The following is a 54,608-nucleotide window of genomic DNA, read 5'->3' as shown; positions in this document are numbered from 1 at the left end:
TACGGCGTTCTGGCGACAGCGGGGATTGGTAGACCAGGACGCCCGGCGGCCGGCCGCGGTGAGGGCGAGTCTCCACGAGCCCGGCGCCGACCAGTTCGTCAAAGAACGGACACAACTGCTGCTCGTCCTTCAGCCCAACCAACGGGGCCATGTCCTTCACGCTGATGTCGTCATCCACTTGAGCCTGCAGAACGACGTAGAGAAAGCGGCTGGTGACGCTCAATTCGGTGTCGAGGACTACGTTCTGGTGAACAACCACCAGGGGGCGAGCGCCTCGCTCGGTGCAACACAGGCATGTTCACGCTCCGGATACAGGCGACGCGGACACGGGTCAGGCGCCCAGGAACAACTGGGGCAGCTGCTCGACCGCCTCCAAGGCCGCCCCGTAGTTCTCCCGGGCCAGCTTGATGCGGCGAACATCCGCGACCAGATCGACATACAGGTCCTGGGCGCTGCGCTCGCGCTGCCCGCACAGCCGTGCCAGGCATTCCTCGGCGGCCTTCAGCTCCTGCCCGGCCTTCTCGATGGCTTCGGCACGCCAGTCAGGCATGCCGCTGGCCGTGGGCCACCCGAGACCGGCAGCCCTTTGCTCGGCGGCGGCGTGTTCCTTCCGGGCGGTCCGCAGCCGCAGCACGGCGGCCGAGCACGTCAGGTAGACCTTGGTCTCCTCAATCGTCATCGCGACCTGCTCGTCGCGAATCAGATCGAACACCCGGCCCTGAAAGAAGCCGGCGGAGCCCCGGTGAGTGTCCAGCGCGCAGGCGTCCAGGAAATCCCCGTCGACATGGGACCCCGGCTCGTACGGGCCACCGACGACCAGGTTGTACGGAGCGTTCTTCGCTCCCTGCTGTAGCGACCACACCGCCAGCTCGCCCTCGTGTTCGTGTACGACGTGCCAGTGGTCCCGGCCGTACGCGCGGTGACAGCACTTGGGCTCGATCACGGTTCCCCAGAGCCGGCCCTGCACCGTGCAGTCGCGATCATTCAAAAAGGGGCGCAGGGGCAACTGGCTGTAGATGGCCTTCGACATCCGCGTGCCGCCCACCGACAGCACCTTGATGGTCACCGCGGCCTCTTCGACTACCAGATCCATGCCCTGAAGAACGCGCACGACGGGCGCACGACGCGGCGTCACAGCCCAGTTCCCGCGTTCGGCTCAATACGCAGGACACGGCGGCGGCTCGCGGCCCTGCTTCCATACGTCCTGGCCCAGCCCGCCGACGCGGAGGACGATGGAGTCATGGGTGAGCACGACCAGGAGCACGTCGCCGAACCGGCGCGGCCGCCGCTCAAGACGGCGCAGGCCCGGGAGATGACGGCCGGGCTGCGCGAGGCGATGGACAACGTCCGGCGCTCCGTGGCGGTACTCGCCGCCCGGGTCCGCGACGCGCACGCCGCCCGCGTCTGGCTGCCACTGGGCCACGCCTCGTGGGAGTCGTACTGCCAGGCGGAGTTCGGTATCTCCCGCGCGCAGGCGTACCGGCTCCTGGACGTTGCTCGCGCCCTGAACGCGATCCACGACGCGGTCGCCACCGGCACCGAGATGTCTCGCACGCGAGACACAGGCCCGGCCGCTGCGGCCGCGATCGACTACGGCCTCTCCCAGCGCGCCCTGATCGACGTCTCCACCCGTTCCGACGACGGCGCGGAGCTGATCACCCGCCGACTCGCCACACTCGCCCACAGCGGCCTGACGGCCCTCGATGAGCCCACGGTGCGCGCCGTGGTCCGCCAGGCCGTCCGCGACGTCCGCACCGCCCCGCCCCCACCGACCACCGATCCGCCGGCTGCTCCTGTCACAACCCGTTTCCCCAGGCGGGCGGGGGTCCTGTGAGGTGTGAGGCGAGGGCCCGCGGCGCGGGGTGCTGCTGCTCCTGTGTCTCAGCCCGAACGGCAGGTCGTACGTGGTCGACTGGCACCGCACCAGCCTCCTCGCGGGCCTCACCACGGCCAAGGTCATCGCCCAGGACGGTTGGGAGTTCCCGCTGCCGAGACGCTCCGAAGCGGACCTTCGCAGACGCCGCATGGGCGCGGTGGCGGGGGCGGTGATGGAAGTGGTGCGCGACAGGGGTCTGGCACCGACTGATCACCGTGCATAGGGTTCCCCCCATGAACGACGAGATCACGACCACGGTCGGCAGAGAGTTCTACTCGTTCGACGGTCGGATACTGGAGATCTTCGGTGGTAACCCTATCCGCTTCCACATACGGCACCTGCACCTACGCGTCACCGGCCCCGACCGGAAGGGGAAGCGGATTGTGGAGATCACGCATGGCCGGCCGGAATTCCCGGGCGGGAGCCACATCTGGCGCTACACGGCCGCGGAATGGGAGCAGGCCCATGGCCTGGCCGCGCTGCTGGAAGCGGTACAGGCGGCCATCAACTCCACCTCGGGACACGGGCCCGTGTGACCCGAGCTGCACACCGGAACGCCGCCGAGACCTGGGGATCCGGACATCGCCGATGAACTGGAGGCGGACCAGTGCGGTGCCTTCGGGAGTGATCAGGGTGTACGGGGGTCCGGCCGTGCTTGTCGGGTTCGATGTCGACGGCGCGGATGGTGGCCTGTTCGCTCGCCAGATCGCCTGAGACAGGGTCCGCTATCCGCAATCCTGGGGCCAGCTTGCTTGAGATTTCCGGCACCGCAGCGTCTCACTTGATCTGGTCGGCGCTGGTCACAGCCTCGACTTCGAACCAGATCATCTGAGACGGGACACCGCCTGACTCGGGCGGTCAGGAATGGGACGCCGTCAGCGTCAGCCGATTCCTCGGACTCCAGGCCGTCGAACGGCTCGGCACCGCGGCCGGACCGATCATCATGGACCCGGCCGGCCGCACGATGTACTTCGTCGTCCCGCCCGGAATCACCCGGTCCTGGGCGTTCCCCAGGCCACGGTCCTGGGTGAAACCACCCACGTGGTTCTCCCACCCGACCACAAACAGGCGCCACCCGGCCCGTACTGGCTGCTGCCCCCCGCCGGGCACTCACCACTACCAGTGCCCTGCAGCAGGCACTCACCGTAGTCAGGGCCAGCCTTGACCTTCGACCGAGTTCCGGTGGCGCTGCTGCCACCCAGTCGTGTCCGTGGTGCCACGGGGCCTGAGCATGAAGCGGCGCTGCACCCGGGGGTACAGCGCCGTACGTTCAACGACCAGGGTCAGGCAACGCGGAGCTTCTTGCGGCGTTCGAGGGCGAGCTGCTCGTGGTAGTCCTCGACGGCCTGGTGGTACCGGGCGGCGAAGTCCGGGGCATCCAGCCGGTCGTCGATGCCCATGCCCTCGACGGCACGCTGCGGCGCGGCAATCGACTCGTAGTCGGCACCAGATAGTTGCTCTCACTCAGACCGGCCCTTGGAGCGCAGGAGACGAAGCAAAGAACCCTGCTGCTTACGACCTGGGGGTGAATAGTCCCGGTGTTGGTGGGGCCGTGACGTGAGAAGGGCCGCACGGGTTGGGTGAGTTGTGACGCTTACCTGGGCCCGTGCGGCCTGCTCCCATCCTGCCCTGTCCGGGGTCTCTCGCGCACATCTCGGCGAGTTGCTCGAAGAGTTGTCGCCGCGTTGGTGGGCCCTGCGTGACTCGGCGCTCGACCGGCAGCGGGGCGACAAACGGCGCCGGGCTGAGGGGGCCGGGCGCAAGCCGAAGCTGGAGTTCGTCGACCGGCTGCTGGTCACCTTCGTCCACCTGCGGCTCGGCCTGCCGCACGCCGCTCTGGCCGAGCTGTACCGGGTGGGCCGCTCCACGGTCTCCGCCGCGATCCGCCAGGTCAGGCCCCTGCTCGCTGCCCGCGGTTTCGCCGTGCGCGACCGCCCCGGCGTCAGGCTGCGGACCTTGGAAGATGTGTTCGCCTACGCCGATTTTGAAGGCGTGGACCTGCGGATCGACGGCACCGAGGTGCAGGTCCGACGCCCACGCGCCGGACGGCCGGGGCGCAAGGCCTTCGTGTCCGGCAAGAAGAAGCAGAACACGATCAAGACCACTACCTTCAGTGACCAGCAGGGCCGCACGCTGTTCTCCGGAGTCGTCCGCCCGGGCCGGATGCACGACCGGACCGCCCTGCGTACCGAGGGCATCGCGGACCAGTTCCGCCGGTACCCGGGGGTGAAGGCCGAGGTCGACTCGGGATACCAGGGCCTGGCCAAGGAGTTCCCCGGCCAGGTCAGCGCCCCTCCGAAGAAGCCGGCCGAGGACGCCTGCGACGGGGACAAGCGGGCCTGGCGCGAGATGCGCCGCCGCCAGTCCTCGGCGCGGATCTGCGTGGAGCACACCAACGCCGAGTACAAGCAGTGGCGTCCCCTCCAGCGGTACACCGGCCGACGCGAGACCTACGCCGAGACCCACCTCGCGATCGCCTCGCTGGTCTCCGACCGCTCCGCACGACGCCCGACCCGCCGCCGGACGAACACCGAACTCGTCCTCGCCCGCAACACCGTCTGCTGATCACCCACCAGCCGAACCACCAGGCCAACACGCCCCGATCCCAATTTCACCCAAGGTCGTAATAGGGCTTTGTTAGGTACCCCGGATGATCAAGCAGGAGTAGGGTTGTGATCTTCTTTCAGGTGTGACACCTGAGGAGATGGAAGAGGTCCGTCCGCGTCTGGAGGCGTTCGCGGCTCAGATGCTCGGCTCGCTGGCCCGTCGGGACCAGCGGGCCAAGGGCGAGATGTATCTGCGTGGGCTGATGCTGGACGGCAAGCGCAAGTCCATGCAGCCGATGGCCGATCGCTTGGGCGTGGACCACCAGCAACTCCAGCAGTTCGTGTCCTCCTCCACCTGGGACTACTCCAGGGTCCGGGAACGGGTGGCCCGTTGGGCTGCGGCGCACATCTCGCCCGAGGCGTACGCGATTGACGATGTCGGCTTCCCCAAGGACGGCTACGACTCGCCGGGGGTGGCACGGATGTACTGCGGCGCGCTGGGCAAGCGCGGCAACTGCCAGATCGGCGTCAGCGTGAACCTGGTCAGCGACCGCGCGTCCTCGGCCGTCGACTGGCGCCTGTTCCTGCCCGAGAGCTGGGACGACACCAAGCACGGCGACGACGCGTTGCTGGCCGAGGCGATCCGACGCCGCCGCGCCAAGGCCGGCATCCCCGAGCATGCTCGCCACCGGGAGAAGTGGCGCCTGGCCCTGGACATGCTCGACGAGGTCCGTGAGGGCTGGGAGCTGCCAGACCTGCCGGTCGTTGCCGACGCCGGATACGGCGACGCCACGGGCTTTCGCGAGGGCCTGACCGAGCGCGGCCTGACCTACGCGGTCGCAGTCAAAGCCACCACGACCGCGCACCCCGGCGACGCCACGCCCGAGCGCCCGCCATACTCCGGGCAGGGCCGCCCTCCCGTGTCCGCCTACCCCCAGCCGCACACCACCCTGCGCGCGCTGGCCCTGACAGCCGGACAAACCGCCACCCGCACCGTCACCTGGCGCCAGGGCAGCAAGACCACCAAGCGCAACCCGAACGCCGAAATGCGCTCGCAGTTCCTGTCCCTGCGGGTTCGCCCGGCCAACCGGTCCATCCGCCGCGCCGCCGACGGCTCCCTGCCCGAATGCCGGCTGCTCGTCCAGTGGCCACCCGACTCCGCCGAGCCAACCGACTACTGGCTCTCGACGCTGCCCGCCGACACCCCACTACGCGAGCTGGTGCGAATCGCCAAGACCCGCTGGCGAGTTGAGCACGACTACCGCGAGCTCAAGGACGGCCTCGGCCTGGACCACTTCGAGGGCCGCAACTACCTCGGCTGGCACCGCCACGCAACCCTCGCCTCCCTCGCCCAGGCCTTCTGCACCCTGCTCAGACTCGACCCAAAAGCCCCTGCGCCGGCCTGACCCTCTACGCGGTCCTCCGCGAACTCCAGGCCCTCCTGGCCACCTGGACCGGCGCCTGCTCGATATGCGGCCAACCCGCAGCAACCCCCGAACCTCACCACAGGACCTAACAAAGCCCTAGTAAGAGCTGTCCCGTAAATGATCTAAGAGGCTGGATGGACGGCTCCGCCGCCGTGATGAAGCCGACCATCCCAAGATCATTCCACTCGGGATGGTTCCAGGCGCGGCCGTCGAACCGGCTTCCTCAGCACCGCAACAGGCCGCTCACCGGTACCGGTTGTACATGGCCGTCGGCAGGCCGGGTGCGCTCCAACTCCAGCCCGACGTCTACCAGGGAAGCGCGCTGCAAGTGCGGCACCTCGGTCAATGAGAACCAGGCCGCCTGGTCAGATGAGCCATCGATTTCGTGACGCAACTCGCCACCGGTGAGCCGGACGCAGTAGAAGACACCCACACTGTGCAGTTCCGTTCCACCAGGTGCGCCCCAGTTGACCCGCCGGGTCCTGGAGTCGACGCCGAGCAGGCGATCGACCTCGACTTGGTACCCGCTCTCCTCGGAAACCTCCCGGACGACCGCATCAATCGGATCCTCGGCATGCTCGATGCCACCGCCGGGCAACGACCAGTACCGGTCGGTCCCATCCGGAGAGGCGAAGTGGGTAAGTAGCACCCGTTCATCCCTGATACACACCGCGTAGGCAGCCACCCGCAATCGCTGAACAGTCACTCCGGCAGCCTATTGAACTGACGTGGACTCAGCCCGGTGTACGGGGCTATCCAGGACGACTCCGGCGCCGCGATCACACCAGCCACGCGAAGATCATCCCAGGACGGTTGGGGTGCGCTTCGTCGAGCCGACGGCCCGGCCAGACCCAGGGCCCACCAGATCGTGGAGCCGCGCCCGCTACCAGCGCATGCCGAGTTGATCGAGGTCGGCACGGCGTTGCTGGGGGAGTTTTGCGGCGCGTTTGCGGACGTTGTCGAGCCACGTGCCGAGCTTGACCACGACGGGCCCGTCAGCGCCGTTCTGACGGCCCGCCGAGCCCGCTTCCGTCCCTACCCCGCTCGATGTGCTTCCGGGGCACCCGCAGATGCCCTTCACAGGCGTGGAACTGCCGCGCCGCTGCGGGGTTCGCGGCCCACCTGTCATCCTGCGTCCGTTTCGCCGGCCGCTCGTCTTCCCCGGCCGGGGTGATCGTGAGGGTGTTCTCCAGGATCCACTGCTGTACGGGCAGGAGCTGTTCCCGCCCGAACCGCTGCGCGTTCACCCACCGGCCGAGGTCCTCGCCCTGGACGACGACATCGCCCGCAGCCTCCGGGAGCGTGCGGCTGGCCTTGACGTGGTTCTGGACGAGGCGGTAGCAGCGCTGCCACTCGGTGTCCCAGGCAGGGCACCATCCCGGATCGATCGCGTCCAGCTCGTCCTGCCGCGCCTCGGGCGGTGGCCGGGTGCGCCCGCCCGTCGGTGAACTCGGCACTGTCCCGGTGCACCGCAACGAAAGGGGCCGCATGGTGAGGGAGGCACTCGTGCTCCGGGCCGTGCCGGCGGGCTCAGTCGGTCGTGTTCGGGCGGTCGGCGGCGGCGACGAGGTCGGCGAAGGTGAGCGGTTCGCCCGGGGCGGGCGCCGGTGCGGCCTGCGTGGTCAGGCCGTCGAGGGCAAGGTCGAGATGGCGGTGCAGCAGCGTGCCGTCCGCGTCGAGCCGGGAGAGACCACCGGGCAGGGGGCGGGACAGCCGGATCGACAGGAGGATCAGGTCCCCCGCCCCCACCTCGGGGCGCAGCCGGCCGGATTCGTGCGCCGCGTGGATCAGGTGGTCGAGCGCCCTCGATGTGCGGGTCCGGCTTTCGATCAACTCCTGGTCGACAACGAGCCGTTCGAGCAGCACCGGGATTACCGCGCCCATCCGGAGGCCGGCTGCCGCGTGGACGAAGCGCCGCACCGCGTCGTACGCGTCACCCTCCTCCCGCGCCGCCTGGTGGGCCGCGGCCTCAAGGCGTGAGAGCAGGTCACCGGTGAGATCGCGCACGAGTGCCTCGCGGTCGGCGTAGCGACGGTAGAGCGTGGCCGGCCCCACACCCGCCCGGCGCACGATCAGGTCCAGCGGGGCGTCCAGGCCCCGCTCCAGGAACACATCGCGGGCGGCATCCAGGATCCGTCGTCTGCTGCGTTCGGCGTCCGCCCGCATGAGATCCACCTTCCATCAATGAAGCGGAGAACTTCTCTCCGTCTATGCTAGCGTGCCGTAGGCGGAGAAAATTTCTCCGCTTCGCTCGAAAGGGGCTTCGCCATGAACACTGGCGCGCTGGATGTCCGCACTGTCATCGACGGTGTCGAGTACGGGGACGATGCCGTTCGGCAGTGGGAGCTGGACCGTTCGCGGGCGGCGCTCACCCTGCTGAAGCAGCGGATCGGGGACGAGCGGATGCGGGAACTCCTCGCCCTCGATCTCGCCGCGTCAGACGCGGTGATGGCACCGCTTCCGAACGGGTCCGGAGGAGCCTGGCGGTCGGCCGTCACCGAAATGACAGTCGCCGGGATCGACGTGGACCGGTTCCTCACCTGGTGGCAGGGCCGGCTCGCGGGCGGTGACCGGTCCGCGCTGCTCTCCGCCAACCCCGAGCACTACCTCGCCGACTCCAGCGGCGGAGTGGTCGAGATCATCGAGACCATAGGATCCGGCCCCCTCCGGTTCTTCCTCACCTTCCACGACGGCGTCGAAATCGCGGACGAGGGCCACGAGGAGTACCCCGTACGCATCGGCGGCACCGGACGCCTCGGTGACGGCACGGAGATCGCCCGCGTCATGCATGAGTTCGGCGACGGCCCCGACGGCTTGCGCATCCGTCTGACCATCCAGTTCCCGGCCAACGCCCCTGAGCGCGTCTTCGTTGGACATCAGTGGCACTTCGCCTGCGAGTTCACCAACTGGCTGGAAGGCGCGCACGCCCAGGCGTGAGCTCCTTCCGCACGCAGGCGGGGATCCCCTGGCGATCAGGGGATCCCCGCCGCCAAGGGGAACCCCGCGCCCCGGGCTCTCCTCGGCGCGGCCCGGCGAACAGCGATTTTCGATAGGGACATGTCCATGACAATCACAACTCCGGCCGTGCCGGCACAGGCCGACCCGCCCACCACCGCAGAATCCGGCATCCTGCGTCGCGCAGCCTGCGAATTCGGCCTCACCGGCCTTCTGCTGTTCTTCGTCGTCACCGGCGTGCGCTGGCTTATCGCACCCGACTCACCGATCTCCGCCCATGACACCCACTACGCTCTCGCCATCCTTGGCGTCACCATCGGGGTGCTTCTCATGGTATTCATGATGTCCCCACCCGGCCGGCGGTCCGGCGGACACCTCAACCCCGCCGTCACCATCGCGCTGTGGCGGCTCGGCGCCTTCCCGGCCCGCGCCGTCGTCCCGTACGTCACGGCCCAACTGGCCGGTTCCGTCGCGGGAACGGCGCTCAGCCGACTTGTCTGGGGACCGGCAGTCTCCCGCGTCCCCGTCGGCTACGCGACCGTCCACGCCGACCCGGCATGGGACGCCACCTCGATCCTCACAGCGGAGACCGGAGTCCTCGTCCTGCTGACCGTGATGCTCTCCGTGCTCCTGGCACACCCGGCCGGCCGCAGACTGCTCCCCTGCGCGGTGGGGCTCGCCACCGCGGTCATCATCGCGACGTTCGGTCCCCTCAGCGGCGGATCGGCCAACCCGGCTCGACAGTTCGGTCCGGCGCTCCTGGCCCAGGACACCACCCACCTGTGGATCTACCTGCTCGCTCCGGTGCTCGGCGCGGTGCTGGGAGCAGCCCTCGTGGCTCTGGCCAAACCCCTGACCGCACAGCGGCCCCGGTGCTGACAGAGAGGGAAATCACCAATCGGCTATCGCGGCGGACCGGAACGCCGGCCCACGCCGGTGTCCAGATCTCGCCGTCGGGGCGGCCGGGGCAGACGCATCTCGTCTGGTCCCGCCTTGGCTCCGAGCATGCTGACGGCGGGCGGGCGGGAGACGAGTGACGTCTATGCCGCGGGCCCCGCCGCGTTATCTGCCCGGCGGGCAACCTCCTCAGGTACCCCAAACCGTTCATGGAGTTCTTCGGCAAAACGCGTCCGGTAGATGCCGTGGACGATGGTCCAGGGAGACTGGTAGCCCCTGTGCTCCGAGTCCGAGACATCCTCGTCCCACGGCACTACGCAGTCTGGAAGCAGCCGCGCACGGCCCAGATACATCTGCGCGGCCTCTTCCAACTGCACTTCTCCTGCGATCACCGAGCTCCATAGCCCGCAGCCCTGCCCGACCACCCACATGCACAGATCTTCGGTGCTGTCTTCGGACCAGACGTCCCCATCCACGCTCACGCCTTCCGAGAAGTCGGCCAGCGAATCAGCCGCGGACTCGTACGCGAGCGCGAAGGCTTCAAGGACTTCCCGCGGCTGGGACTCCAACCACAATTCAAGGGCAGACAGGCGCGGTCGTGTCGCTTCCAGGACTTCCCAGAACCAATCAGGAACATGATCCGGTCCCATTTCGGCTCCCGTGTCGATGGCTGCGGTACCCGCCCGACCGTACAGCGGGATGGAGTCCCCTGGACACTCCCAGACTTCACCGTCGGCGAATGGCGCTCTCCATCCGCGCAGTCACCGGATTACAGTCAGGCACTTACCTTCACCTGGCAAATATGGGTGTCGGTGTGGCACCACGGACACATTTCCGCAGGTCAATGTGTCAGCGCCGACACATACCCTCCCGCAAAAGCCCAGGTCACAGTGGGTTTCCCGCGAAGGCCCTCTTTTCCTTAAAGACGCACGCGCGCGCGAGGGCCGCACCAAGGCCTCGCGCTGGGGGTGGCCAAGGCAGCCGCCACGGCCAACGGTGCGCACTGCCCCGCCCCGCGCGTCAGCGGCCAGCCCGTCCATACAGCCACCACGCCCGCTGGATCCCGGGCGCCTCTAGCACCGCAGTCCCGGGGTTGACCCGTGAGGATGACTCCAGGACCGTCCGGGCCAGCCTGGTGGTTTCCTGCGGTACTGCCAAGGCGTGCGCCCGGGGTTGAGGCGGCTTCGCGTGCGGCTCTGCGGACCCGTGCCGCGTGGAGCAGGGCCATCCAGCGGTGTGAGCGGCTGCTGGAGACGGAAGCGACGACCGTGTTGCTCCACGGTGACCTGCACCTGGGCAACGTGCTCGACGGTGGAGCGGAGCGCGGTCTGATGGCCATCGATCCGAAGGCATGTGTGGGTGATCCGTGCTTCGACGCTGTGGACTACGTCGTGGCCGGCGCCGGGCTGGAGGGCGTCGAGACCCGTTGCGCGCGCGTGGCGGAGGCGTGCGGGCTCGATGGCGACCGGCTCCACGCCTGGAGCCAGGTGATCGCCCCCGTTTGCGGCCATCGCCCACCTCGGTAACGGTGGTGAGGAGCCGGCGATCGATGAACTGCTCGCGTTGACCCGGTGAGAACACCTGACATTTCCAAACGCCTCGTGCCCCGCGCTCTGCTCAGTCCCCCGAGGCACAGGACACGACCTGGCCTGGCCCATCCTGTCCGCCGTCTCGCCCCCCGGGCGCAGCCGCCCGTCGGCCGACGGTTTGGTCTGGCTAGGGGAGGGGGCAGGTGAGCGGCAGGATGCGTTCGGTCAGCCGTCCGGTGAGGTGGGTGTCGGTGACGGCGGCTTCGGTGAGCCAGTCCGCTGCGGTCAGCTGGTCGACCAGGTGCTGTAGTTCGCCGGGACCCGCTGGGCACAAGGCGGCGAGGGAATTCAGGACGACGCCCGTCCCGCCGGGGCCGAGCCGTCCCGATGCGCTGGTCCGGGTGGCCAGGGTCAGGGCGAGCAGCCGGGTACCACCGCGACTCGCTGGACGTCCTCGGGATGGTCACCGCTGTGGCTCACCCTCCGGCCGGCACTGACGACATGGAGGCGTGGTCCGCCGGCTACAACCGTGCCCGGATCCACCAGCCACTCAATGAACTGCTGCGCAGTGAAGGGTGAGCGCCAGAGCATGGGTTCGGCTCTGGGGCGGCCTGCTGGCGTCGCCTGAAACAATGCCAGCAGCGCCAGCGTCTTCGACCAGCTGCACCGCGGCCAACGTCGCGGCCGCCGACGACTACGCCCGGCTCACCCCGCGTCAGCGCTCGGCACGCCGGGTGGCGCGCATGCTGCAGTGATCTTCGATCGAGCGACAGGTCCGGCGCCCGATGGGTTTGCTCGAGCGGGTACTGGAGCACGTTCCGGTGCCCCGGACCGGAGTTGGCCGGCCTCGCACCCGGCCCGACCATGTCCTGGCGGACAAGGCCTACACGTCCCGGACGAACCGCCGCTACCTGCGACGACGCGGAATCAGGCACACCATCCCCGAACGTCTCGACCAGCAGAGACATCGAAAGAACCGTGGTTCCCGAGGCGGGCGGCCCACCGGGTTCGACAGCGAGCGCTACAAGAAGCGCAACACCGTCGAGCACCATCAACCGCCTCAAGGGCTTCCGCGCCGTCGCGACCCGCTACGAGAAACGCGCCTACATCTACCTCGGCACCGTCACACTCGCAGCCCTCACCATCTGGCTCCGCACATGATCCGAGAAACAGTGCCCAGTACGGGACGAGGTCGTAGCCGGCGGTGTGGGACTTGTTGAATGCGTGGCCGGAGAGCGGGCGGCCCCGGACCTGCGAGGTCGGGCGGCCGGGCGGTACGGGGCGGTCGGCCGCCCGGACGCCGACTCCACTCCGAGCTTGGCCGGCGGTGGGGGGGCGCCAGGGGGGGGGGCAGGGGAGCCGCCCCCCCCCCCCCCCCTAAAACCCCCCGCCGACCCGCCCCCCACCCCCCCCTCTCCCCCCCTCTCCCCCCCCTCCTCCCCCCTTGGCCCCGGTGGAACGACGGGTGCCGCTCGATCAGTCCTTGATCTCGCAGATGACGGCGCCGGAGGAGACCGAGCTGCCGACCTCGGCGGCGAGGCCCTTGACGGTGCCGGAGCGGTGCGCGTTCAGCGGCTGTTCCATCTTCATGGCTTCGAGGACGACGATGAGGTCGCCTTCCTGGACCTGCTGGCCTTCTTCGACGGCGATCTTGACGATGGTGCCCTGCATCGGGGAGGCCAGGGTGTCGCCGGAGACCGCGGAGCCGGACTTCTTGGCCGCGCGGCGTTTGGGCTTGGCGCCTGCGGCGAGTCCGGTGCGGGCCAGGGACATGCCGAGGGAGGAGGGGAGGGAGACCTCCAGGCGCTTGCCGCCGACCTCGACGACGACGGTCTCGCGGCCGGCTTCTTCCTCGGCCTCCGTGTCGGCGGTGGCGGTGAAGGGCTTGATGTCGTTGACGAACTCGGTCTCGATCCAGCGGGTGTGGACCTGGAACGGTTCGCTGGTGAAGGCCGGGTCGACGACGACCGCGCGGTGGAAGGGAATGGCGGTGGCCATGCCCTCGACGTTGAACTCGGCCAGCGCACGGGCGGCGCGCTGGAGTGCCTGCTGCCGGGTCGCGCCGGTCACGACCAGCTTCGCCAGCAGCGAGTCCCAGGCGGGGCCGATGACGGAGCCGGACTCGACGCCCGCGTCGAGACGGACGCCGGGGCCGGTCGGCGGGGCGAAGAGGGTGACGGTGCCCGGGGCGGGCAGGAAGCCGCGGCCCGGGTCCTCGCCGTTGATCCGGAACTCGAAGGAGTGGCCGCGCACGGCCGGGTCGCCGTAGCCCAGCTCCTCGCCGTCGGCGATGCGGAACATCTCGCGTACGAGGTCGAGGCCGGTGACCTCCTCGGTCACCGGGTGCTCGACCTGCAGGCGGGTGTTGACCTCCAGGAACGAGATCGTGCCGTCCGTGCCGACGAGGAACTCCACCGTGCCGGCACCGACGTAGCCGGCCTCCTTGAGGATGGCCTTGGACGCCGCGTACAGCTCCGCGTTCTGCGCGTCGCTCAGGAACGGGGCCGGGGCCTCCTCGACCAGCTTCTGGTGGCGGCGCTGGAGCGAGCAGTCACGGGTGGAGACCACGACCACGTTGCCGTGGCTGTCGGCCAGGCACTGCGTCTCGACGTGGCGCGGCCGGTCGAGGTAGCGCTCCACGAAGCACTCGCCCCGGCCGAACGCCGCGACGGCCTCACGGACCGCGGAGTCGTACAGCTCCGGGATCTCCTCCAGCGTGCGCGCCACCTTCAGCCCGCGACCGCCGCCACCGAAGGCGGCCTTGATCGCGATCGGCAGCCCGTGCTCCTCGGCGAAGGCGACGACCTCCCCGGAACCCGAGACCGGGTCGGGCGTGCCGGCCACCAGCGGGGCCCCGGCACGCTGCGCGATATGCCTCGCCGCGACCTTGTCGCCCAGGTCCCGGATCGCCTGCGGCGGCGGCCCGATCCACGTCAGCCCCGCATCGAGCACGGCCTGCGCGAACTCGGCGTTCTCCGACAGGAACCCGTACCCGGGGTGGATCGCGTCGGCCCCGGAGTCCTTGGCCGCCTGGAGCACCTTGGCCATGTCCAGATAGCTGGCCGCCGGGGTGTCACCGCCCAGAGCGAATGCCTCGTCGGCCGCACGCACATGCAGAGCATCCCGGTCCGGGTCCGCGTAGACGGCCACGCTCCCGATCCCGGCATCCCGGCACGCCCGAGCAACACGGACAGCAATTTCGCCACGGTTGGCGATGAGCACCTTGCGCACGATGGCTCCCTCCTTGAAACAAGCTGAGTTTAGGGACTACCGACACGGCCCTACGACCCGTCCCCAATGGTGAGCTTGCCCACACGGAGTGTGATTCGAGGCTTGCTCAAGTCGCGAAATCCCTTGTGGCACCACGGTACGCCGGGTTTCATAACCGCACAGTAGCCACGAGGTGTGGTCCAGGTCTCTGTTCGTACGAGCTGTGACTCCCCGCGTTTCTTTGTCGAGTCCCCACTAATGGGCGAACGATTCTTTGCGCGACGCACGAGGGCCGCGACAAGGGGGGGCGCGCGGAGTGTGCGCCCGCGCGCGCCACGAGCGCGGGGCGGAAGCGGAGATCGCCGGACCCTTGTCCGGAGGATTACCGGTTAGTAGGGTCCGCGCTATCGCACGTACTGCAGGTAACAGGGGGTGAGCACCGTGGTGCGCAGACCGGTGGCGTTCGTGGCCGCGATCGTGCTGTTCGTGGAAGCCGTGGGCATCATGCTCATCAACGGCATCCTGGCGACGGTCGTGAAGAACCAGGACATGTCACTGGCCGGGATGGACCCCGCCGTCATGTCCAACGGCACCTGGGCGATGGGCGGCGCCTTCGGCCTCTACCTGCTGCTGTGCGGGCTGCTCCTGCTGCTCGCCGGCATCCGCGACCGGGCCCCCGGCCGTATCGCCCGCATCGTCCTGATCGTCTGCGCGGTGGTGCACGGGGTGCTGGGCGCGCTGACGGTCGGGCTGGTCGGCTGGACCGCGTTCGGGTGTCTGATGGTGGTGCTCGGGCTGATAGTGCTGACGCTGGTGGCGTACGGCACCCGGTCCGACGAGCCCGCCGACGACGCCGGGGCGAGCGCTCCGGCGCCGGTCTGATCCGGGGCGTCCGCCCGGACCAGGGGCGTCCGCTCAGACCCAGAGCTCGGTGACGGAGATCCCCAGTTCGCCCAGCAACCGGCGCAGCAGCGGCAGCGAGAGCCCGATGACGTTGCCGTGGTCGCCCTCGATGGAGTCGACGAACGGCGCCGAGCGGCCGTCCAGGGTGAAGGCGCCCGCGACATGGAGCGGCTCGCCGGTGGCCACGTAGGCGGCTATCTCGGCGTCCGTCGGTTCGCCGAAGCGGACGGTCGTGGAGGCGGTCGCCGACGCGGTACGTCCGGTAGCGGTGTCGATCACGCTGTGGCCCGTCTGCAGCACACCGGCCCGGCCGCGCATGGACTTCCAGCGGGCGATGGCCTCCTCGCCGTCGGCCGGCTTGCCGAGCGCCTCGCCGTCGAGTTCGAGCACCGAGTCGCAGCCGATCACCAGGGCACCCGCGGCCTCCGCCCGGCCGGCCACCGCCGCGGCCTTGGCCTCGGCGAGCACGAGCGCCAGCTCGGCCGGTGTCGGGGCGCTCAGCGCGTCCTCGTCCACCCCGCTGACGATCACCTCGGGCGCGAAGCCGGCCTGCCTCAGCAGACCGAGACGGGCGGGCGAGGCGGAGGCGAGCACGAGACGGCGCTGATCAGTCATACGCGCCATCGTAGAAGAGGCGGACCGGCCCAGGACCCGCTCAGCGCATCCCGAGAACGAACATCGCGACCACCATCGCGAGCCCGAGCACCAGCCCCGCGCGGCGCATCATGTCCTGGGCGTCGCGCAGTTCCTTCGGCGGCTTGTTCTCGGGGTCGGACCACAGCATGGAAACGATCCTGCTGCCGTGACGGACGGCGCGCCTGAGTACAGGTACTCAGCCGCCGTGGTGCGTACGGACCAGTTCGCTCCGGATGCACCGGAGGCCCGGACCCGAAAGGGCCCGGACCTCCGGAAACGTGCGGGAAGGGACACTCCCGCGACTACCCGGGCCAGTACGTCCGGGCCCAGGCCCGCGGCCCCGGCAGATGACGCGTGCGCCGGGCGATGCGTCCCGGGTCGGACCACTCGCCGGGCAGCGCCGGCCCGCCGGCCGGCGTACCGGACGACTCGTCGGACGTCGTCGTCGCCGCGGCGCGCGCCCGCACCACCGCCAGCGCGGCGGCCAGCTCCTCAGGGGTCGGGTTGCCCCGTACGACCTTGATCATGGCCAGGACCCTTTCTAGAGGGGGATGTTGCCGTGCTTCTTCGGGGGCAGCGACTCCCGCTTGGTACGCAGCTGGCGCAGCCCCTTCACGATGTGGGCGCGGGTGTCGGACGGCATGATCACCGCGTCGACGTAACCGCGTTCGGCCGCCACGTAGGGGTTGAGCAGCGTGTCCTCGTAGTCGGCGATCAGCTCGGCGCGGGTGGCGTCTGCCTCGTCGGGGTCCGTGACGGCGGCGATCGTACGGCGGTGCAGGATGTTCACCGCACCCTGCGCGCCCATCACCGCGATCTGCGCGGTCGGCCAGGCGAGGTTGATGTCGGCGCCCAGGTGCTTGGAGCCCATGACGTCGTACGCGCCGCCGAACGCCTTGCGCGTGATCACGGTGATCAGCGGGACGGTCGCCTCGGCGTAGGCGTAGATCAGCTTGGCGCCGCGGCGGATGATGCCGCCGTACTCCTGGTCGACGCCGGGCAGGAAGCCGGGGACGTCGACGAAGGTCAGCACGGGCACGTTGAAGGCGTCGCAGGTACGGACGAAGCGCGCGGCCTTCTCGCTCGCGTTGATGTCCAGGCAGCCCGCGAACTGCATCGGCTGGTTGGCGACGATGCCGACCGGGTAACCCTCGACGCGCCCGAAGCCGGTGATGATGTTCGGCGCGAACAGGGCCTGGGTCTCCAGGAACTCGCCGTCGTCCAGCACGTGTTCGATGGCGGTGTGCATGTCGTACGGCTGGTTGGCCGAGTCCGGGATGAGGGTGTCGAGCTCGCGGTCCTCGTCCGTGGTGGCGAGCTCCGCCACCTCGGGGAAGGCGGGCGCCTCGGACAGGTTGTTCGAAGGGAGGTACGACAGCAGCGACTTGACGTACTCGATGGCGTCCTTCTCGTCGCCCGCCATGTGGTGCGCCACACCGGAGGTGGTGTTGTGGGTGCGGGCGCCGCCGAGCTCCTCGAAGCCGACGTCCTCGCCGGTGACCGTCTTGATGACGTCGGGGCCGGTGATGAACATGTGCGAGGTCTGGTCGACCATGACCGTGAAGTCGGTGATCGCGGGGGAGTAGACCGCGCCGCCCGCGCACGGTCCGACGATCAGCGAGATCTGCGGCACGACACCCGAGGCGTGCACATTGCGGCGGAAGATCTCCGCGAACAGACCGAGCGCGGCCACGCCTTCCTGGATCCGGGCGCCACCGCCGTCGTTGATGCCGATGACCGGGCAGCCGGTCTTCAGCGCGAAGTCCATCACCTTGACGATTTTCTCACCGTAGACCTCGCCGAGCGAGCCGCCGAAGATGGTGAAGTCCTGCGAATAGACGCAGACGGGGCGGCCGTCGACCGTGCCGTAGCCGGTGACGACGCCGTCCCCGTACGGGCGGTTCTTCTCGATGCCGAAGTTGGTGGAGCGGTGCCGGGCGAATTCGTCGAGCTCCACGAAGGAACCCTCGTCGAGCAGCAGATCGACCCGTTCGCGCGCGGTCAACTTGCCCTTGGCGTGCTGCTTCTCGACCGCGCGCGCGGAGCCCGCGTGCGTCGCCTCGTCGATTCGGCGCTGCAGGTCCGCGATCTTGCCCGCGGTGGTGTGGATGTCGGTCTCTTCCGGCTCGGACATCGGGTGGCGGCTCCCTGCCTGGTCACGGGGGACGACTGTGCTGCTGATCAGGTGCTGAACACCTACTGATCCGTAGGGTATCGGCGCGGATACGGTTCGGCAGTGCGTCGTTTGCCACACCTAGTCTGGCTTGCATGACACCTTCGGATGCGCCACAGAGCCGTTGGTCGGACCTGGACCGGCCGCCCCTGAACGTCCCCGCGCTGCGCCGCGGACTGCTGCGGCCGGGCGGGCTGTGGACCTCGCTCGACGTCGTGGAGACCATCGGCTCCACCAACTCCGATCTTGCCCGGCGCGCGGCGGCCGGGCTCGACGAAGGCACCGTGCTGGTCGCCGAGGAGCAGACCGCGGGCCGCGGTCGTCTCGATCGCACCTGGACGGCTCCGGCCCGTTCGGGCCTGTTCTTCTCCGTCTACCTGACGCCGGGCGACGTCCCCGTCGAGCGGTGGGGCTGGCTGCCGCTGCTCACCGGTGTCGCCGCGGCGACCGGCCTGGCGAAAGCCGCGGGCGTCGACACGGCCCTGAAGTGGCCCAATGACCTCCTGGTCACGGTGGAGGGCGTGGAGCGCAAGGCCGGCGGCATCCTGGCCGAGCGCGCCGGGAACGGCGTCGTCGTCGGCATGGGCCTCAACGTCTCCCTGCGCGCCGATGAACTGCCCGCACCCACGGCTGGCTCACTGGCCCTGGCCGGGGCCGTCTCCACCGACCGCGAGACGCTGCTGCGGGGCGTACTGCGCTCGCTGGAGCACTGGTACGGCCAGTGGCGCGCGGCGGACGGCGACGCGGCGGCGAGCGGCCTCCAGGAGGCGTACGCGGCGGGCTGCGCGACGCTCGGCCGGACGGTACGGGCCCAGCTGCCCGGCGACCGCACGGTCATCGGTGAGGCCGTGGCGATCGACAGCGACGGCCGCCTGATCCTGTCCACCGACGACGGCCTCCAGGAACCGGTATCGGCCGGCGACATCGTCCACCTGCGGGGCGCGGGCGGTGGCCTGGTCTGAGAGGCTGTCGGCGGTGGGCCGTCGCGACGTGCGCAGGTTCGCCGGGCCCGCGCGGAGGGACTTGCGTGGCGTCTGCCGTCGGCTTGGTGGTGCCTGCCCCGCCGAGCCTCCCGGCCCACCCGAACACGTACCCGGGGCATGGATCCGTGCCCTCCTGGAAACCACCCACCGGCTGTCACCACCCACGCCCCTGGCTCACCCAGGAACATTCCGGGAAGCCATAGGGGCATGGATCCGTGCCCTCCTGGAAACCACCCACCGGCTGTCACCACCCACGCCCCCCGGCCCACCCAGGAACATTCCCGGACGCCATAGGGGCGTGAGCCACGGCACACCTGCCGTATCGTTGAGGCGATCCACCGACAGATCGGCAGGGCAGTGCGCAGGGAACGGGCAGGAGGCGGCTGGTGACCGTCGACGACACGACCTCCGGTGCGGGCACACAGCCCCCGTCGGAACCCTCGGTCCACGCGACACCGCATCACGAAGTCGACCATACGGCGGAACCGACCGACGACCCCCTCGCGATCCGGCTGGAACAGCTGATCCTGGGCGCCGACCGTCGCTACACGCCGTTCCAGGCGGCCCGTACCGCCGGTGTCTCGATGGATCTGGCCTCCCGGTTCTGGCGGGCCATGGGCTTCGCCGACATCGGGCAGGCCAAGGCGCTCACCGAGGCCGATGTGCTGGCGCTGCGCCGGCTCGCCGGTCTCGTCGAGGCGGGGCTGCTCAGCGAACCGATGGCGATCCAGGTGGCCCGGTCCACCGGGCAGACCACCGCCCGGCTGGCGGAGTGGCAGATCGATTCGTTCCTGGAGGGGCTGACCGAGCCGCCCGAGCCCGGAATGACCCGTACCGAGGTCACGTACCCGCTGGTCGAGCTGCTTCTCCCGGAGCTCCAGGAGTTCCTGGTCTACGTGTGGCGGCGCCAGCTGGCCGCCGCCACCGGGCGGGTCGTGCAGGCCGCCGACGACGAGGAGATGGTCGACCGCCGCCTGGCCGTCGGCTTCGCCGACCTCGTCGGGTTCACCCGGCTGACCCGGCGGCTGGAGGAGGAGGAGCTCGGCGAGCTGGTCGAGGCCTTCGAGACCACCTCGGCCGACCTGGTCGCCGCCCACGGCGGCCGTCTCATCAAGACCCTCGGCGACGAGGTCCTCTTCGCCGCCGACGACGCGGGCACCGCGGCTGAGATCGCGCTGCGCCTGATCGAGGCGATGAACCAGGACGAGATCATGCCGGCGCTGCGCGTGGGCATCGCGTTCGGCACGGTCACCACCCGGATGGGCGATGTCTTCGGTACGACCGTGAACCTCGCCAGCCGGCTGACGTCGATAGCGCCGAAGGACGCCGTGCTGGTGGACGGCGCCTTCGCGGAGGAGCTGACCCGTACCGGCGACGCCCCGGCCTCCGAGGCGCAGGCGGCGGAGGAGGCCGCGATGGCGGAGAAGGAGCGCCAGGAAGGCGTGGAGTCGGCCGCCGTGCCCAAGTACCGCTACGGGCTGCAGCCGATGTGGCAGCGCCCGGTGCGCGGACTCGGCGTGGTGGAGCCCTGGCTGCTGGCGCGCCGCGGCACCTCCTGAACCCGGCCCTCCCGCAATCCCGGATTCCGCCCCCTCGTCCGGGACCGGACTCGCCCGGGACCGCTGTCCGGGCCGCCCCATAGGATCCCTCCGGTAACGATCGTTAACCGGAGGGGTGCAGTCATGACCGTCACGTCCGAGCAGCGGTTCGGGGAATTCGTCGTCGTACGGGTCCACGAGGGGCAGGAACACGTTGCCGAGCTGGTCCTCGACCGGCCCAAGGCGATGAACGCCGTGTCCACCGACATGGCTCGTTCGATCGCCGCCGCGTGCGCCGCGCTCGCCGCCGACCCCGGCGTACGCGTCACCGTCCTCACCTCCAGCCATGAGCGGGCCTTCTGCGTGGGCGCGGACCTGAAGGAGCGGAACTCCTTCACCGACGCCGATCTGCTGCGCCAGCGCCCCACCGCCCGGTCCGCGTACACCGGCGTGCTCGAACTGCCGATGCCGACGATCGCCGCCGTGCACGGGTTCGCACTCGGCGGCGGATTCGAGCTGGCGCTGTCCTGCGACCTGATCGTCGCCGACCGCACGGCCGTGGTCGGCCTGCCCGAGGTGTCGGTCGGCGTCATCCCGGGCGGCGGCGGTACGCAGTTGCTGCCGCGGCGGATCGGTGCGGCGCGCGCCGCCGAGCTGGTCTTCACGGCCCGGCGGGTGGAGGCGGCCGAGGCGCTCGACAGCGGACTGGTCGACGAACTGGTGGAGGCCGGGCAGGACCGGACGGCCGCGCTGGCGCTCGCCGGCCGGATCGCTGCCAACTCACCGGTGGGGCTGCGGGCCGCCAAGCGGGCGCTGCGGCTCGGCCACGGCCTCGATCTCCGGGCCGGTCTCGAAGTCGAGGACGCCGCCTGGCGGTCGGTGGCCTTCTCCGGCGACCGGGCCGAGGGCGTGGCCGCGTTCAACGAGAAGAGGAAGCCGAACTGGCCCGGCGAGTGACGCGGTGCGACATTCCGTAACTGAATAGACACGAAGCGAACGCGGCTCACGCCCCAAACTGATCAAATCACCACAAACCTACATAAGCTGTAGTGATGGGTGGTGATGATGCACGGCTGCGGGCCGTGGTTTCGCTTGCGCAGGCGATGGCGGCGGCACACACCCCGCGGGGGTCGTGGCGAGCGGCTGCGCTGGGGGCGTGCGAGGCGCTGGGCGGCAGCTTCGCCGCGCTCTCCGTGTGGGAGCGCGGGTGCGGGCAGCTGCGCGTGCTGGTGAACGCGGGTGAACGGGCCGAAGGGGAGGAGGAGTTCCCCGAGGCGGAGGCGTATCCGGTGCACCAGTTCCCGGAGATCGCCGAGTTCCTGCATGAACGGTGGGCCGGGGGCGGCGAACCGGACGCCTGGGTCGAGACCGCCGACGACTCGGCGGGTGTGATGCCGGGCGGGGACGCGGGGCTGCGGGAGTACGGGAGCGGGTACGGCCGGGAGCGGGTGGCCGCCCTGCGCCGGCGTGGGCGCGGCTGCTGTGTGGTCGCGCCGATCGTGCTGCACGGGCGGGCCTGGGGCGAGCTGTACGTGGCCCGCCCGGTGGGGGCGCCGGTGTTCGGGCGGGCGGACGCGGACTTCGCGACCGTGCTGGCCGCGGTCGTCGCCGCCGGGATCTCCCAGGCCGAACGGCTCGAAGAGGTCCGCAAGCTCGCCTTCACCGATCCGCTCACCGGCCTGGCCAACCGCCGTGCCGTCGATGTGCGGCTGGACGAGGCGGTGGAGCGGCACCGGGCGGACGGGGCGGTGGTCAGTCTGGTCGTCTGCGATCTCAACGGTCTGAAGCAGGTCAACGACACCCATGGCCATGCGGTCGGCGACCGGCTGCTGGAACGTTTCGGCTCGGTGCTGTCCCGTTGCGGCGCCATGCTGCCCGGCGCGCTCGCCGCCCGGCTCGGCGGTGATGAGTTCTGTCTGCTCACGGTGGGCCCGGAGGTGGACGACGTGGTCCGGGTGGCGACCGAACTCTGCGAACGGGCAGCCGAGTTGGAGCAGGGGGACGGGGTGGCGTGCGGGATCGCGTCGACCGGTGATCCGATCGGCCCGGTGGTGTCGGCGCGGCGGCTGTTCCGGCTGGCGGACGCGGCCCAGTACCGGGCGAAGGCGGCCCGTTCGGTCAAACCGGTGGTGGCGGGGCGCGACAGCGAGGTGCTCCGGCTGGCCGACTCGCCGCCCAAGCCCGCGCACGACCGCCGCCATCTGCGGGGCAGCCGTCCCTGAACGCCGCGCCGATCGGTAAGGGGTCAACCGCGCGACCACTAGTGACATGAAGGGATTCAGTCCGTACGCTTCTGAATATGGATATGCATACAGTCGTGGTGGGGACGTCCGGTACCACCGCTCAGGACGTCATCGCCGTGGCCCGCGGCAACGCCCGTGTCGAGCTCTCCGCAGCCGCCGTCGACGCGCTCGCCGCCGCCCGCACGATCGTGGACGCGCTGGCCGCCAAGCCCGAGCCGGTCTACGGCGTCTCCACCGGATTCGGGGCGCTGGCCAGCCGGCACATCAGTCAGGATCTCCGCGCACAGCTCCAGCGCAACATCGTCCGCTCGCACGCCGCCGGCATGGGGCCGCGCGTCGAGCGCGAGGTCGTCCGCGCGCTGATGTTCCTGCGGCTGAAGACGGTCGCCTCCGGGCACACCGGCGTACGCCCCGAGGTCGCGCAGACCATGGCCGACGTCCTCAACGCGGGCATCACGCCCGTCGTCCACGAGTACGGCTCGCTCGGCTGCTCCGGCGACCTGGCCCCGCTCTCCCACTGCGCCCTGGCGCTGATGGGCGAGGGTGACGCGGAGGGCCCCGACGGCGCCGTGCGCCCCGCCGGTGAGCTGCTCGCCGCCCACGGCATCACCCCGGTCGAGCTGCGCGAGAAGGAGGGCCTCGCCCTCCTCAACGGCACCGACGGCATGCTCGGCATGCTCGTGATGGCCCTGGCCGACCTGAAGAACCTCTACACGTCCGCCGACATCACCGCCGCCCTCTCCCTGGAGGCGCTGCTCGGCACGGACAAGGTGCTCACCCCTGAGCTGCACGCCATCCGCCCGCACCCGGGCCAGGGCGTCAGCGCCGACAACATGCTGCGGGTCCTCGCGGGATCGGGCCTCACCGGCCACCATCAGGACGACGCGCCCCGTGTGCAGGACGCCTACTCGGTGCGCTGCGCGCCCCAGGTCAACGGCGCGGGACGCGACACCCTCGACTACGCCGGGATCGTCGCGGGCCGCGAACTGGCCTCCGCCGTCGACAACCCCGTCGTCCTGCCCGACGGCCGGGTCGAGTCCAACGGGAACTTCCACGGCGCCCCCGTCGCGTACGTACTCGACTTCCTGGCGATCGTCGCGGCCGACCTCGGCTCCATCACCGAGCGCCGCACCGACCGGCTGCTGGACAAGAACCGTTCGCACGGGCTGCCGCCGTTCCTCGCCGACGACGCCGGGGTGGACTCGGGCCTGATGATCGCCCAGTACACCCAGGCCGCTCTGGTCAGCGAGATGAAGCGGCTCGCGGTCCCGGCCTCGGCCGACTCGATCCCGTCCTCCGCGATGCAGGAGGACCACGTCTCCATGGGCTGGTCGGCGGCGCGCAAGCTCCGTACCGCCGTGGACAACCTCGCCCGGATCGTCGCCGTCGAGCTCTACGCGGCGACCCGCGCCATCGAACTGCGCGCCGCCCAGGGCCTCACCCCCGCGCCCGCCTCGCAGGCCGCCATCGAGGCGCTGCGCGCGGCAGGGGTCCAGGGACCGGGGCCGGACCGCTTCCTGTCGCCGGACCTGGCCGCGGCGGACGCGTTCGTGCGCGCGGGGAAGCTGGTCGCGGCGGTCGAACCGGTGACCGGCCCGCTGGCCTAGGGTCCGGGCGCGTGTCAGGCGGAGAAAGCGTCGCTTTCTAGGCGGACAGGGCGTGGGCGCGGCGTGCCGAGTGGGAGACGAACGCCGCGCCGATGCCCAGGAACGCGACGCCGCCGATCAGATACGGGGTGGTGTCGATCCCGGTCCCGGTGTCGGCCAGCCTCGGACCGGCCGCGGAGTCCCCGGCGGTGGCGGCCGGACCGCTTTGTGCGCCCGGTGCGCCGGCCGGTTCGTCCGTCGCGTTGGCGGACGGGACGAACCACAGGGCGGCCAGCAACGTGGCCGCGGCGGTGGCGGTCAGGAGCGGGCGACGAGCGACGACCACGGAATCGATCCCCCTTGTCACAGCCGTGAGTTAGGCGTGTGCGCCGATGCTAGTGAAAGCAGCGGGTCGCGGGAAAGCCGGGGGCGCGGGGAGCTTACGCTCCGGCACATGAGCACATCTGAGACATCACGCTTTGTTCGGCTTCGGGTCGAAATGGTGCTGGAGATCACGGACTCCGCGGCCCTCAGCGGCACCGCACTGGAGTCGATCGCCGTCGAGTACGGGGAACCGGGCGGCGAGTCCGCCGAGGAACGCATGCTCGCCGAGGACGCCGTACGGGAGGACGGTGCGGAGGCCCTCGCCTCCCTCGTCGACCCGTTCGACCTGGTCAGCGAGGTGCCCGGGGTCGAGCTCACCCAGGCGTCCTGGAGCAGCGAGATCGTCGACTACGACCCGGACGACCCGGACGCCTGGGACCTCGACGACGAGGACGGCGAGGAGGACGAGGAGGACGACGAAGAGGGCGGTGGCGGCGTCCCGCACAATGGATGAGGACGACGACGGTCACGTCGCCGTGAGCGGCGGGACCAGCAGCTGGTGAACACCGGCCCCGGACCGCTTCGCACGCGGACCGGGGCCGTGTCGTTCGCCGGTCGTCCTTACGCGATCGGCGTCGGGAACCACCGCAGCCGCGGACGCGTCGATGAGTGTTGTTCCCCACATCTTTCGTGGATGGGGAACGGAGGACCCTTTCCATGGGTTCTAGGACCATTGACGGGTTTCGCCGGGCGACGGCGGCTCTGCTCGGGGTTTTTGGGGATTCGGCAACGATGGAGAAGCGTGTGATGACGGACAGCAAGCGGCGCAGGGGCCTGATGGCCGCGTCCGCACTGCTCGGCGGCGTTCTGGTGCTCACTGCCTGCAACGACGGCGGGGACAAGAGCGGCGCCGACGGCTCGAAGAAGTCGCAGGCGGCCGAGGTCGACAAGGCGGCGGCCCAGGACGCCTCGGAAGCGCAGATAGCGATCTCGCCGAAGAACGGCGCGGCCAACGCGAGCATCAACAACGACGCCAAGGTCACCGTCGCCAAGGGCACGCTGTCCCAGGTCACCATGACCACGTCGGCCGGAGCCACCGTCAAGGGCACGCTCTCCGCCGACGGCAAGAGCTGGAAGCCGGACGTCCAGCTGGAGCGCTCGACCACGTACAAGATCGCCGCGACGGCGAAGGACTCCAAGGGCCGCGAGGCGCACGAGAACTCCTCCTTCACCACCGTCTCGCCCGCCAACAGCTTCATCGGGAACTTCACCCCCGAGGACGGCTCCACGGTCGGCGTCGGCATGCCGGTCTCGATCAACTTCAACAAGGCGATCACGGACAAGAAGGCCGTCCAGGCCGGTATCACCGTGACGTCCAGCAGCGGTCAGCAGGTCGTCGGCCACTGGTTCAACTCGCAGCGTCTCGACCTGCGCCCCGAGAACTACTGGCAGGGCGGCTCCACCGTCACGCTGAAGCTGTCGCTGGACGGCGTCGAGGGCGCGGACGGCGTCTTCGGCGTGCAGCAGAAGACGGTCACCTTCAAGGTCGGCCGCAACCAGGTCTCGACGGTCGACGCCAACACGAAGATGATGACCGTCACCCAGGACGGCAAGACGATCAAGACCATCCCGATCTCCTCCGGCTCCTCCGCCAACCCCACGTACAACGGGCAGATGGTGATCTCCGAGAAGTTCAAGGAGACCCGGATGAACGGTGCGACGGTCGGCTTCACCGACGACGACGGCAAGGGCGAGTACGACATCAAGGACGTGCCGCACGCCATGCGGCTGTCCACCTCGGGCACCTTCATCCACGGCAACTACTGGGGCGCGCGGTCGATCTTCGGCAGCGCCAACACCAGCCACGGCTGCGTCGGCCTCGCCGATGTGAAGGGCGCGAGCGACGCAAACCAGCCCGCCGCCTGGTTCTACAACAACTCCATGGTCGGCGACGTGGTCATCGTCAAGAACTCCCCGGACCGGACCATCACCCCCGACAACGGCCTCAACGGCTGGAACATGAGCTGGGCGGAGTGGACGGCGGGCTCCCAGGCCTGACCCGACCCCACGCGTCGTCCCCGGCGCGAGCCGCTGGTCGTGGCCCTGGGCGACGACCGGCCCCCGAATCCCGTACGGAGGCGGCGGCACCCGGATCCCCTCGGATCCGCGGTGCCGCCGCCTCCGGCGTTCGTAAGACCATCGAGGACGGCGGCCGGCCGGTCATCCAGGGCCCCGCCGGCGGCGGCAAGTCCACCCTGCTCCAGATGCTCGGCGGTCTGGACCGACCCACGGGCGGCAGCATCGAACTCGACGGCGTCGACCTCGCGAAGCTCAGCGAGGCCAAGCTCACCGGGGTGCGCGCCCAGAACATCGGCTTCGTCTTCCAGAGCTTCAACCGCATCCCGACGCTCACCGCCCAGGAGAACGTCGGGACCGCGCTCGTGCCGCTCGGCGGTCGGGCGGCCGAGCGCCGCAGGAGGGCCGCGGTGGCGCTGGACTCCGTCGGACTCGGTGAGCGGCTCGGACATCTGCCCGGCGAGATGTCCGGGGGCCAGCAGCAGCGGGTGGCACCGCGTCTCGCGACCATCCGCAAGGGAAAGGTCACGATCACGGAGAACGCGTCGGCCTGATACGGGACTTGAGGGGCGGGGCGTGGAGGGGTGGGCGGGAGGCCGGCGGTGGGCGGCCGTCGCGGTCGGGTGGCCGGTCAGCGGTCAGTGGCGGGCGTCCGGCGCGGTCCGGTGGGCGGTGAGGTCGCCGCGGCGGACCTGGCGCAGGCCCAGCGGATCGGCGTGCAGCTCGCCGTTCCCGCCGTTCCAGAGCGTGCTGCGGGGCAGGACACCGGGGCCCGACAGGAGTGAGCGCAGCCCGTACCAGGGTTGCAGCGGCAGCCAGCACAGCCCGTACAGCCAGCGCCGCAGCAGCAGCCAGGGCCCCGGGCGCCCGGCGTCGGGCAGTCTGACCACCCGTATCCTCATGATCAGCTTGCCCGCGCCCGCCCCGGTGAACGCGGTGAGCACCACATGGTTGAGGAACGAGAAGGCGAGCGTCGGGCCGAGCAGCAGGCCGACCGCCTCGGTGACCCCGGCCGTGTCCACGTACGGCCGGACCAGTAAGCCGGCGGCCACCAGGCAGAGGTAGCAGTCGAGGCCGACGGCGAGATAGCGGCGCATGTCGCCCGCACGTGGCGGTACGCGCGCCGCGCGCGGTTCGGCGTGGTACCCGGGCGCGGGCGGGAGGGCCGCGCGAGCCGTCGGCAGAGGAGGTCCGGAGAGGTTCCGGGTGCGCCCCTCACCCCGTGGAATTGTCATGACGGCATCATGTCTGATGAGGCGTCACCATGTACCCGGGAACCACACTCACACCGCCGCGCACCCCGCATTAGTCTCGCACCCATGACCGCCGCCATCACCGCCATGATCACTGCAGTAGTCGGAGTGCTCGGCACCCTCCTCGCCCCGGTGTTCGTGCAGCGGCTGTCCGTATCCCAGCGCACCGAGGAGTCCCGACTGGCGGGCGAGCAGCGGAAGTTCGAGGAGCGGCGCACCCAGTACACGGCCATGAACCGGGCCTCCCGGCAGTTCCACACCCTGCTCAAGGACGCCCTGCACCGCATCCGTGACGGCGTCTACACGGAGCAGGAACGCACCCAGCTCGAAGAGGCCCGCCTCGACCACCGTGACCGCTACGCCGAGGCGCAGATGATCGTCCCCGAACGGATACTCCAGGCGTCCCGCGACCTCAACCGCGTGCTTGCCGCCGGTGACGGCACCGTCAAACGCCTCGACCGGGGCCTCGCCCGGGACGGCGAGAGCGTCGAACAGGCCCTGGAGGACCTGAAGGCGGCCGACCCCTTCCTCGACACGATGCGGGAGCTGATGCGCCGGGACCTCGGCGTCGCGGACTGAACCCCGGGGCCGTGCCGGTGAAGTCCCGCCCGCTCCGTCAGCAGGACCCGAACGGCCACAGCCGGTAGTGCGAGTCCAGCCGGTACTCGTCGGCCCGCTCCACCGTCAGCCGCGTCCACTCGCCGTCCTGCCGCAGGCACCCGCCGCCGTCCGCCCGGAGCCACGGCGAGTAGGCGATCCGTACCGTCACCGACCCGGCGGCGGGCATCCGCACCACCAGGGAGGCGTCGTCCCCGCGTACGACGGCACCCGGCGCGGAGACCAGCGGTACGGCCTCGCGCACTCGGTAGATCCGCCACTCCCCGTCCTGCCACACCGGCTCCAGCCAGTCCGCCCCGCGCCGGACGATCGCCGCCTCCGCCTCGGCCGGCCCGTCCGGCCTGCCGTTGTGCAGCACGACGAGGCCCACGCTCCACCGGTCCAGCCAGGCCCGGTACGTCGCCGGGGTCGGCTTCCCCTCGTAGAACAGCCGCCCGCGTTCCACGTCGAGCTGCCGGTTCCAGCCGCGCGCCATGTTCACGTACGGGGCGAGCACCGTCGCCTCGCGGTGATTGCGGGCCGGTACGACCTCCACCCGGGTCCGCTCGGCGCCGAGCCGACGCAGCTCGGCGACCACGCCGTCGGTGTGCTCCGCCCAGGCGGGCACGGCGTCGGAGACCCGCAGATCGTCACCGGTCTTGTTGATCAGCCAGCCCGAGTTGTACACCAGCGTCCCGGCGAGCACCACGGCCTGCACCCGCACCAGCGCGCCGCCCCGCGCCCACCTCGGCAGGACGGTCAGCAGCGCCGCCAGCAGCACGGGCGGGCCGGCCAGCCCCACCAGCCGCTCCACGTTCGTCCCGATGGGCGAGGGGATCAGGAAGGTCAGGACGACGCCGACCGCGTACACCAGGCCCGCGAACCGGACCACCCGCCAGCCGCCCTCGCGCGGCGCCGCGAGCCACAGGGCCGCGCAGGCCACCAACGGCATCCACAGCTTGCTCACCGCCATCGGCTGCTCGCCCGTGAACGGGAACACCACCGTCGTCGCGGCCACCACCACGAACGGCGGCACGACGAGCACGCCCGCCCGCTGCCACTGCCGGGCCGCCCCGTACGCCGCGCCCGTCACCACCAGGAACAGCCCCGCCACCGGACTCGCCGCCGTCGCCAGCGCCGCGCAGCCCGCCGCGCATCCCGCCGTGCGGCCCGTACGACGCCGTACGTACAGCAGCGCGACCAGCCCGATCGCGACGCCCAGCGCGAACGTCGTGCGCCCGGACGCGACATTGCACCAGAGCGTCAGCGAACCCAGCACCGCGACCGCGACCGGCCACCGCACCCCGCTCCGCACACAGAGCCGCCCCAGCGCCCACGACCCACAGAGCCCGGCGGCGACGGTCACCGTCCGCACCCCGAACACCGCCATGAGCGGTGGCGTCAGCAGGCTGTAGTTGGCGGTGTGCATCCCGCCGTACCAGGAGAGGTTGTACGCGGACCCCGGATGCCGGGAGGCGAAGCCGGCCCAGGCGAGCTGCGCCGCCAGATCACCGCCGCCGGTGGCCAGCACCAGCGCCCACAGCAGATACAGCGGCACGACGACGAGCACCGCGACACCCGGCACCCACCACCGCGCCGAGTCCGAGTCCGCTGCCGAGTCCGCTGCCGAGTCCGCTCCGGTGGAGGCCCGCCCGTCCTGCCTGTCGCGTTCCCTGTCGCGCGTCCCGGTGCTCTCGGTGATCCCCACCCGGCAAACCCTAGCGACGCCCTCCGGACCGGACCGCGGCCTTCGCGCACCGGCACCGTGGTGCAGCTGTCTACACCATGGATCCGGGGGACCGGCCCCTCGTGGCGGCCGCCTCCCACCAGCAACATGGAGTCATCACGAGACACCGCCCCGACCACGGAGGAATCCCATGAAAGCACTGCTCTGGTTCGTGTTCTGCGCGGCGATCGCCGCGAACGTCTCGCTCAACTTCCTGGTGGAGGAGAGCGGTCTGCAGATCGCGCTGAGCGTGGCCGCCGGGGTGGTCGCCCTCGCGTCCGGAGCGGGGCTGTGGATGCTGCGCCGCGAGGCGCGAGCGTAGTCCGTGGCCCACTGCGCGGGTCCCGTTGAAGGACTTCCGGAGCGACTGGGACAATCGACATGCCACAACGGTTCTGTACGTCGCTTCCGTGAGCCGCAGAGCGTGCGATGTCTGGGCGACGCCCTCAATGGCGAGGGGGGACCGCCGGCGCCCCCGGGACGGGGGGCGTCTTCGCGCGCATGCCCACCGACGGAAGGTCTTGACCTGATGCAGGCCACCCCTGATTCCGTAACCCCGCACGCCACCGAGAGCCGCGTCATCGAGCCGCTGTACGCCGAGATCCTCCGGCGCAACCAGGGCGAGAAGGAATTCCACCAGGCGGTACGGGAGGTCCTGGAGACCCTCGGCCCGGTCCTCGCGAAGCGGCCGGAGTTCGTGGACGCCCGGATCATCGAGCGCGTCTGCGAGCCGGAGCGCCAGCTCATCTTCCGGGTGCCGTGGTCGGACGACTCCGGCGACATCCACGTGAACCGCGGCTTCCGGGTCGAGTTCAGCAGCTCGCTCGGACCGTACAAGGGCGGGCTGCGCTTCCACCCCTCGGTCAACCTCGGCATCGTGAAGTTCCTCGGCTTCGAGCAGATCTTCAAGAACGCGCTCACCGGCATGCCCATCGGCGGCGGCAAGGGCGGCGCGGACTTCGACCCCAAGGGCCGCTCGGACGCCGAGATCATGCGGTTCTGCCAGTCGTTCATGACCGAACTCCATCGCCACCTCGGCGAGTACACCGACGTCCCCGCCGGTGACATCGGCGTCGGCGGCCGGGAGATCGGCTACCTGTTCGGCCAGTACAAGCGGATCACCAACCGCTACGAGTCCGGCGTGCTCACCGGAAAGGGCCTCGGCTGGGGCGGCGCCCAGGCACGCACCGAGGCGACCGGCTACGGCTGTGTCCTGTTCACCGCCGAGATGCTCCGCAGCCGGGGCGAGTCCCTCGACGGCCAGCGCATCGTCGTCTCGGGCTCGGGCAATGTCGCGATCTACGCGATCGAGAAGGCCCAGCAGCTCGGTGCGACCGTGGTGACCTGCTCCGACTCCAACGGCTACGTCGTGGACGAGAAGGGCATCGACCTCGCCCTCCTCAAGGAGATCAAGGAGGCCGGGCGCGGCCGCGTCTCCGAGTACGCGGAACGCCGCGGCGAGCACGTCAAGTACGTCTCCGGCACCGGCGTCTGGAACGTTCCCTGCGACGTGGCCCTGCCCTGCGCCACCCAGAACGAACTCCACGAGGCCGACGCCCTGGCCCTGGTGCGCCACGGTGTGAAGGCGGTCGCCGAGGGCGCCAACATGCCCACCACCCCCGAGGCCGTACGCGTCCTCCAGGAGGCGGGCGTCGCCTTCGCCCCCGGCAAGGCGGCCAACGCGGGCGGCGTGGCCACCAGCGCCCTGGAGATGCAGCAGAACGCCTCCCGCGACTCCTGGACCTTCGCCCATACCGAGGAGCGCCTCGCGGAGATCATGCGCCACATCCACGACTCCTGCTACACCACCGCGGAGCGCTACGGCAGCCCCGGCAACTACGTGGTCGGCGCCAACATCGCCGGCTTCGAACTCGTCGCGGACGCGATGCTGGCACAGGGCCTGATCTGACCCGACACCCCTGACACCAACCCCGGCCCGGCCGCCTCGCGCGGCCGGGCCTCGGTCGTGTCAGGCAGCCGCCGCGACGCGGCGCCGAAAGGTCTCCGCCAGCCCCGTGTTCACGACCACCACCACCCCGAAGAACACTGCCGCCCCCGGATGCCCCACCGCGTGGACCGCGTACACACCACAGCCGAGCACCACCGCCTTGACCAGCAGAACCCCCACGAGCGGTGGCCGGAAGCGGGCGCGAGGGGCGGCGAACAGGCCCCAGACCACGGCGGCGACCGCGGGCGCCCCGATCCCGAGCAGCAGCCGGGAAGCCACACCGTCCCCGGTGGCGAAACCCCACCAGCCCAGAGCGGCCAGCGCCGCCAACTCGACGACGAACGCCACGACTTCATTGACCATGAACCAGGGCCGCCCGGCCGGGAAGGCGGGAATGCTGTGGTCTTCGCTCGTCATCGGTGGACGGCCCTCTTCGTGCGGCGGTTGATCCCGCCGGAATTGTTTCCGGCGCGAGTGCGGTGGCTCATTTTCCCTGATGCCGGGCCCGTTGATCGCATGAACCCGAGAGACAGGGCGCCTGCCCGCACCTCCGGAGTGGTCGTCGTTCTCGCGGTGACCTTCCTGCTGGCCCTCGTCATCGCCGTGCGCGGCACCGCTCCCGCGCAACGAGCGGCGGTGCTGCGTGCCTTCGCCGAACTCGTATCAACCCGTCGTCGTTGATCGGCGCACGGCGTCGTGGGACGGGGCATTGCGGAGCCTTCACATGGCCGTGGCCGCCCCCTGATCGCAGGAGACGGCCACGGCACCGGGGCTGCGTGTCGATGGGCCGCTCGGGTGCGGCCTCGCCGACGGTTCGGCCGGTGTTACACCCAGCGGACGATGTCGACCGTGTCGTTCGTCTGCGGGGGCTCCTGGAGGGACTGGTGCGGGAACAGCGGGCGGACTGTTTCCTCGTCCGTGTCGATGAGCAGGGCGAGGTGGTTGGTGTTGTTCACCCACGAGGAGACTTCGTCGGCCGCGGTGGGGCCGTTGACGCCGCCGCTCATGGGCAGGTCGCGCAGGTCGACGTGGTGGCCGGCGCCGATGCCGTAGGCCGGGCCTCGATTGTTGTAGTCGCGGTACAGGCACAGGGTGGCGGGCGGGCACGGCTCGCTGTCCTGGAGCTTGACCACGCCGGGCGGCAGGTGGTCGGCAGCGGCGTCGGCAGTGGTGGTGCCGGGGAACAGCACGATGACCACGGCTGCGGCTGCCGAGGCGGCCACGCGGGCCGGACTGCTGGGTCGCTGGAAGCTGGTCGTCATCACTTCTCTCCAAGGGGATGATCGCCTGGCCGTGCCGGGCGTGCAGGGAACGGGTTCGGCCCCCGGGCGTCCTGACACCGGCCCCGGGGTCGACCGGGAGCCGTGGATTCCGCGGTGGGCGGCTCCACTCCTCAGAGAGGAAATTACTCAAAGTATTCATTTTGTAACTAAAGGTGGCCGCGCTGACGCGTCAGTCGTACCCGGCTGGCGGAGAGAAGCGATGCGGGGTGTCAGTTCCCGTCGAGGTCGATACAGTGCGCGATCGTCGCATCGTCCGCCGCCACCGCGTAGCGGGCCTCCGCCTGCCGGACACGACGGATGATTTCGGCGGGGCCGCTCGATGTCAGGAGGGCCATGGCCCCCGGCCAGTCGACGAGCCGGAACCGGTCCACGATGCGGCCGGCTCCGTTGCTGAGCAGGGCGGCACCGGCCAGCTCGGAGACCGGACAGCTTCCGGTGATCGCTTCGTCCGCCGCCTGCGGGTCGTCCTTGGCCACCCAGAAACCGCCCGGCTGGTTCCGGTTGGCCCGTAGCTCCCGGAGGATTCGGTGGTACTCGTCGCTCCCCTCGGTGGCGGCTTCGAGCGCGGACGCGTAGGGGCGGCTGATGATCACTTCCCGGGGATCGGAGACGACGAGCGGCGCACCGTCCGCCCGGTCGAGCACGAGGACCGAGTCACCGAGCACCAGGTACTCGACGAGGCCGTCGGACAGACGCAGGACGGCTACGGCTGCCGACGGGCTGATCGGGGCGGCTACGTCGCAGGTGTCCCGGTGATCGTCCGTCACCTGCTCGATGGCCTCGGCCAGCAGCTCCGAGAGGCTGCGGTCCCGCGCGAGGGACAGGAGACCGAGGAGGCTGCCTCCCAGGCGGTTGGCGTACCAGGCCACGCCGTGCCGGCAGACCGATGCGGTGCCGGGGATGCCGGCACCGTCGATCAGCACCGCCGCCGTGGGCAGGGCGCCGGTGAAGTCCTCGTTCGTGCGGCCGGTCCGCGCCGCAGCGCTCGTCATCGTCACCCGCATGCCCTGGACCCCGCCCTCCCGCCGATCGGGCCGCGCGTCCCGCCCCAGGACCCGTCCGGATCACGGGCGGTCACGCGAAAGGGGTACGCGGCGGGTGTGCGGTTCTTCGTACCAGGCCTCACTCTCCGGCCGGTGCCACCCCGATCGGGCACGAGACCCCCGTGCCGCCGATCCCGCAGTAGCCCGCCGGGTTCTTGTCGAGGTACTGCTGGTGGTACGCCTCGGCCGGCCAGAACGTGCGGCCCTCCGCCGGGAGGATCTCCGTGGTGATCGTGGAGTGGCCGGAGGCCGTGAGGACCTTCTGGTACGCCTCGCGGGAGGCTGCCACGGCGGTCTCCTGCTCGGGGGAGTGGGTGTAGATCGCCGAGCGGTACTGGGTGCCCACGTCGTTGCCCTGGCGGAAGCCCTGGGTCGGGTCGTGGGACTCCCAGAAGAGCTTCAGCAACTCGGCGTACGAGACGGTCTTCGGGTCGAAGACGACGCGGACCGCCTCGGTGTGGCCGGTCAGGCCCGAGCAGACCTCTTCGTACGCGGGGTTCTCGGTGTAGCCGCCCTGGTAGCCGACGAGCGTCGTCCAGACGCCGTCCGTCTGCCAGAACTTGCGCTCGGCGCCCCAGAAACAGCCCAGCGCGAAGTCCGCGACATCCAGACCCTGCGGGTACGGGCCGAGCAGCTGGTTGCCGAGGACCGTGTGGTGGGACGGGACGGTGAATTCGGGGGTGGGGCGGCCCTTCAGGGCCTCCTCCGGGGTGGGGAGCTGAGGGGTGCGGCGTTGCAGGAACATGCGGGGGCTCCTCCTGGGGTGGGTGTGCAGTGCGTACAACGCGGCGGGAGCGCCATGGATTCCGCCCGCCAGGGCCGGGCCCTACCGCGGCAGCGTCGCCGGGCTGCCGCCGTTCGCCTCGTAGCCGGCCACCGCCAGCGCCCGGTAGACCGTGTACTCGGCGGCCGGGTCGGGGTCCTGCGTCCACGGCAGGGCGCCCACGTGGCCGTCGATGTGGACGAGCTGGTTCATCGCCTCCGACCAGCGCTCCATCCGGACGAGGAAGAGGACCAGCAGGTGGCGGACGTGCGCGAGCATCGGGTCGTCGGGGCGGGCCGCGTGCACCGCGAACAGGGCGCCCTCGACCGCCTTGGTCACCACCAGGCCGCGGTAGAAGCCCTGCACCAGATTGACCTCGGGCAGATGCTCGTACACCGCGAAGAGCGGCAGCGCGGCCAGCAGCGAGCCCTGCGGGGCGCGGGCGGCGGCCGCGGTGGCGAAGCGGTCGGCGTCCTCGCGCGAACCGTGCCACTTCTCGCACCAGTAGTGCAGCGCGGCGATGTGCGCGCCCATGTGGGCCGGGGCCCGGTCCATCACCTTCGCCCAGAGCCGGTCGAACTCCTCGTGGGAGTAGCCGAGTCCGCGGGAGACGGCCAGTTCGGTGAGGTACGGAACGGGGTCGCCCGGCGCCAGCAGCGCCGCCTCGCCGCAGACCGTGCGGGCCTCCTCCAGGATGATGCGGAAGTCGTCCGTCCCCGCGGTCGACGAACGCCACGCCTGCTGCACCAGGAACTCGGCGTGCACCGCCGCACCGCCCGCGTCCTTCGGCGCCTCCGCCCGCCACTTGCGCAACCACGCACCACCGACACCGGGCTGCTGCGCCAGCTCCAGCGAGGCGGCGCCGGCGAAGGCCTGCACCCGCTGCCACCGCACCTCGCCCTCCTTGGGCGTACCGGCCAGCAGCTGCGAGGCCGCCCGCCAGTCCTGGGAACGCTGCACGACATCGAGCACATCGAGAAGATCCTGGTCCGGGCCCGGCAGCCGGATGTCCAGTTCCTCCTGGCGCACGAAGCCGTAGGCGTCCGGGTCGGCGGCGTCCGGGGAACCCGGCGCGACCTGGCGGATTCCGCCGCGGCGGCGCAGCACGAAGGGGCCGACGACCGCGGCGAGCATGCACAGGGCGAGCAGGAACCAGAGAATCTCCATGCACCCATTGTCACCGGACGGCCCGGTAGTCCGGTGGGCGCCCTCGCGACGAACTACGCTCGGGCCCCATGAGCGACCAGCACAGCTTTGAGACCCTCGCGATCCACGCGGGAAACACCGCCGATCCCCTCACCGGCGCCGTTGTTCCGCCCATTTACCAGGTGTCCACGTACAAGCAGGACGGTGTGGGCGGACTGCGCGGCGGCTACGAGTACAGCCGCAGCGCCAACCCGACCCGTACCGCACTGGAGGAGAACCTCGCGGCCCTGGAGGGCGGCCGCCGCGGACTCGCCTTCGCCTCCGGCCTCGCCGCCGAGGACTGCCTGCTCCGTACGCTGCTGACCCCCGGCGACCATGTGGTCATCCCGAACGACGCGTACGGCGGCACGTTCCGGCTGTTCGCGAAGGTCGTCTCGCGGTGGGGCGTCGAGTTCTCCGTCGCCGACACCTCGGACGTGGCGGCGGTACGGGCGGCGATCACCCCGCGCACCAAGGCGATCTGGGTGGAGACCCCGTCCAACCCGCTGCTCGGCATCACCGACATCGCCGCGATCGCCGGTGTGGCCCGCGCCGCAGGTGCGCGCCTGGTCGTCGACAACACCTTCGCCAGCCCCTACCTCCAGCAGCCCCTGGCCCTGGGTGCCGATGTGGTGGTGCACTCCACCACGAAGTACATGGGCGGCCACTCGGACGTCGTCGGCGGCGCGCTGATCGTCAACGACCCCGAACTCGCCGAGGAGTTGGCGTACCACCAGAACGCGATGGGCGCGGTCGCCGGACCGTTCGACGCCTGGTTGGTGCTGCGCGGCATCAAGACCCTGGCGGTCCGCATGGACCGGCACAGCGAGAACGCCACCAAGGTCACCGATCTGCTGACCCGGCACCCCAAGGTCACCCAGGTCCTCTACCCGGGGCTGCCCGAGCACCCGGGCCACGAGATCGCCGCCAAGCAGATGAAGGCGTTCGGCGGCATGGTGTCCTTCCGGGTCGAGGGCGGCGAGGAGGCCGCGGTCCAGGTCTGCAACCGGGCGAAGCTGTTCACCCTCGGTGAGTCGCTGGGCGGCGTCGAGTCGCTCGTGGAGCACCCCGGCCGCATGACGCACGCCTCGGCGGCGGGCTCCCCGCTGGAGGTGCCGGCCGACCTCGTGCGCGTCTCCGTCGGCATCGAGAACGCCGACGACCTGCTGGCCGACCTGACGCAGGCGCTCGGCTAGGGTCTTTCGTTCGGATCAGGCCGGATCAGGCACCGGGGCACGCGAGCCCGGCATGATCCGAACGAGAGGCCCTGGGGGTCTTTCTTCAAGAAATCCGGGCGGGCCCGCACACTCGGGTCCGCCCGGCCGTCCGCGGCGTTGTCAGGCGTTGACCTTCTCGTCCTCCAGCATCGCCCGGATCTGTTCGCGCAGTTCCGGGCTGTCGCTGTGCTCATGGACGGAGACCGCGTGCTCCGTCGCGGCCCGTACGACTTCCTCTTCCTCACCGGAGATGGTGAGCGAGCAGCGCGACACACTCGGATGCTTGCGGCAGTCAGCGATCTTCCTGGTCATGGCAGCCTCCTCGGCTGGTTCCGCATGCCGCCCATTCCAGGATAGTTCGCCCGGAATGGGCGCTCACCAGCCCTCCAGCGGCGTCGTCTCGGAGGGAGGCACCTGCCAGGGATGCGCCGCCATCGCCCAGACCGTGAAGGCCACCACCGCGGCGCACGCCACCAGCAGCATCAGCCGGCGGGCGAACAGCCGCCGGCGCAGCAGCCTGCCACCGCGCTCCGCCACCCGCTGCGCCAGATCGGCGGGCACCTGGGGATGCGGGCCGTCCAGCATCCGCCGGACCTCGTCCTCCCGGTCGCCGCCGCGGCTCACCGCGCGACCCCCAGCGGACCCGGTGTGCCCCGCCGCGCCGTGGGCCGGCGGGTGCCGCGCATCGTGGCCACCGAGCGGTTGCAGATCGCCCGCACCCGCTCCACCGGAAGGCCGAGCAGTGCCGCGGCCTGCTCCTCCGCGACCCCCTCGTACAGCCGTAGTACGAGGACGAGACGTTCCTGCGGCGTCAGCGGGTCCAGCAGCCCGCCGCGCGGCCGGTGGTGCCGCCAGACCTCGTGGGCGAACCGGACGGCGAGCTCGCGCCGGGTGCGGTCGTACGGATCCTCGCCGCGCAGCCGGTCCCACTGCGCGTACGTGCGCGCCAGCGCGGCCGTGAGCAGCCGCTGGGCCCGGGGATTGGCTCCCGGCGGACGCATGGGCTCGGCGGTGAGCAGCGTGGCGGTGTGCAGCAGACGGCCGGCCGCGCCCGCGACGAAGGTCTCGAACTCCTGGGCGCGGCGCCGCTCCCGGCCCGTCTGGCGCTCTCGCACAGTCCACATACGAGCCGCTGCGGGTCTCCCGGTCAAGAGGTGTGCAGCAGGTCGGTCCGGACCCGGAGCTTCCGTCAGCCGGCCGGGGGCGCCTGGTGCGAGGTCTGGCGGGCGGCCAGCGAGGTGTTGAACCGGGTGAGCAGTGCGCAGAAGGTCTCGCGCTCCTCGGCCGTCCAGCCGTCCGTCACCTGGGTCATGAGCTCGCGCCGGGAGCCGCGGACCTCGTCCAGTCGCGCCTGGCCGCGCGGCGACAGCTGGAGCACGACGGCCCGGCCGTCCTCGGGGTGCGAGGTGCGCTTGACCAGTCCGGTGTCGACGAGCGGTGCGACCTGCCGGGTCACGGTCGAGGAGTCGATCCCCATGCCCGCGGCGAGTGCCTTGACGCCCATCGGGCCTTCCCGGTCCAGCCGGTTGAGCAGCAGATAGGCGGCCCGGTCCATGGAATTGCGCACCTGGCCGACACCGCCGAGGCGGGTCTGCTCGGCACGGCGGGCGAATACCGCGACCTGGTGCTGCAGAGCGTCGAGGACGTGGTCGGAACCCGTGGGTTCGGGGGCGGCGCCCCCGGAAGGAGACGCAGCTGTCGTCATGTCCTGAGGGGGCATGGCCGGGGGCTCTCTTCGTGCGGTGTCGGATGGGTGGGGGACAGAGTACGCGGCCACGGGGCAACGCGTACCAGCGCTGCACAAACCTGTGGACAACGGTCCAGGAGGGGGCCGGACGCGGCGGCCGCCGCCCTGCCGAGCGGCGGGACCTGCGGGCCGAGCTGCAAGACTTACGGTATGAACTTCCGCGTGACCGGCCACTTCCCCCCGCTGATCCTCGACGACATCCGCGGGGCGCAGAAGATGCTCTCCGGCGTGGCCAGGGTGACCGCCATGGAAGGCAGCCGCCACCTGAGCGACCTCGTGGGCGCGCCGGTCCATTTCAAGTGCGAGAACCTCCAGCGGACCGGCTCGTTCAAACTGCGTGGCGCGTATGTACGGATCGCGGGCCTGTCCCCGGTGGAGCGGGCGGCCGGAGTCGTCGCCGCGAGCGCCGGAAACCATGCGCAGGGTGTCGCACTCGCGTCTGCGCTGCTCGGCGTACGGTCCACGGTCTTCATGCCGGTCGGGGCGCCGCTGCCGAAGGTGGCCGCCACCCGGCAGTACGGGGCGCAGGTCCGGCTGCACGGACATGTCGTCGACGAGACGCTCGCCGCCGCGCAGGAGTACGCGCAGGAGACCGGTGCGGTCTTCATCCACCCCTTCGACCACCCGGACATCATCGCCGGACAGGGCACGGTGGGCCTGGAGATCCTCGAACAGTGTCCCGAGGTGCGCACCATCGTCGTGGGGATCGGCGGCGGTGGTCTCGCGGCGGGCATCGCGGTGGCGGTCAAGGCGGTCCGGCCCGATGTGCGGATCGTCGGGGTGCAGGCGGCGGGTGCGGCCTGCTATCCGCCCTCGCTGGCCGTGGGCCATCCGGTGTCGATCGGTTCGCTGAACACGATGGCGGACGGCATCAAGGTGGGGCGCCCCGGCGATGTGCCGTTCGAGCTGGTCAGGGAGCTGGTCGACGAGGTCCGCACGGTCTCCGAGGACGAGCTGTCCAGTGCGCTGCTGCTCTGTCTGGAGCGGGCGAAGCTGGTGGTGGAGCCGGCCGGTGCGAGCCCGGTCGCGGCGTTGCTGAGCGATCCGAAGGCGTTCCGCGGGCCGGTGGTCGCGCTGCTCTCGGGCGGCAATGTGGACCCGCTGCTGATGCAGCGCATCCTGACCCACGGCATGGTGGCGGCCGGCCGCTATCTGAGTCTGCGGCTGCGTCTGACGGACCGCCCCGGTGCGCTGGCCACCCTGCTGGGCGTGCTCTCGGTGGTCGACGCCAATGTGCTCGACATCGGTCATGTGCGGACCGATCCCCGGCTCGGGCTCACCGAGGTCGAGGTGGAGCTCCAGCTGGAGACGAAGGGGCCGGAGCACTGCGCGGAGGTCTCGGCGGCCCTGCGGGACGCGGGCTATCTGGTGATGGGCTGACCCTTGCCTGTCGCGATGTGTCGCCGGGCGCGGAAAGACCGACCGGGTCGAACCGGGCCGCGCCGCGCTCGCCCCGGGTGCTCTTCGGCAACCCGGGTGTGTCGCCGTCGGACGCCTGGCCGATGGTGTACCCGGTCCGGGCGTCGCTGATCTGGGCACTGCTGATCCTGGTGGTCTTCCGCACCCTCGCGGTGCGCAAGTACCGGCAGGCGGCGGTCCGAGGACTGCCGCACACGCAGGGAGCCTCCGGCCCGACGGGCCGGAGGCTCCCTGCGTCGGTGGTGCGGGATCAGCCGGTGTACGGCTTCGCCGCGAGGATCTTCACGGTGGCCGTCTTGCCGTTCGGCAGCTCGTACTCGGCGTCCTCGCCCATCCGCTTGCCGTTCACGCCGGTGCCGAGCGGCGACTGCGGGGAGTACGTCTCGATGTCCGAGCTCGCGTACTCGCGCGAGGCGAGCAGGAAGGTCATCGTGTCGTCCGGGTCGTTGTCGAAGGAGATCGTCACGACCATGCCGGGCTCGACCACGCCGTCGTCGGCCGGTGCCTCGCCGACCTTCGCGTGCTCCAGGAGCTGGGTCAGCTGGCGCACCCGGAGCTCCATCTTGCCCTGCTCCTCCTTGGCCGCGTGGTACCCGCCGTTCTCGCGCAGGTCGCCCTCCTCACGGGCCGCCGCGATCTTTACGGCGATCTCCGTGCGCGCGGGACCAGACAGGTACTCCAGCTCGGCCTTGAGCTGGTTGTACGCCTCCTGCGTGAGCCAGGTGACGTTTTCGCTGGTCTGGGTCACAGGGTGCTCCTCGTCGGTACTGGGAATACAAAGCATCGCCCTACCCGTAAGCATGTGCTTCCACGGGTGGGCGAAACCACGAGCCTAACAATTCCGCAGGAAAAGGGGGAGAAGGTAAAACGACGGGACCGCGTATGCGCAGGTCGGGCCCGGGAACGGTGGGTCAGGGCCGGCGTGCGCCGGTCAATGCGAGGCCCCGTCGTCGACGGTGCAGCCCAGCAGCTCGACGCTGGTCGCCCTGGACGTCGTACGCAGCGTCAGGATCCGGTCGATCCGGTCCGTGCGCTCGTCGAAGCGGAAGTCCTTGCGGGCCACGTCGCTGCCGTCCTCCTGCTGCGCGCGCAGGGTGCAGTAGCCCTCGGCGTCCTTGTCCTTGCGCACTTCGAGGTGGATCTCGACCCGCTCGTCCGAGACGACCTTGCGCTTGATCACCTCGGCGCTGATGCCCTGGCCGGAGACGTAGTCGTAACCGATCCAGCCGACCACACCGAGAAGCACGACGCCCAGCACCGAGCCGATGATCTTCAGCCGGCGGTCCGCGCGCTGGTCCGCGGAGCGGCCGTAGCGGTTCTCCGGAGGCGCCTCGGGCACCGCGGTCATGATCGTTCCTCCTGGGCCGGGGATCGAGGAATTTTCCACCCCCCGGTTCGGTCACTATAGAAGCCTGCCCATGTGCCGAATCACTGAGGATCGAGTCTTGACCGAGCAGCTGCGACTGATGGCCGTCCACGCCCACCCCGACGACGAGTCGAGCAAGGGCGCGGCCACCATGGCCAAGTATGTGTCCGAGGGGGTGGACGTGCTGGTGGTGACCTGCACGGGAGGAGAGCGCGGCTCCATCCTCAATCCGAAGCTCCAGGGCGACGCGTACATCGAGGAGAACATCCACGAGGTGCGCAAGAAGGAGATGGACGAGGCCCGGGAGATCCTGGGCGTCGAGCAGGAGTGGCTCGGCTTCGTCGACTCGGGCCTGCCCGAGGGCGACCCGCTGCCGCCGCTGCCCGAGGGCTGCTTCGCGCTGGAGGACGAGGAGAAGGCCGCGGGCCGTCTCGTCCGCAGCATCCGCGCGTTCCGTCCGCAGGTCATCACGACGTACGACGAGAACGGCGGGTACCCGCACCCCGACCACATCATGACCCACACGATCACGATGATCGCCTTCGACGGTGCGGCGGACACCGAGAAGTTCCCCGAGCCGGAGTTCGGCCCGGCCTGGCAGCCGCAGAAGCTCTACTACAACCAGGGCTTCAACCGGCCGCGCACGGTGGCGCTGCACGAGGCGCTGCTGGCCCGCGGCCTGGAGTCGCCGTACGGCGAGTGGCTGAAGCGCTGGAAGGAGTTCGAGCGCGACGAACGCACGCTGACCACGCACGTTCCGTGTGCGGACTTCTTCGAGATCCGCGACAAGGCGCTGATCGCGCACGCCACGCAGATCGATCCGGACGGCGGCTGGTTCCGCGTTCCGATGGACATCCAGAAGGAGGTCTGGCCGACCGAGGAGTACGAGCTGGCGAAGTCCCTCGTCGATACCTCCCTCCCCGAGAGCGACCTCTTCGCGGGCATCCGCGACAATGCCTGATATGTACGCGACCCAGGCACTGACCGACCTCGTTCCGCTTGCCGATGAGCTCGACAAGAACAAGGTGACCCCCGGCGTTCTCGGCTTCATCGTCTTCGCGGCGCTCGCCGCAGGCGTGTGGCTGCTGATGAAGTCCATGAACCGGCACATGGGCAAGGTCGACTTCGAGGAGGCCCCGGACCCGGACGTGGTGGCGGCCGACGCCACCGCCGGGGCGGGCTCCGCGAAGCGGAAGTAGCGACGGAAGCAGGCGGCGGCCCGGGACGTCCCGCCCCGCCGCCCCGTCGCCCGGCGTCGGTCCGGCCGGTTCATGGCCGGGCCGGCCCCGACGCCGTCCTCAAGCGCCGGACGGGCCGTGCCCGGCCGGGACCGGTACGCCCATGACCTCCCGGGCATGACGTGTCGGCGTCATGCCCAGGCGCCATGCCTGCCAGCCGTCCTCCAGGTCCACACCGCGGTTCAGCACCACCGTGAACGCCTCCGCGCAGTCCGCCAGCTTGCCGTCGCGCGCCGGATGCCCGGCCCCCAGCAGCTCGGCCAGTTCCTGCTGGGCCACCACCGTGCCCACCTCGCTGCCGCCCGGTGACGCGTAGGGCAGCAGCGTGCAGCGCAGGAAACGCGCCCAGTCCGCGCCCCGCGCGTCGCCGTAGGAGTCGAACAGCTCCATCGCCTCGCCGCACAGTTCCAGCGCCTGCGGGGCACGGTGGTTGCCCGCGTCGATCAGGGCCAGCTCCAGGCACGTCCACGCCTCGCCGTGGGCGACCCCGATGCGCCGGAAGTCGGCGCGGGCGTCCACCAGGAGCTGGCGGGCGAAGCCGGAGTTGCGCAGGTTCCCGGTCTGGGCCGCCCGCTGGTCACGGGTGACCCGGCCCGAGTGGTGGCGGGCGCACGCCAGCCCGTACACGTCCCGCATCCGGGAGAACATCGTGCGGGCCCGCTCCAGCTGCCGGACTGCCCGGTCGGTGTCGCCGTTCTCCTCCAGCGCCTGGCCCAGGTAGAACAGCGTCCACGCCTCGCCGCGCGCGTCCTCGTTGTCGCGGTGGCGGGCCAGCGCCCCGTTCAGCTGCTCCACGGCCGGGGCCGGGTCGCCGTCCAGGAGCCGGGCGCGGGCCAGCTGGGTCAGCGCCCACGCCTCGCCCCGCTCGTCACGGGTGCGGCCGTACAGCTCCAGGGCCCCGCGCAGCGCGTCCTCGGCCCGCTCCACCTCGCCCATCCGCAGCAGGGTCTGGCCGAGCTGGAACCGGGTCCACGCCTCGCCGTGCAGCGACTCGCCCTCCCGGTGCAGGGCCAGCGCGGTGTCCAGCAGGGTCAGCGCCTCCGCGAGCCGGGCCCGGTCGCGCTCGACGGCCGCCAGCGCGTGCAACGACCAGGCCCGGTCCTCCGCCTGCTCCTCGGAGGACTGCAGCTCGATCGCCTCGCGCAGCCGCGCCGACGCCTCGGTCAGATTGCCCTGGTGGTGCAGGGTGATGCCGAGCGAGCAGAGCGCCAGCGCCGTACCCGCCTCGTTCTGCGCCTCGCGGTACAGGCCGACGACCGACGACAGGGTGGTCCGGGCCTTGTCCAGCTCACCGAGCTGACGGGCCGCGATGCCGGTACGCCACTGCACGGACCGCTCCAGCAGCCCCTTGTCCACCGCCTGCGTCAACTCGCTGATCTCGCCCAGCCGGTAGAGGTCGCCGCGCAGCAGGCAGTAGTCGCACAACGCGCCCAGCAGGTCCAGCACGGCCCCCTGGTCGACACCCTCGGCGTGCCGCAGCGCGGAGGTGATGAAGCTCGACTCGTCGTCCAGCCAGCGCAGTGCCGAGTCCAGCGAACCGAAGCCGTGCGAGCCGAACTGCCCGGCCCGCGTGGACATCTTGCCGTCCACCATGCGGATCACCGCACCGGCCAGGTCCGCGTAGTTCCGGATCAGCCGTTCCTGTGCCGCGGTACGGTCCGCCGTCTCCTCCTCGTCCCGCAGCCGGGCCAGGGCGAAGCCCCGTACGAGGTCGTGCAGCCGGTAGCGCGAGCCGCGCACATGGGTCAGCAGCCCGGCCCCGGCCAGGGCCTTCAGCAGCCGCTCGGCCTCCTGCTCGTCGGCGGACAGCAGCGCAGCCGCCGCGGCGGCGCCGAGGCTCGCCCGCCCGGCCAGCGCGAGCCGGCGCAGCAGCCGCCGCGCCTGCTCGGACTGGTCGGTGTAACGCAGCCACAGCGCCCGCTCGACCGGGGCGACCGGACCGTACCCGGCGAGACCGGCGGCGAGGGCGTCGCGGGTGCGTGTCCCCAGCGAGGAGCCCGCTATGCGCAGCGCGAGCGGCAGCCCGCCGCACAGCTCGGCGACGGTGTCCGTCGCCCGCGCGTCGTACGGCCCCTCCTCCGCCCCGGCCGTCTCGCGCAGCAGCTCCTCCGCGCCGGCCGCGTCCAGCGCGCCGACCGGCAGGTGGTGGACCCGGGCCGGGATGTCGGCCGGCAGCTCCAGGGGCTCGCGGGCGGTGACCAGGACGAGGCTGTCGGAACGCTCGGGGACCAGCGTGCGGACCTGCTCCGCGTCGCCCGCGTCGTCGAGCACGATCGTCACCGGGGTGCCGGTCAGATGCTGGTGGTACAGCTCGCTCAGCCGCCGCACCTGCTGCTCGGCGGACGCCCTGCCCCGGGCCGACGGGTCCGCCCCGCCGGGGGACGCCCCGTCCCGGAACAGCAGCTGCTCACGGGGCGCGCCCAGCCGGTTCAGCAGGTGCAGCAGCGCGTCACGGGTCGGCAGCGGCGCCTCGCCGGCCACATCGCCGCGCAGGTCCACCACGCAGGCGCCGCGGAACAGGTCCTTCAGGTCGTGTGCGGCCCGCACCGCGAGCGTGGTGCGTCCGGAGCCGGGCGTGCCGTGCAGGACGACGACGGTCGGTTTGGTCTCCGTCGACGCGCGGGCCTCCCGCACCCACCGGGCGATCTGCTCCAGTTCGGCCCGCCGCCCCGCGAACGGTCCGTCGGACGCGGGCAGATGGCCGAACGACTGCTCCAGCAGCGAGCGCGTACGGGCCGCCGCGCTGCGGTCCGTGCGGCGCAGCGACGGAGCGGTCCGCGACTGCGACTGCGACGGGACCTTCTTCGCCGGGGTGCGGGACGAGGCGGTGAGCATCCGCTGCTGGTCGATGAAGGGGCGGATGCCCCGCACCTCCAGCGCCGCCAGCCACTGGAGCCGCAGCTGTTCGGCGCCGCCGGGCTGCCCGAGCGCGCCGGCCCGGCGGTGGGCGGCGGGCCAGTGCGAGGCGGTGACCTTGGCGACGGTGGCGGTGGCCCCGGCGACCGCGACGACGGCGCCCGCGCCGAGCGCCGGTCCCGTCGCCGTGCCGAACGCGACATCCGCGCCGAAGGCGGCGACCGCGGCAACTCCGGTGACCAACAGGGGTGTTCCCATCGCCACCCGGCTGAACCGCTGCGACAGCGGCTGCGTCCCGGCCTCCGCGGCGTCCAGCGCCTGGACATACGCGGCGTACTCGTCGTCCGCGGCGGCCGCCAGCGAATCCAGCGCGGCCCGCCCGCGCGCCGTCAGCGTCCCGGCGTCGGCCCGGCCGCCCGAGCGCCGCACCTCTTCCTCCACGGCGCGCACCAACAGCCCTTCGGCTTCGGCCCGATGGCTGTCCCGCATGTGTGTCCCCCTCCGGATACGACGGTTGCGACGGCATCGGCCGGCATCGCCGCCCAGTCTCCTGCGTACGGCGCGTCAGCGCGAGAGAGTGATGCGATCAACCGGGGCTGAGAGAGGATGTGGCCACGCCGAATCGCCTGGACCGTGAGACTTCCCCGTACCTCCTCCAGCATGCCGACAATCCTGTCGACTGGTGGCCCTGGCCGCCCGAGGCGTTCGAGGAGGCACGCGGGCGAAACGTGCCGGTCAGGGTGACCCGGTCGTCGAGCCCCACGGCCGCGAAGGCCGGGACGGTGGACAGACCGTGGTTGGCCGGCTCGGCTGAAACCTGCCCGCTGACCATTCTCTGTTTCGGCGCACCGACAACCCTGGGGCCGGTGGGGCCCTTGTCGTGCTCGTCGAAGCCCGCCTGGCGAGCTGTCTCAATTGAATGCTTGTCCCAAGTGAGTTGTGACGAGTGGGGAGGCGGTCGTCCACCACGTGATGGCGCACAAGCGCAGTTCGGCCAAGCGAGGCAGAGCCTGTGCGGGCCTCGCCGGCAGGGTTGGGCATTGTGAGAGGCTGGATCGCATGAACCGGCTAGCTGGTGTGACCTCGCCGTATCTGCTTCAGCACGCTGACAATCCGGTCGACTGGTGGCCCTGGACGCCGGAGGCTTTCGAGGAAGCGCGGCGGCGTGATGTACCCGTTCTGCTGTCGGTCGGCTACTCAGCGTGCCACTGGTGCCATGTGATGGCGCACGAATCCTTCGAGGACGACCGGGTCGCGGCCTATCTGAACGAGCGCTTCGTCCCGGTGAAGGTCGACCGCGAGGAACGGCCCGACGTCGACGCCGTGTACATGGAGGCCGTGCAGGCGGCGACCGGTCAGGGCGGCTGGCCGATGACCGTCTTCCTGACCGCCGACGCCGAACCCTTCTACTTCGGCACGTACTTCCCGCCCGAGCCGCGCCACGGAATGCCGTCCTTCCAGCAGGTCCTCGAAGGTGTCTCGGCCGCCTGGACCGAGCGCCGCGACGAGGTCGCCGAGGTCGCCGGACGCATCGTCCACGACCTCACCCAGCGCTCCCTCGTCCACGGCGGCGAGGGGCTGCCCGGCGAGGCGGAACTGGCGCAGGCGCTGCTCGGGCTCACCCGCGAGTACGACGAGAAGCGCGGCGGGTTCGGCGGGGCGCCCAAGTTCCCGCCGTCCATGACCATCGAGTTCCTGCTGCGTCACCACGCCCGCACCGGGGCGGAGGGCGCCCTTCAGATGGCCGTCGACACGTGCGGGGCGATGGCCCGGGGCGGGATGTACGACCAGCTCGGCGGGGGCTTCGCCCGATACTCGGTGGACCGGGAGTGGGTCGTACCCCACTTCGAGAAGATGCTCTACGACAACGCGCTGCTCTGCCGGGTGTACGCGCACCTCTGGCGGGCCACCGGCTCGGAGGTGGCCCGCCGGGTCGCCCTGGAGACCGCCGACTTCATGGTGCGCGAACTGCGCACCGCCGAGGGCGGTTTCGCCTCCGCGCTCGACGCGGACAGCGAGGACGGGGCCGGGCGGCATGTGGAGGGCGCGTACTACGTGTGGACGCCCGGACAGCTGCGGGAGGTGCTCGGTGAGGAGGACGCCGCCTTCGCCGCTGAGCACTTCGGGGTGACGGAGGAGGGCACGTTCGAGGAGGGCTCCTCGGTCCTCCGGCTGCCGTCGGCGGACGCCGGGGCGGATGCGGACCGGGTCGCCCGGGTGCGGGCCGCGCTGCTGGCCGCCCGCGAGCTGCGCCCGCGCCCCGGCCGGGACGACAAGGTGGTCGCCGCCTGGAACGGTCTGGCGATTGCCGCGCTCGCCGAGACGGGCGCGTACTTCGACCGCCCCGACCTCGTCGAGCGCGCCACCGAGGCCGCGGATCTGCTGGTACGTGTGCACATGGGCGACGTCGCCCGGCTGGACCGTACGTCCAAGGACGGGCGGTCCGGCGGGCACGCCGGGGTGCTGGAGGACTACGGCGACGTGGCCGAGGGCTTCCTCGCCCTGGCCTCGGTCACCGGCGAGGGCGTCTGGCTGGAGTTCGCCGGCTTCCTGCTCGACATCGTGCTCCAGCACTTCACCGGCGAGGGCGGCCAGCTGTACGACACGGCGGACGACGCCGAGCGGCTGATCCGCCGCCCGCAGGACCCCACCGACAACGCGACCCCGGCCGGCTGGACGGCGGCTGCCGGGGCACTGCTCTCGTACGCCGCGCACACCGGCTCCGAGGCCCATCGCACCGCCGCGGAGGGGGCGCTGGGTGTCGTGAAGGCGCTCGGGCCGCGGGTTCCCCGGTTCACCAGCTGGGGCCTCGCCGTCGCGGAGGCCCTGCTCGACGGGCCGCGCGAGGTCGCGGTCGCCGGACCGGTCGGCGGCGAGCTGCACCGTACGGCGCTGCTGGGCACGGCGCCGGGTGCGGTGGTCGCGGCGGGGGAGACGGCCGGGGAGACGGCCGGGGCCGAGTTCCCGCTGCTGGCGGACCGGCCGATGGTGGGCGGGGCGCCGACCGCGTATGTGTGCAGGCACTTCGTGTGCGATGCGCCGACGACGGACCGCGAGGAGCTGGCACGGAGCCTCGGGGCGAGCCCGGCGGAGGACTGAGAGCCTGTCGGGTGGCCGCCCGGTCGGAGGCCACCCGACAGGCTCTGAGGGCGACCGGTGGCCCACGTCGGCCTCCGCCTTCACTTGCGAGTGCGGGCGGAGCCGCTCGGCGATGCCCTCGGTGCGCGTCGCGGTCCGGCCGTGCGTTCGGCCGGGACGGTGGGCCCTGGGGCGGCATGTTCGCGAGAACGGGTCCCGCCGCACGACGCTGCCACCCGGGTGGCAGCGTCGCCCGGGACGCCAGGCCGTACCTGAGCGGGCGGCGACAACGTCGCGTGGGACGGGACGACTTCGCTCACGACCTCGTCAGGGACGAGCAGCGGACTGATTGCTTCCGGCGGCCATCGCGAGTGCGACGATCCAGCCGATCACTGTCCATCCCAGAAGCAGGTTGATCACCAGCACGGTGCCCCGGTTGGCCATGCCTCGACCGAATGCTACAAATGTTGGGACGAAATAGGCCAAAATCAGCAGGACAGCAACGACTAAAGCGATAGGTCCCAGGTTTCCCAGATCCAACACAACCGCCCCCGCAGATAATCCGAACCACAACGTCGCTGACGCTTCAGCTTCATCATGACTGAACGCGCCATCGATGAAAAGGACTTACGGCGGTGCGCGAGGGGCCGCCGACCCCGCCTGCCGCGGGCTCACCGAACGAGACGGCTGCTAAAGCGTCAGCCCGCCTTCGAGCCTGTCCAGCGCCTGGTGGATCATCGCGATCAGGTCGCCCTCCTGGCCGTGCTCGCCCCAGTACAGCGTCACCTCGCGCAGCGCGCCCAGTGCCGCCGCGATGAACACCCGGACCTCCAGGTCGTCGGGGTTGCGGCCGCTGCGGTCGGCGAGTGCCCGGGCCAGCACCTTCGCCGTGTCCGACATGGTCTCCGTCATCCGCGCCCGGATGGCGGGGACCTCCACCATCAGCCGGGTGCGCTGTCGCGGCTCCTCCTCGCTCGCGAGGAACGCCGTCAGCGCCTCGGTCATGATGAACCGCAGCGACTCCAGCGGCGGTTCGTCGGCCGGCCGGTTCCGCAGCTCGGCTTCCATGACCGGGTCGTACGCGTCGGTGAGGACGATGTCCTCCTTGGTCGCGAAGTACCGGAAGACGGTGCTCGGCGACACCTCGGACGCCTCCGCGATCTGTTCGATCGTCGTCGCGTCGTACCCCTGCTCCGAGATCAGCCGGTACGTCGCCCGACGGATCGCGATCCTGGTCCTGAGCTTCTTCCGCTCGCGCAGACCCGGAGCGGGCTGCGCGCCGGGCGCGGAAACGGAAGGGGTACGAGAGATGGCGGCCATGGTCTCCATTGTCAGGCACCGACGGGTGCCGGGGCCATGTCCGTCCGCTCCTGCGACGGGGTGGGGAGGTTCGCCAGAAACGCCGCGACCAGCAGCGCGGACACCAGGGCCGCGACAGGGATGACGAGCAGGACGACGTTCATGCCGTGGAGGTACGCCGCGTCCGCGGAGTCGGCCGGCCGCTGCGCGCCGGGTTTCGTCGCGACGGCGTGGGCGGCGACGATCAGCCCGCCCGTCATCGGCAGCATCCGCACGCCCGTGCCGAAGGCGTCGTGGCCCAGGGCCGCCCGGAGGTGGCCGGGCAGGATGAACATCAACCCCGGCATCACGAACATCACCGGCGTCGCGACCAGCGCGCCCAGGGCCCACCAGTGTCGGTTCATGGGAATACTTCTTTGGGGTCACTGTCAAATGACGGTAACCGTTAAAAGAATGCGAGTGTCGATGAATCTACCGCTCTCGGCGCCGCACGCCGAGTGGCCGCGACTTCGAATGTCGCGGCCACGGGGGACTCGGGGGTGGAGCGGTGCTCAGTGGTGGTTGTAGGCCACCAGCGAGATGCCGACGTAGTGCACGACGAAGGCCGCCAGGGTCAGCGAGTGGAACACCTCGTGGAAGCCGAACCACCGGGGCGAGGGGTTGGGGCGCTTGATGCCGTAGATGACGCCGCCGGCGCTGTAGAGCAGCCCGCCGACGACGACCAGCACCAGCACGGCGATCCCGCCGGTCCGCAGGAAGTCCGGCAGGAAGAAGACCGCGGCCCAGCCCATCGCTATGTAGCAGGGCGTGTAGAGCCAGCGAGGGGCGCCGACCCAGAACACCCGGAAGGCGATCCCCGCGAGGGCGGCCGCCCAGACCGCCCAGAGGAGTGGTGTCCCGGTGGACTTCGGGAGCAGCAGCAGGGCCAGCGGGGTGTAGGTGCCCGCGATGATCAGGAAGATGTTGGCGTGGTCGAGCCGGCGGAGCACCGCCTCGCCGCGCGGACCCCAGGTGCCCCGGTGGTAGAGCGCGCTCACGCCGAACAGCAGGCATGCGGTCAGGGTGTAGATCCCGCAGGCGATCCGGCCGAGGGCGCTGTCCGTGAACGCGATCAGCGCCACCCCCGCGACGATCACGGCGGGGAACATCCCGGCGTGCAGCCAGCCACGCATCCGCGGCTTCGCCGGGACGGTGTCGGACTCGGCTGGTTCCAGCCCGGCGGACGCGGGCTCGGCGGCGGCAGCAGTCATTCCCGCATCGTACCTACGCGACCGTAGGTAACCGATACGAGTGGCAATGCTCACGTGTGCGGCCCCCTGGACATATGGGTGAAACGGTCGGATGATCAAATGAGTGCGGTCGGCACCGGATGAGCGCCAACGGGATTCGAAGCATCCGGGTCGCAGCCCCCACGGGGCAACTACCAAACAGCTACCCTCAACAAGGAGCGATCGTGGCGCGCGACATCGCGGCTCCCCTCACTGTCCCCACCGATCACCAGGGGCTCGTTTCCTGGGTGAACGAGATCGCAGCGATAACCGAGCCGGACCGGGTGGTCTGGTGCGACGGTTCCGAGGCCGAGTACGAGCGCCTGTGCGGGGAGCTCGTGGCCAAGGGCACCTTCACGAAGCTGGACGAGGCCAAGCGCCCGAACTCGTACTACGCCGCGTCCGACCCGAGCGACGTCGCCCGCGTCGAGGACCGCACGTTCATCTGCTCCGAGAAGGAGGAGGACGCCGGTCCGACGAACCACTGGAAGGCCCCCGCCGAGATGCGGGCCATCTTTACCGGGGAAGAGGGAAACAGCTTCACCGGTGAGAAGGGCGTCTTCCACGGCTCGATGCGCGGTCGCACGATGTACGTGGTGCCGTTCTGCATGGGCCCCGTCGGCTCCCCGCTCTCCGCGATCGGCGTCGAGATCACCGACTCCGCGTACGTCGCCGTCTCGATGCGCACCATGACGCGCATGGGGCAGGCCGTCCTGGACGAGCTCGGCACCGACGGCTTCTTCGTCAAGGCCGTCCACACGCTGGGCGCGCCCCTGGCGGAGGGCCAGGAGGACGTTCCGTGGCCGTGCAACTCCACCAAGTACATCTCGCACTTCCCCGAGGACCGCGAGATCTGGTCCTACGGCTCCGGCTACGGCGGCAACGCCCTGCTCGGCAAGAAGTGCTACGCGCTGCGCATCGCCTCCGTCATGGCGCGTGACGAGGGCTGGCTCGCCGAGCACATGCTGATCCTCAAGCTCACCCCGCCGCAGGGCGAGGCGAAGTACGTCGCGGCGGCCTTCCCGTCCGCCTGCGGCAAGACCAACCTCGCCATGCTGGAGCCGACGATCCCCGGCTGGACCGTGGAGACCATCGGCGACGACATCGCCTGGATGCGCTTCGGCGAGGACGGCCAGCTGTACGCGATCAACCCGGAGGCGGGCTTCTTCGGCGTCGCGCCCGGCACCGGCGAGCACACCAACGCCAACGCGATGAAGACCATGTGGGGCAACTCCGTCTTCACCAACGTCGCGCTCACCGACGACGGCGACGTGTGGTGGGAGGGCATGACGGAGACCGCTCCGGCCCACCTCACCGACTGGAAGGGCAACGACTGGACGCCCGCGTCCGACACCCCGGCCGCCCACCCCAACGCCCGCTTCACCGTCCCGGCCGGCCAGTGCCCGATCATCGCGCCCGAGTGGGAGGACCCGAAGGGCGTGCCGATCTCGGCCATCCTCTTCGGCGGCCGCCGCGCCTCGGCCGTCCCGCTGGTCACCGAGTCCTTCACCTGGCAGCACGGCGTCTTCCTCGGGGCCAACGTGGCCTCCGAGAAGACCGCCGCCGCCGAGGGCAAGGTCGGCGAGCTGCGCCGCGACCCGTTCGCCATGCTGCCGTTCTGCGGCTACAACATGGGCGACTACATGAACCACTGGGTCAAGGTCGGTGCCGACAAGGACCAGGCCAAGCTCCCGAAGATCTACTACGTGAACTGGTTCCGCAAGAACGACGCGGGCAAGTTCGTGTGGCCCGGCTTCGGTGAGAACAGCCGCGTCCTGAAGTGGATCGTCGAGCGTCTCGAAGGCAAGGCCGAGGGCGTCGAGTCCCCGATCGGCATCCTGCCGGCCAAGGGCTCGCTCGACACCGAGGGCCTGGACCTCTCCGAGTCCGACCTGGACTTCCTGCTCGACGTGGACAAGGAGGTCTGGCGCGAGGAGGCGGCGCTGGTACCCGAGCACCTCAACACCTTCGGCGACCACACGCCGAAGGAGCTGTGGGACGAGTACCGCGCGCTGGTCCAGCGCCTGGGCTGACGCCCCCGGGCGCACCCCGCGCGGGTGCGCCCCGCACACCCCGCGGCCGGGCCTCGGACATCCGCCCTGACCTGTGGGGTCGACAGCCCGCCGCGGTACGGCCCCCGGAATCCCCTCACGATTCCGGGGGCAGCCCCTTTTCCCGGACCAACAGCGTCTCTTCGCGGAGACAGCCCCTACCCGGGGCGGGAGTTGGGATGAATTTTGCACACCGTTGACATGAAGATCATCCGATCGATAGGTTCCGCAGGTCCCACCCGGTCATGTTCATGCCTGTCGGAGGTGTGGCGCTGGGGGGTGCCTCTATGTTCTTCGTCAAGCGTGCAGGAGGCTTCGGTCCGGGCTCGATGTTCTCCGTGGGGCATGAGACTGTCTGGTTGTGTCGGA

57 protein-coding genes and 6 pseudogenes (1 of these 63 running past the window's edge) are annotated in these 54,608 nt (G+C 70.7%); 31 read left to right on the top strand and 32 right to left on the bottom strand.

Annotation, left to right across the window (positions count from 1 at the left end):
• Together ACFVX4_RS31750 and ACFVX4_RS31745 are read right to left on the bottom strand one after the other, a co-directional pair.
• Positions 1–259 carry the 5' portion of a hypothetical protein gene (locus ACFVX4_RS31750; protein ID WP_389983848.1) on the bottom strand. Its footprint begins 206 nt before the window's first position, so the window shows 259 of its 465 coding nt (coding positions 1–259); the start codon lies at positions 257–259; the stop codon falls past the left edge of the window.
• A 72-nt stretch (positions 260–331) separates the two neighbouring features.
• Positions 332–1,093 carry a hypothetical protein gene (locus ACFVX4_RS31745; RefSeq protein ID WP_389983845.1) on the bottom strand — a complete coding sequence of 254 codons (762 nt, stop codon included), beginning with the start codon at positions 1,091–1,093 and terminating at the stop codon, positions 332–334.
• Positions 1,094–1,240: 147 nt separating this feature from the next.
• On the opposite strand from ACFVX4_RS31745, the gene ACFVX4_RS31740 reads away from it, so the two are divergent.
• The 5 genes from ACFVX4_RS31740 (at position 1,241) to ACFVX4_RS31720 (ending at position 5,828) form a co-directional block, all read left to right on the top strand.
• A complete protein-coding gene (locus tag ACFVX4_RS31740) occupies positions 1,241–1,834 on the top strand; it encodes a hypothetical protein (protein ID WP_389983842.1) in 594 nt (197 codons plus the stop codon).
• A 28-nt stretch (positions 1,835–1,862) separates the two neighbouring features.
• Positions 1,863–2,099: a hypothetical protein gene (locus ACFVX4_RS31735; protein WP_389983839.1), complete on the top strand. Its 237-nt coding sequence runs from the start codon at positions 1,863–1,865 to the stop codon at positions 2,097–2,099.
• 10 nt (positions 2,100–2,109) lie between these two features.
• Positions 2,110–2,412, top strand: coding sequence for a hypothetical protein (locus ACFVX4_RS31730; protein WP_389983836.1), 303 nt, complete (start codon positions 2,110–2,112; stop codon positions 2,410–2,412).
• A gap of 1,051 nt (positions 2,413–3,463) precedes the next feature.
• A complete protein-coding gene (locus ACFVX4_RS31725) occupies positions 3,464–4,441 on the top strand; it encodes a transposase family protein (RefSeq protein ID WP_389983833.1) in 978 nt (325 codons plus the stop codon).
• A gap of 124 nt (positions 4,442–4,565) precedes the next feature.
• On the top strand, positions 4,566–5,828 hold the full coding sequence (locus ACFVX4_RS31720) for an IS701 family transposase (protein ID WP_389983830.1): 1,263 nt from the start codon (positions 4,566–4,568) through the stop codon (positions 5,826–5,828).
• 244 nt (positions 5,829–6,072) lie between these two features.
• On the opposite strand, the gene ACFVX4_RS31715 is transcribed toward ACFVX4_RS31720, so the two are convergent.
• From ACFVX4_RS31715 to ACFVX4_RS31700, 4 genes and pseudogenes are all read right to left on the bottom strand, one after another.
• Positions 6,073–6,555 carry an NUDIX domain-containing protein gene (locus ACFVX4_RS31715; protein ID WP_389983827.1) on the bottom strand — a complete coding sequence of 161 codons (483 nt, stop codon included), beginning with the start codon at positions 6,553–6,555 and terminating at the stop codon, positions 6,073–6,075.
• A 5-nt stretch (positions 6,556–6,560) separates the two neighbouring features.
• A pseudogene (locus ACFVX4_RS31710) lies at positions 6,561–6,641 on the bottom strand (IS5/IS1182 family transposase); the annotation flags it as partial.
• A gap of 203 nt (positions 6,642–6,844) precedes the next feature.
• A complete protein-coding gene (locus ACFVX4_RS31705) occupies positions 6,845–7,306 on the bottom strand; it encodes a hypothetical protein (protein ID WP_389983824.1) in 462 nt (153 codons plus the stop codon).
• 73 nt (positions 7,307–7,379) lie between these two features.
• Entirely contained in the window at positions 7,380–8,015 is a 636-nt protein-coding gene (locus ACFVX4_RS31700) for a TetR/AcrR family transcriptional regulator (protein WP_389983821.1), read from the bottom strand.
• A 102-nt stretch (positions 8,016–8,117) separates the two neighbouring features.
• On the opposite strand from ACFVX4_RS31700, the gene ACFVX4_RS31695 reads away from it, so the two are divergent.
• Both ACFVX4_RS31695 and ACFVX4_RS31690 read left to right on the top strand, forming a co-directional pair.
• Positions 8,118–8,786, top strand: a complete 669-nt coding sequence (locus ACFVX4_RS31695; RefSeq protein WP_389983818.1) for a hypothetical protein — start codon at positions 8,118–8,120, stop codon at positions 8,784–8,786.
• 126 nt (positions 8,787–8,912) lie between these two features.
• Positions 8,913–9,683, top strand: a complete 771-nt coding sequence (locus ACFVX4_RS31690; protein ID WP_389983815.1) for an MIP/aquaporin family protein — start codon at positions 8,913–8,915, stop codon at positions 9,681–9,683.
• A gap of 161 nt (positions 9,684–9,844) precedes the next feature.
• Here the strand turns inward: ACFVX4_RS31690 and ACFVX4_RS31685 are convergent, their stop codons facing one another.
• Positions 9,845–10,351: a hypothetical protein gene (locus tag ACFVX4_RS31685; RefSeq protein ID WP_389983812.1), complete on the bottom strand. Its 507-nt coding sequence runs from the start codon at positions 10,349–10,351 to the stop codon at positions 9,845–9,847.
• 456 nt (positions 10,352–10,807) lie between these two features.
• On the opposite strand from ACFVX4_RS31685, the pseudogene ACFVX4_RS31680 reads away from it, so the two are divergent.
• Positions 10,808–11,276, top strand: a pseudogene (locus ACFVX4_RS31680) (aminoglycoside phosphotransferase family protein).
• 141 nt (positions 11,277–11,417) lie between these two features.
• On the opposite strand, the gene ACFVX4_RS31675 reads toward ACFVX4_RS31680, so the two are convergent.
• The gene (locus ACFVX4_RS31675; protein ID WP_389983809.1) at positions 11,418–11,564 is read right to left on the bottom strand and encodes a hypothetical protein; all 147 of its coding nucleotides are present in this window, start codon (positions 11,562–11,564) and stop codon (positions 11,418–11,420) included.
• Between the two features lie 298 nt (positions 11,565–11,862).
• On the opposite strand from ACFVX4_RS31675, the gene ACFVX4_RS31670 reads away from it, so the two are divergent.
• Both ACFVX4_RS31670 and ACFVX4_RS31665 read left to right on the top strand, forming a co-directional pair.
• Entirely contained in the window at positions 11,863–11,985 is a 123-nt protein-coding gene (locus tag ACFVX4_RS31670; protein WP_389983807.1) for a hypothetical protein, read from the top strand.
• A 57-nt stretch (positions 11,986–12,042) separates the two neighbouring features.
• Positions 12,043–12,391 (top strand): annotated as a pseudogene (locus ACFVX4_RS31665) (transposase); the annotation flags it as partial.
• A 315-nt stretch (positions 12,392–12,706) separates the two neighbouring features.
• Here the strand turns inward: ACFVX4_RS31665 and ACFVX4_RS31660 are convergent.
• Positions 12,707–14,461, bottom strand: coding sequence for an acetyl/propionyl/methylcrotonyl-CoA carboxylase subunit alpha (locus ACFVX4_RS31660; RefSeq protein ID WP_389983804.1), 1,755 nt, complete (start codon positions 14,459–14,461; stop codon positions 12,707–12,709).
• Between the two features lie 411 nt (positions 14,462–14,872).
• Between ACFVX4_RS31660 and ACFVX4_RS31655 the strand changes: the two genes are divergently transcribed.
• Entirely contained in the window at positions 14,873–15,322 is a 450-nt protein-coding gene (locus ACFVX4_RS31655; RefSeq protein ID WP_389983801.1) for a hypothetical protein, read from the top strand.
• Positions 15,323–15,355: 33 nt separating this feature from the next.
• Here the strand turns inward: ACFVX4_RS31655 and ACFVX4_RS31650 are convergent, their stop codons facing one another.
• The 4 genes from ACFVX4_RS31650 to ACFVX4_RS31635 form a co-directional block, all read right to left on the bottom strand.
• Positions 15,356–15,967 (bottom strand): nucleoside triphosphate pyrophosphatase, encoded by a 612-nt coding sequence (locus ACFVX4_RS31650; protein ID WP_266415110.1) that lies wholly within the window; start codon positions 15,965–15,967, stop codon positions 15,356–15,358.
• Between the two features lie 31 nt (positions 15,968–15,998).
• Entirely contained in the window at positions 15,999–16,127 is a 129-nt protein-coding gene (gene mmpB, locus ACFVX4_RS31645) for a morphogenic membrane protein MmpB (RefSeq protein WP_389983798.1), read from the bottom strand.
• A 154-nt stretch (positions 16,128–16,281) separates the two neighbouring features.
• Positions 16,282–16,506 carry an acyl-CoA carboxylase epsilon subunit gene (locus ACFVX4_RS31640; RefSeq protein ID WP_389983795.1) on the bottom strand — a complete coding sequence of 75 codons (225 nt, stop codon included), beginning with the start codon at positions 16,504–16,506 and terminating at the stop codon, positions 16,282–16,284.
• Positions 16,507–16,520: 14 nt separating this feature from the next.
• Positions 16,521–18,113, bottom strand: a complete 1,593-nt coding sequence (locus ACFVX4_RS31635) for an acyl-CoA carboxylase subunit beta (RefSeq protein WP_385334969.1) — start codon at positions 18,111–18,113, stop codon at positions 16,521–16,523.
• Between the two features lie 134 nt (positions 18,114–18,247).
• Here ACFVX4_RS31635 and ACFVX4_RS31630 point away from each other — a divergent pair, with 134 nt between their 5' ends.
• The 5 genes from ACFVX4_RS31630 (at position 18,248) to hutH (ending at position 24,523) form a co-directional block, all read left to right on the top strand.
• Positions 18,248–19,114, top strand: coding sequence for a biotin--[acetyl-CoA-carboxylase] ligase (locus tag ACFVX4_RS31630; protein WP_389983792.1), 867 nt, complete (start codon positions 18,248–18,250; stop codon positions 19,112–19,114).
• A gap of 407 nt (positions 19,115–19,521) precedes the next feature.
• The gene (locus ACFVX4_RS31625) at positions 19,522–20,694 is read left to right on the top strand and encodes an adenylate/guanylate cyclase domain-containing protein (RefSeq protein ID WP_389983789.1); all 1,173 of its coding nucleotides are present in this window, start codon (positions 19,522–19,524) and stop codon (positions 20,692–20,694) included.
• 123 nt (positions 20,695–20,817) lie between these two features.
• Positions 20,818–21,630, top strand: a complete 813-nt coding sequence (locus tag ACFVX4_RS31620; RefSeq protein WP_389983786.1) for an enoyl-CoA hydratase/isomerase family protein — start codon at positions 20,818–20,820, stop codon at positions 21,628–21,630.
• A gap of 95 nt (positions 21,631–21,725) precedes the next feature.
• Complete coding sequence (locus tag ACFVX4_RS31615; protein ID WP_389983783.1) at positions 21,726–22,895, top strand: diguanylate cyclase domain-containing protein; 1,170 nt, start codon at positions 21,726–21,728, stop codon at positions 22,893–22,895.
• A 77-nt stretch (positions 22,896–22,972) separates the two neighbouring features.
• Positions 22,973–24,523 (top strand): histidine ammonia-lyase, encoded by a 1,551-nt coding sequence (hutH, locus tag ACFVX4_RS31610; protein ID WP_389983780.1) that lies wholly within the window; start codon positions 22,973–22,975, stop codon positions 24,521–24,523.
• A 37-nt stretch (positions 24,524–24,560) separates the two neighbouring features.
• On the opposite strand, the gene ACFVX4_RS31605 is transcribed toward hutH, so the two are convergent.
• Positions 24,561–24,848, bottom strand: a complete 288-nt coding sequence (locus ACFVX4_RS31605) for a hypothetical protein (protein ID WP_389983777.1) — start codon at positions 24,846–24,848, stop codon at positions 24,561–24,563.
• Between the two features lie 108 nt (positions 24,849–24,956).
• Between ACFVX4_RS31605 and ACFVX4_RS31600 the strand changes: the two genes are divergently transcribed.
• The 3 genes and pseudogenes from ACFVX4_RS31600 to ACFVX4_RS31590 form a co-directional block, all read left to right on the top strand.
• The gene (locus ACFVX4_RS31600) at positions 24,957–25,340 is read left to right on the top strand and encodes a hypothetical protein (RefSeq protein ID WP_389983775.1); all 384 of its coding nucleotides are present in this window, start codon (positions 24,957–24,959) and stop codon (positions 25,338–25,340) included.
• A gap of 278 nt (positions 25,341–25,618) precedes the next feature.
• A complete protein-coding gene (locus tag ACFVX4_RS31595) occupies positions 25,619–26,884 on the top strand; it encodes an Ig-like domain-containing protein (RefSeq protein ID WP_389983772.1) in 1,266 nt (421 codons plus the stop codon).
• A gap of 104 nt (positions 26,885–26,988) precedes the next feature.
• A pseudogene (locus ACFVX4_RS31590) lies at positions 26,989–27,441 on the top strand (ABC transporter ATP-binding protein); the annotation flags it as partial.
• Positions 27,442–27,540: 99 nt separating this feature from the next.
• Here the strand turns inward: ACFVX4_RS31590 and ACFVX4_RS31585 are convergent.
• A complete protein-coding gene (locus ACFVX4_RS31585; RefSeq protein WP_389983769.1) occupies positions 27,541–28,137 on the bottom strand; it encodes an RDD family protein in 597 nt (198 codons plus the stop codon).
• An 84-nt stretch (positions 28,138–28,221) separates the two neighbouring features.
• Between ACFVX4_RS31585 and ACFVX4_RS31580 the strand changes: the two genes are divergently transcribed.
• Positions 28,222–28,734: a hypothetical protein gene (locus ACFVX4_RS31580; protein WP_389983766.1), complete on the top strand. Its 513-nt coding sequence runs from the start codon at positions 28,222–28,224 to the stop codon at positions 28,732–28,734.
• A 37-nt stretch (positions 28,735–28,771) separates the two neighbouring features.
• Here ACFVX4_RS31580 and ACFVX4_RS31575 read toward each other — a convergent pair whose 3' ends face one another.
• A complete protein-coding gene (locus tag ACFVX4_RS31575) occupies positions 28,772–30,460 on the bottom strand; it encodes a hypothetical protein (protein ID WP_389983763.1) in 1,689 nt (562 codons plus the stop codon).
• A 169-nt stretch (positions 30,461–30,629) separates the two neighbouring features.
• Between ACFVX4_RS31575 and ACFVX4_RS31570 the strand changes: the two genes are divergently transcribed.
• Both ACFVX4_RS31570 and gdhA read left to right on the top strand, forming a co-directional pair.
• Positions 30,630–30,800, top strand: coding sequence for a hypothetical protein (locus ACFVX4_RS31570; protein ID WP_389983760.1), 171 nt, complete (start codon positions 30,630–30,632; stop codon positions 30,798–30,800).
• Between the two features lie 207 nt (positions 30,801–31,007).
• The gene (gdhA, locus tag ACFVX4_RS31565) at positions 31,008–32,387 is read left to right on the top strand and encodes an NADP-specific glutamate dehydrogenase (protein ID WP_389983757.1); all 1,380 of its coding nucleotides are present in this window, start codon (positions 31,008–31,010) and stop codon (positions 32,385–32,387) included.
• Positions 32,388–32,447: 60 nt separating this feature from the next.
• Here gdhA and ACFVX4_RS31560 read toward each other — a convergent pair whose 3' ends face one another.
• Positions 32,448–32,843, bottom strand: coding sequence for a YrdB family protein (locus ACFVX4_RS31560; protein WP_389983754.1), 396 nt, complete (start codon positions 32,841–32,843; stop codon positions 32,448–32,450).
• A 99-nt stretch (positions 32,844–32,942) separates the two neighbouring features.
• Here ACFVX4_RS31560 and ACFVX4_RS31555 point away from each other — a divergent pair, with 99 nt between their 5' ends.
• Positions 32,943–33,107, top strand: coding sequence for a hypothetical protein (locus ACFVX4_RS31555; RefSeq protein WP_389983751.1), 165 nt, complete (start codon positions 32,943–32,945; stop codon positions 33,105–33,107).
• Between the two features lie 143 nt (positions 33,108–33,250).
• On the opposite strand, the gene ACFVX4_RS31550 is transcribed toward ACFVX4_RS31555, so the two are convergent.
• From ACFVX4_RS31550 to ACFVX4_RS31535, 4 genes are all read right to left on the bottom strand, one after another.
• On the bottom strand, positions 33,251–33,688 hold the full coding sequence (locus tag ACFVX4_RS31550) for a peptidase inhibitor family I36 protein (RefSeq protein WP_389983748.1): 438 nt from the start codon (positions 33,686–33,688) through the stop codon (positions 33,251–33,253).
• 230 nt (positions 33,689–33,918) lie between these two features.
• On the bottom strand, positions 33,919–34,701 hold the full coding sequence (locus ACFVX4_RS31545; RefSeq protein WP_389983745.1) for an integrase: 783 nt from the start codon (positions 34,699–34,701) through the stop codon (positions 33,919–33,921).
• A gap of 130 nt (positions 34,702–34,831) precedes the next feature.
• Positions 34,832–35,497, bottom strand: coding sequence for a peptide-methionine (S)-S-oxide reductase MsrA (msrA, locus tag ACFVX4_RS31540; protein ID WP_389983742.1), 666 nt, complete (start codon positions 35,495–35,497; stop codon positions 34,832–34,834).
• 81 nt (positions 35,498–35,578) lie between these two features.
• Positions 35,579–36,682: a hypothetical protein gene (locus ACFVX4_RS31535; RefSeq protein WP_385335007.1), complete on the bottom strand. Its 1,104-nt coding sequence runs from the start codon at positions 36,680–36,682 to the stop codon at positions 35,579–35,581.
• A 68-nt stretch (positions 36,683–36,750) separates the two neighbouring features.
• On the opposite strand from ACFVX4_RS31535, the gene ACFVX4_RS31530 reads away from it, so the two are divergent.
• Complete coding sequence (locus ACFVX4_RS31530) at positions 36,751–37,896, top strand: cystathionine gamma-synthase (protein ID WP_072484072.1); 1,146 nt, start codon at positions 36,751–36,753, stop codon at positions 37,894–37,896.
• 141 nt (positions 37,897–38,037) lie between these two features.
• Here the strand turns inward: ACFVX4_RS31530 and ACFVX4_RS31525 are convergent, their stop codons facing one another.
• From ACFVX4_RS31525 to ACFVX4_RS31510, 4 genes are all read right to left on the bottom strand, one after another.
• Positions 38,038–38,229 (bottom strand): DUF1059 domain-containing protein, encoded by a 192-nt coding sequence (locus ACFVX4_RS31525; protein WP_389983738.1) that lies wholly within the window; start codon positions 38,227–38,229, stop codon positions 38,038–38,040.
• A gap of 63 nt (positions 38,230–38,292) precedes the next feature.
• Entirely contained in the window at positions 38,293–38,541 is a 249-nt protein-coding gene (locus tag ACFVX4_RS31520; protein WP_389983735.1) for a hypothetical protein, read from the bottom strand.
• The gene (locus ACFVX4_RS31515; RefSeq protein ID WP_389983732.1) at positions 38,538–39,032 is read right to left on the bottom strand and encodes a sigma factor-like helix-turn-helix DNA-binding protein; all 495 of its coding nucleotides are present in this window, start codon (positions 39,030–39,032) and stop codon (positions 38,538–38,540) included. Before ACFVX4_RS31515 ends, ACFVX4_RS31520 begins: the two co-directional genes overlap by 4 nt.
• Positions 39,033–39,106: 74 nt before the next feature.
• Positions 39,107–39,637: a MarR family winged helix-turn-helix transcriptional regulator gene (locus tag ACFVX4_RS31510; protein ID WP_266415063.1), complete on the bottom strand. Its 531-nt coding sequence runs from the start codon at positions 39,635–39,637 to the stop codon at positions 39,107–39,109.
• Between the two features lie 177 nt (positions 39,638–39,814).
• Between ACFVX4_RS31510 and ilvA the strand changes: the two genes are divergently transcribed.
• On the top strand, positions 39,815–41,044 hold the full coding sequence (ilvA, locus tag ACFVX4_RS31505; protein ID WP_389983729.1) for a threonine ammonia-lyase: 1,230 nt from the start codon (positions 39,815–39,817) through the stop codon (positions 41,042–41,044).
• Between the two features lie 74 nt (positions 41,045–41,118).
• Positions 41,119–41,259: pseudogene (locus ACFVX4_RS31500) on the top strand (ABC transporter permease); the annotation flags it as partial.
• Positions 41,260–41,333: 74 nt separating this feature from the next.
• Here ACFVX4_RS31500 and greA read toward each other — a convergent pair.
• Together greA and ACFVX4_RS31490 are read right to left on the bottom strand one after the other, a co-directional pair.
• The gene (gene greA / locus ACFVX4_RS31495; protein ID WP_266415059.1) at positions 41,334–41,831 is read right to left on the bottom strand and encodes a transcription elongation factor GreA; all 498 of its coding nucleotides are present in this window, start codon (positions 41,829–41,831) and stop codon (positions 41,334–41,336) included.
• Positions 41,832–42,014: 183 nt separating this feature from the next.
• Positions 42,015–42,431 carry a DUF4307 domain-containing protein gene (locus ACFVX4_RS31490; RefSeq protein ID WP_389983726.1) on the bottom strand — a complete coding sequence of 139 codons (417 nt, stop codon included), beginning with the start codon at positions 42,429–42,431 and terminating at the stop codon, positions 42,015–42,017.
• 97 nt (positions 42,432–42,528) lie between these two features.
• Here ACFVX4_RS31490 and mca point away from each other — a divergent pair, with 97 nt between their 5' ends.
• The gene (gene mca / locus ACFVX4_RS31485; protein WP_389983723.1) at positions 42,529–43,410 is read left to right on the top strand and encodes a mycothiol conjugate amidase Mca; all 882 of its coding nucleotides are present in this window, start codon (positions 42,529–42,531) and stop codon (positions 43,408–43,410) included.
• A 1-nt stretch (position 43,411) separates the two neighbouring features.
• Positions 43,412–43,648 carry a hypothetical protein gene (locus ACFVX4_RS31480; RefSeq protein ID WP_389983720.1) on the top strand — a complete coding sequence of 79 codons (237 nt, stop codon included), beginning with the start codon at positions 43,412–43,414 and terminating at the stop codon, positions 43,646–43,648.
• A 99-nt stretch (positions 43,649–43,747) separates the two neighbouring features.
• Here ACFVX4_RS31480 and ACFVX4_RS31475 read toward each other — a convergent pair whose 3' ends face one another.
• Positions 43,748–47,032, bottom strand: a complete 3,285-nt coding sequence (locus ACFVX4_RS31475; RefSeq protein WP_389983717.1) for a tetratricopeptide repeat protein — start codon at positions 47,030–47,032, stop codon at positions 43,748–43,750.
• A 119-nt stretch (positions 47,033–47,151) separates the two neighbouring features.
• Between ACFVX4_RS31475 and ACFVX4_RS31470 the strand changes: the two are divergent.
• Positions 47,152–47,280: pseudogene (locus tag ACFVX4_RS31470) on the top strand (DUF255 domain-containing protein); the annotation flags it as partial.
• A 322-nt stretch (positions 47,281–47,602) separates the two neighbouring features.
• The gene (locus ACFVX4_RS31465) at positions 47,603–49,642 is read left to right on the top strand and encodes a thioredoxin domain-containing protein (RefSeq protein ID WP_389983714.1); all 2,040 of its coding nucleotides are present in this window, start codon (positions 47,603–47,605) and stop codon (positions 49,640–49,642) included.
• Between the two features lie 306 nt (positions 49,643–49,948).
• Here ACFVX4_RS31465 and ACFVX4_RS31460 read toward each other — a convergent pair whose 3' ends face one another.
• From ACFVX4_RS31460 to ACFVX4_RS31445, 4 genes are all read right to left on the bottom strand, one after another.
• Positions 49,949–50,164 (bottom strand): superinfection immunity protein, encoded by a 216-nt coding sequence (locus ACFVX4_RS31460; protein ID WP_389983711.1) that lies wholly within the window; start codon positions 50,162–50,164, stop codon positions 49,949–49,951.
• 147 nt (positions 50,165–50,311) lie between these two features.
• Positions 50,312–50,941, bottom strand: coding sequence for a TetR/AcrR family transcriptional regulator (locus ACFVX4_RS31455; RefSeq protein ID WP_389983707.1), 630 nt, complete (start codon positions 50,939–50,941; stop codon positions 50,312–50,314).
• Between the two features lie 11 nt (positions 50,942–50,952).
• Positions 50,953–51,324: a hypothetical protein gene (locus tag ACFVX4_RS31450; RefSeq protein WP_389983704.1), complete on the bottom strand. Its 372-nt coding sequence runs from the start codon at positions 51,322–51,324 to the stop codon at positions 50,953–50,955.
• Positions 51,325–51,471: 147 nt separating this feature from the next.
• Entirely contained in the window at positions 51,472–52,170 is a 699-nt protein-coding gene (locus tag ACFVX4_RS31445) for a hemolysin III family protein (protein ID WP_389983701.1), read from the bottom strand.
• A 203-nt stretch (positions 52,171–52,373) separates the two neighbouring features.
• Between ACFVX4_RS31445 and ACFVX4_RS31440 the strand changes: the two genes are divergently transcribed.
• Complete coding sequence (locus ACFVX4_RS31440; protein WP_389983699.1) at positions 52,374–54,221, top strand: phosphoenolpyruvate carboxykinase (GTP); 1,848 nt, start codon at positions 52,374–52,376, stop codon at positions 54,219–54,221.
• Positions 54,222–54,608: the final 387 nt, after the last annotated feature.

The sequence above is a fragment of the Streptomyces sp. NPDC058240 genome (assembly GCF_042882135.1).
GTDB lineage: Bacteria > Actinomycetota > Actinomycetes > Streptomycetales > Streptomycetaceae > Streptomyces.
This window is presented reverse-complemented; position numbering and strand designations above follow the sequence as displayed.

Bases quoted from the DNA above. Each gene is read 5' to 3' on its own strand.
- ACFVX4_RS31745 (WP_389983845.1), bottom strand. From the start codon at position 1,093: ATGGATCTGGTAGTCGAAGAGGCCGCGGTGACCATCAAGGTGCTGTCG.
- ACFVX4_RS31740 (WP_389983842.1), top strand. From the start codon at position 1,241: ATGGGTGAGCACGACCAGGAGCACGTCGCCGAACCGGCGCGGCCGCCG.
- ACFVX4_RS31730 (WP_389983836.1), top strand. From the start codon at position 2,110: ATGAACGACGAGATCACGACCACGGTCGGCAGAGAGTTCTACTCGTTC.
- ACFVX4_RS31700 (WP_389983821.1), bottom strand. From the start codon at position 8,015: ATGCGGGCGGACGCCGAACGCAGCAGACGACGGATCCTGGATGCCGCC.
- ACFVX4_RS31695 (WP_389983818.1), top strand. From the start codon at position 8,118: ATGAACACTGGCGCGCTGGATGTCCGCACTGTCATCGACGGTGTCGAG.
- ACFVX4_RS31690 (WP_389983815.1), top strand. From the start codon at position 8,913: ATGACAATCACAACTCCGGCCGTGCCGGCACAGGCCGACCCGCCCACC.
- ACFVX4_RS31685 (WP_389983812.1), bottom strand. From the start codon at position 10,351: ATGGGACCGGATCATGTTCCTGATTGGTTCTGGGAAGTCCTGGAAGCG.
- ACFVX4_RS31670 (WP_389983807.1), top strand. From the start codon at position 11,863: ATGCCAGCAGCGCCAGCGTCTTCGACCAGCTGCACCGCGGCCAACGTC.
- ACFVX4_RS31650 (WP_266415110.1), bottom strand. From the start codon at position 15,967: ATGGCGCGTATGACTGATCAGCGCCGTCTCGTGCTCGCCTCCGCCTCG.
- mmpB (WP_389983798.1), bottom strand. From the start codon at position 16,127: ATGCTGTGGTCCGACCCCGAGAACAAGCCGCCGAAGGAACTGCGCGAC.
- ACFVX4_RS31640 (WP_389983795.1), bottom strand. From the start codon at position 16,506: ATGATCAAGGTCGTACGGGGCAACCCGACCCCTGAGGAGCTGGCCGCC.
- ACFVX4_RS31635 (WP_385334969.1), bottom strand. From the start codon at position 18,113: ATGTCCGAGCCGGAAGAGACCGACATCCACACCACCGCGGGCAAGATC.
- ACFVX4_RS31630 (WP_389983792.1), top strand. From the start codon at position 18,248: ATGACACCTTCGGATGCGCCACAGAGCCGTTGGTCGGACCTGGACCGG.
- ACFVX4_RS31620 (WP_389983786.1), top strand. From the start codon at position 20,818: ATGACCGTCACGTCCGAGCAGCGGTTCGGGGAATTCGTCGTCGTACGG.
- ACFVX4_RS31615 (WP_389983783.1), top strand. From the start codon at position 21,726: ATGGGTGGTGATGATGCACGGCTGCGGGCCGTGGTTTCGCTTGCGCAG.
- hutH (WP_389983780.1), top strand. From the start codon at position 22,973: ATGGATATGCATACAGTCGTGGTGGGGACGTCCGGTACCACCGCTCAG.
- ACFVX4_RS31600 (WP_389983775.1), top strand. From the start codon at position 24,957: ATGAGCACATCTGAGACATCACGCTTTGTTCGGCTTCGGGTCGAAATG.
- ACFVX4_RS31595 (WP_389983772.1), top strand. From the start codon at position 25,619: ATGGAGAAGCGTGTGATGACGGACAGCAAGCGGCGCAGGGGCCTGATG.
- ACFVX4_RS31585 (WP_389983769.1), bottom strand. From the start codon at position 28,137: ATGACAATTCCACGGGGTGAGGGGCGCACCCGGAACCTCTCCGGACCT.
- ACFVX4_RS31580 (WP_389983766.1), top strand. From the start codon at position 28,222: ATGACCGCCGCCATCACCGCCATGATCACTGCAGTAGTCGGAGTGCTC.
- ACFVX4_RS31570 (WP_389983760.1), top strand. From the start codon at position 30,630: ATGAAAGCACTGCTCTGGTTCGTGTTCTGCGCGGCGATCGCCGCGAAC.
- gdhA (WP_389983757.1), top strand. From the start codon at position 31,008: ATGCAGGCCACCCCTGATTCCGTAACCCCGCACGCCACCGAGAGCCGC.
- ACFVX4_RS31560 (WP_389983754.1), bottom strand. From the start codon at position 32,843: ATGACGAGCGAAGACCACAGCATTCCCGCCTTCCCGGCCGGGCGGCCC.
- ACFVX4_RS31555 (WP_389983751.1), top strand. From the start codon at position 32,943: ATGAACCCGAGAGACAGGGCGCCTGCCCGCACCTCCGGAGTGGTCGTC.
- ACFVX4_RS31550 (WP_389983748.1), bottom strand. From the start codon at position 33,688: ATGACGACCAGCTTCCAGCGACCCAGCAGTCCGGCCCGCGTGGCCGCC.
- ACFVX4_RS31545 (WP_389983745.1), bottom strand. From the start codon at position 34,701: ATGACGAGCGCTGCGGCGCGGACCGGCCGCACGAACGAGGACTTCACC.
- msrA (WP_389983742.1), bottom strand. From the start codon at position 35,497: ATGTTCCTGCAACGCCGCACCCCTCAGCTCCCCACCCCGGAGGAGGCC.
- ACFVX4_RS31535 (WP_385335007.1), bottom strand. From the start codon at position 36,682: ATGGAGATTCTCTGGTTCCTGCTCGCCCTGTGCATGCTCGCCGCGGTC.
- ACFVX4_RS31530 (WP_072484072.1), top strand. From the start codon at position 36,751: ATGAGCGACCAGCACAGCTTTGAGACCCTCGCGATCCACGCGGGAAAC.
- ACFVX4_RS31525 (WP_389983738.1), bottom strand. From the start codon at position 38,229: ATGACCAGGAAGATCGCTGACTGCCGCAAGCATCCGAGTGTGTCGCGC.
- ACFVX4_RS31510 (WP_266415063.1), bottom strand. From the start codon at position 39,637: ATGCCCCCTCAGGACATGACGACAGCTGCGTCTCCTTCCGGGGGCGCC.
- ilvA (WP_389983729.1), top strand. From the start codon at position 39,815: ATGAACTTCCGCGTGACCGGCCACTTCCCCCCGCTGATCCTCGACGAC.
- ACFVX4_RS31490 (WP_389983726.1), bottom strand. From the start codon at position 42,431: ATGACCGCGGTGCCCGAGGCGCCTCCGGAGAACCGCTACGGCCGCTCC.
- ACFVX4_RS31480 (WP_389983720.1), top strand. From the start codon at position 43,412: ATGTACGCGACCCAGGCACTGACCGACCTCGTTCCGCTTGCCGATGAG.
- ACFVX4_RS31475 (WP_389983717.1), bottom strand. From the start codon at position 47,032: ATGCGGGACAGCCATCGGGCCGAAGCCGAAGGGCTGTTGGTGCGCGCC.
- ACFVX4_RS31465 (WP_389983714.1), top strand. From the start codon at position 47,603: ATGAACCGGCTAGCTGGTGTGACCTCGCCGTATCTGCTTCAGCACGCT.
- ACFVX4_RS31455 (WP_389983707.1), bottom strand. From the start codon at position 50,941: ATGGCCGCCATCTCTCGTACCCCTTCCGTTTCCGCGCCCGGCGCGCAG.
- ACFVX4_RS31450 (WP_389983704.1), bottom strand. From the start codon at position 51,324: ATGAACCGACACTGGTGGGCCCTGGGCGCGCTGGTCGCGACGCCGGTG.
- ACFVX4_RS31445 (WP_389983701.1), bottom strand. From the start codon at position 52,170: ATGACTGCTGCCGCCGCCGAGCCCGCGTCCGCCGGGCTGGAACCAGCC.